Genomic DNA, 55,876 nt, shown 5'->3' with positions numbered 1-55,876 from the left:
CCCGGGGGGGCCCCCGCTTATGCGGGGGGGGCGGCCCCCGGTGCCCCCGCGCCACCCCCCCATAACCCCCATCCCCCCCCACCCCCACCCCCCCCCCCCCCCCCCCCCCGGGCCCCCACCCGGCCAAACCCCACCGCCCGGCCGACGCCGGCCTGGCGGCGTGGGACTACGGTGGGCGGATGGCCAGCGATCTTCAGCGGCGACTGAACGCCGCCCGCGACGCCGGGTTCTCCTACCCCGAGGTGGGCGCGACCCTCGGCGGGCGGCTGCCGGACGGGTATGCGCACCTGCGGCGACGGGTGTACCTGGGGCACGGGACGCAGGTGTTGGAGCGGGCCGGGCGGTACGTGCTCGGCTGGGGCTGCCAGCTGGGCACCGGCTTCGCCGTGTACCCGCACGGGCCGGCCGAGGCGGGGGCGACGGTGCTGCTGCGGCTGAGCCTGCCGGGCGGCCGGTGGCCGCGGCTGGTGATCCCGTGCCGGGTGGTGTGGACGCTCGACGATCCGGGCCGGATCGGCTTCGCGTACGGCACCCTCCCCGGGCACCCGGAGTGCGGCGAGGAGGCGTTCCTGGTGTCCATGGACGCCGACGGCGGGGTGTGGTTCGAGGTGTCCGCGTTCTCCAGACTGGCCGCCTGGTACGCGCGGCTGGGCCGACCGGTCGCGCTGCTCTGCCAGCACCTGGCGGTCGAGCGCTACCTGGCCGCGGTGGCCGCCGCCGTCGCCGACCCCGCCGCCGACCCCGCCGGTGGCCCCGCCGCCGTCGCCGACCCCACAGACAGCCCCGCCGCCGAGTAGGGCGTCCGGTCGGCCGAGCATCCGTCCGGGGTCAGCCGAGGAAGGACAGCCGGACGGTCCGGCGCGGGTTGTCCCCGTTGGTGTCGATCAGCACCACGGACTGCCAGATGCCGAGCGCCAGTTGGCCGCCGATCACCGGCAGGGTGGCGTGCGGGGCGACCAGGCCGGGCACCACGTGGTCCCGCCCGTGGCCGGGGCTGCCGTGCCGGTGGCGCCAGCGGTCGTCGGCGGGGAGCAGCTCGCGCAGGGTGTCGAGGAAGTCGTCGTCACTGCCGGAGCCGGTCTCCAGGACGGCGATCCCGGCGGTGGCGTGCGGGACGAAGACGTTGAGCAGGCCGTCGCGACCGGCGGCCCGGTCGGTGAGGAACGCGGCGCAGCGGTCGGTGATGTCGAGCGCGACCTCGCGGCTGCCGGTGGTGATCTCGAAGGTGGTGGTCTGGAAGGGGCCCGGGTGGGTGGAGTGGGTGTTGTCCGCCATGGCGCCATCCTCACCCACGCCGGGGGGCCTCGCGCAGCACCTCGCGGACTCCGCTTGCCGGGGAGGCAAACTGCACTAGGGTGAAAGGTTCAGACCAAAGTAGCCGGGGCGGGGTGGGCGGGCGCAGGTCAGGGGCCCGCGCACACCGAAAACCCGGCGGTCCGTGTGGTCCGCCGGGATCCGGGTCCAGCATGTGAGCAGGTCAGCCGCGACTGCCGAAGAGGCTTCGCCGCAGCCGACGCAATGGCGCCAGCAGCGACACCCGCACGTGGCGGCGCCTGGCCGTCGGAGCGCTCTCGCCGCGCGGCGTCAGCTCCCTTATCAACCCGAGCGCCTCGGCGGTGTCCACCGCCGAGAGTGCGGGTGCGCCGAGCACGGCCAGGTGTCGATCGATCCGACGGCCGGTCGTGCCGACACCGCACTGGATCGCCGGCACGCGGGGCCGAGTCCGCACTTGCATGTGTTCCATCAGTTTCCCACCCCTACGAGGCGCCAGGGCCGTGAGGCGAAGACTATCCGCGATGGACGGCCTTCGCGCAACCGTCCTTGGTGTTGTGCCACCGTATCGTGCGGCGTCAACTGACGATGCACCAGGGGCCACCAGGCCGGTCACGACTAGGCATCAATGATGGTGCACGACCGGCCATCCGTCAGCAGGGCCCGGAGCGCGGACCCGGCGCCCGGTGGCCCGATATACGCCCGGCGCACGGGGTCTCACGGGCGGCCCGGTGGTCGCACCGGCCACAGCGGCGATCGCGGCGACGGAGGCGGCCCGGACCCGGCCACGGATATAGGGGACAGCTCCCGGTCGTCGACAAAGCGACCGGTCGACTCGGTCACGCTTCATGAAGTGAACACATTCGAGGGATTGACTCCCGGGATTACTCCAAGCAATATCTGTGAGAACGGGCTCATGCCGGATCGCACCCACGCATGTGTTCGAGTGATGAAGGACTCCGGCTCCTGCGAGCCACTGCCCGGCCGCCTCGACGCTGCGGTGGCCAGGCTCGCGAGGTGCCCGGACCGGCGGCCGGCCGTAGAGGGTCGGCCGGGCCGCCACCAGGCTGCCGGTGCCACCCCGCTCGGGGCCCGGCACCGGCGGCTCCGGGTCCGGAGCCCGCCCCCGGGGCGGCCGATCGCCCCGCCGGCGCCCGCCAGGCGCCCCCTCCCCGACGTCCCCGCAGGTCGGACCCGGTGGGTCGGTAGACTCGGCCAGCGTGCCCCTCCTCCTCAGCATCGTGCTCCCGGTCCACGGCGTGGAGCGGTTCCTGCCGCGCTGCCTCGACTCGATCCTCGGCGACACCCCCGCCTCGGAGACCCGTTTCGAGGTGATCGCGGTCGACGACCTCTCCCCCGACGGCTGCGGCGCCGTCCTGGACGCGTACGCGGCCCGCGACCCCCGGCTGCGGGTCCTGCACCTCACCGAGAACCAGGGCCTCGGCGGCGCCCGCACCGCCGCCCTGCCGCAGGTGCGCGGCGATTTCGTCTGGTTCGTGGACAGCGACGACTGGCTGCCCGAGCAGACGGTCGGCACGGTCCTGGACGAACTGGAGCGGGAGCGCGCACGCGAGACGCCCGCCGACGTCCTGCTGACCGGCTTCACCCACGTCTACCCGGACGGCGACACCGAGCCCAACCCCTGGCGCCACGTGCTGGCCGACTCCCCGCTGGTCGAGGGCTGCACGCTGGCCGAGCACCCGGCGCTGTTCCAGACCGTGATGTCGGTGTGGAACAAGGTGTTCCGCCGCGCCTTCCTGGAGGGCCTCGGCGTCTCCTTCGGCCGCGGCTACTACGAGGACATCTCGGTCACCTACCCCGCGCTGCTGGCCGCCGAGCGGCTGCGCTACCTCGACCGCCCCTGCTACTTCTACCGGCGCGGCCGGGACGGCGCGATCACCGCCACCGCCTCCCCCAAGCACGCCGACGTGTTCGCCCAGTACGACGCGATCTTCGCCTTCCTGGACCGCCCGGACCGCCCCGGCCGGCCCGTCCCGGACGCGCTGCGCACCCTGGTCTTCGACCGGACCGTCCGACAGGCGCTGAACGTCTACGACACCCCCGGGCTGGTCCCCGCCGACCGGCGCAAGGACTTCTTCCGCCAGATCGCCCGGCACTTCACCCGCCACCGCCCGGCCGGCTACCGCTACCCCGGCGGCGTGCGCGGCGTGCAGTACCGGCTGGCCGCGCGCGGCGCCCGGATCGCTTACGCGGAGCTGCGCCGCACCGGGCGACTGCCGCGCGAACTCAAGCGCGGGGCACGGGCGGTGGCGCCCGCGGTGAAGAAGGGCGTGCGCAGCGGCGCCAGGTTCACCGCGTACAACGCCTTCCGCCGGCTGCCACTGGACGAGCACCTGGCGGTCTACGCGGCGTACTGGCACCGGGGTTACGCCTGCAGCCCGGCGGCGATCTACGAGAAGGCGCGGGAACTGGCGCCGCAGATCCGGGGCGTGTGGGTGGTGGAGAACCGCGCCCAGGCCGAGACCATACCGCCCGGCGTGCCGTACGTGATCGTCAACACCCCCGCCTATCTGAAGGCGATGGCGACCGCCAAGTACTTCGTCAACAACGTCAACTTCCCGCGCACGATGGCGAAGCGGCCGGGCACGGTCCATGTGCAGACCCAGCACGGCACCCCGCTCAAGGCGATGGGCATGGACCTGCGCGAACGCCCCGAGGCCGCCGAGGGGATGGACTTCGACCAGCTCCAGGAGGCCATCGACCGCTGGGACTTCCTGGTCTCCTCCAACCCGCACACCAGCGAGCACTTCGCCCGTGCCTTCCCCGGCCGGTACGAGATGCTGGACACCGGCTACCCGCGCAACGACCGGCTGGCCAACGCCGCACCGGAGGAGGTGCGCGCCATGCGCGAACGGTTCGGACTGCGGCCCGGCACCACCGCCGTGCTGTACGCCCCGACCCACCGCGGGGACAAGGGCGGCTACCTGCCACTGCTGGACGTACGGAAGTTGGCCCGCCGGCTGGGCCCGGACTTCACCCTGCTGGTGCGCACGCACTACTTCCACACCGGCGGCCCGGGCGACCTGGCGGCGGACGAGGGCTCGGCCGCGATCGTGGACGTCTCGGCCCACCCGACCGTGGAGGACCTCTACCTCGCGGCGGACGCGCTGGTGACGGACTACTCGTCGATGATGTTCGACTACGCGGTGCTGGACCGGCCGGTCGTGGTCTTCGCACCGGACTGGGAGGAGTACCAGCGGGTGCGCGGCGTCTACTTCGACCTGTTCGCGGAGCCGCCGGGGGCGGTCACGGTGGACGCGGACGGGCTGGCGAAGGCGCTGCTGGCGGGCGATCCGGAGCCGGCCGCGCGGGCGCGGTTCCGGGCGAGGTTCTGCCCGTGGGACGACGGCGGGGCGGCGGAGCGGGTGGTGCGCCGGGTGTTCCCGGTGGAGTCCTGACGCGGGGACGTGGGAGTCCTGCCGCGGAGACGTGTGGGGTCCTGCCGCGTGGGGTCCTGACACGTTGATACCAGGGGCCCTCGCGGGCCTCCGAACGGGGCCGGCGCCGCCGGTACGGCGACCGGCCCCGTCGGCGCGGACTCAGCGCCGGCGGGCGGCCAGGAACTCCGCGAAGGTCAGCACGCCGTCGTGGTCGGTGTCCATGGTGTGGATCAGCGCCTCGGCCATCGAGATGGTCACGTCGTGGTCGCCCATCTCGTTGGCGACCAGCGCGTACTCGGCCGGGGTGATCTTGCCGTCACCGTCCTTGTCGAAGCGGTCGAACATGGCCTTGATCGCCTCAGTGGTCTCCATCGTGCCCTCCTGGTACTGCGGGGTTGTGCTCGGTTCGGACGGCCGTACCCTACCCGGCCGTGGTGCGCGCCACGGTCGGCGGGAGTGGACGGGCGCGGGGGTGGGTGTCGTAGTCTGCGGATCTGATTGCCGGCCCGGGCTCCTCCCGGGCGATCGTTCGTCCAGGGAGGGAACCATGCTCGATCTCGCCACCAGGCTGGTGCTGAAACCCGTCTCGCGCGGTATCTGGCGGCCGGTCATCGAGGGTGCCGAGAACGTGCCGCGCAAGGGCGGGGTCATCCTGGCCAGCAACCACCTGTCCTTCATCGACAGCGTGGTGATCCCGCTCACCACCCCGCGCCGGGTCCACTTCCTCGCCAAGGCCGAGTACTTCACCGGGACGGGACTCAAGGGCCGGCTGTCCAAGGGCTTCTTCGAGGCGATCGGCGCGGTGCCGGTCGAGCGCGGCACCTACCGTTCCGCTCAGGCCTCGCTGGAGTCCGCGCTGGAGATCCTGGAGGACGGCAAGGCCTTCGGCATCTACCCCGAGGGCACCCGGTCGCTGGACGGCCGGCTCTACCGGGGCAAGACCGGCGTCGCCTGGCTGGCGCTCACCGCGGGCGTGCCGGTGGTGCCGGTGGCGCTGGAGGGGCCCGAGCGGATCCTGCCGATGGGCAAGCGCGTGCCGCGGATCAAGACGGTGACCGTCCGGTTCGGCGAGCCGCTGCACTTCGACGAGTTGCACGGGCAGGCCCGTTCGCTGAAGGCCCGTCGGCAGGTGACCGACGAGGTGATGGCGGCGATCCAGCGGCTCTCCGGCCAGGAGGTCGTGGAGAGCTACAACGAGGTGCCGAAGGCCGCGTAGGCGCGGCCACTCGTACCTGCCCGACCACGACGACCACCCGCGAGGCGGCCGCTCACACGTGCCCGAGCACGGCTGGCTCCGGTGCGGCGGCGGCCGGCTCCGGCGCCTCCCGGCGCAGCAGCGCCGCGTAGCGGCCGTCCAGTTCCACCAGTTCCTCGTGGGTCCCGAGTTCGACGACCTCGCCGTGGTCGAGGACGGCGATCTGGTCGGCGGCCCGGACGGTGGAGAGCCGGTGCGCGATGGTGATGGTGGTGCGGCCGGCGGCCAGGGTGTCCACGGCCCGCTGGACGGCGTGTTCGGTGCGGTTGTCCAGCGCGCTGGTGGCCTCGTCGAGGATGAGCACCGGCGGGTTGCGCAGGATCGTACGGGCGAGCGCGAGGCGCTGCTTCTCGCCGCCGGAGAAGCGGTAGCCGCGCTCGCCGACCAGGGTGTCGTAGCCGTCCGGCAGGGCGGCGATGGTCTCGTGGACCTGCGCGGCCCGGGCGGCCTCGACCAGTTCGGCGTCGGTGGCCTCCGGCTTGGCGAAGCGCAGGTTCTCGGCGACCGAGGCGTGGAAGAGGTAGGTCTCCTGGGAGACCACCCCGACCGCGCGGGCCAGCGTGTCGAAGGACAGGTCGCGCACGTCCACGCCGTCGATGGTGACCCGGCCGCCGGTGACGTCGTACAGCCTGGGGACGAGGTAGCTGAGCGTGGTCTTGCCGGAGCCCGTCTCGCCGACCACGGCCAGTGAACTCCCGGCCGGGACCTTGAGTTCGACGCCGGAGAGGGTGGGCCGCTCCTGCGCGGGGTCGTAGCGGAAGTCGACGTCCTCGAAGCGGACCTCGCCGCGGATGCCGGTCAGGGTGAGCGGCTTCGGCGGCTCGGCGATCTCCACCGGCAGGTCGAGGTACTCGAAGATGCGCTGGAAGAGCGCGAGCGAGGTCTGCACGTCCACGCCGGTGGAGAGCAGGCTGACGGTCGGGCGGAACAGGCCCTGCTGGAGGGTCACGAAGGCGACCAGGGTGCCGACCGAGACGATCGGCGCGCCGCCCGCGGCGGACAGGCCCGCCGCCCAGTAGATCACCGCGGGCATCGCGGCCATCACGATCTGGATGGTGTTCATCCGCCAGCGCCCCGCCATGCTGGCCCGGACTTCGAGGTCGGCCAGCTGGTCGGACTGCCCGGTGAACTCCCGGGCCAGCGAGTCGGAGCGGCCCATCGTGCGGCCGAGCAGGATGCCGCTGACGGACAGCGACTCCTGGACGGCCGAGCTCATCGCGGCCAGCTGCTTCTGCCGCTCGGTGGTGATCTTCTTGCGCTCGTTGCCGACCCGGCGGCTGATCCAGACGAACACCGGGAGCAGCAGCAGCGAGACGACGGTGAGCCGCCAGTCGAGCGCGACCATGGCGACCACGGAGGCGATCACGGCGGTGAAGTTGGAGACCAGGCTGGTCGCGGTGGACGTCACCGTGGACTGCATGCCGCCGATGTCGTTGGCGATCCGGGACTGCACCTCGCCGGTGCGGGTGCGGGTGAAGAAGGCCAGCGACTGCCGCTGCAGGTGGCTGTAGACCGCGGTGCGCAGGTCGTGCATGACGCGCTGGCCGACGGTGGTGGAGATCAGCGTCTGCAGGACGTTGAAGATGCTGTTCACCACGGCCGCGAGCACCATGCCGAGCGCGAGCAGGCTGAGCAGCCCGGTACGGCCCTGCGGGATGGCGGTGTCCAGCACGGCCTTGAGCAGGAACGGCGAGACCACCGACACGACGGCCGAGGCGGCGACCAGAAGACCGACGACGGTGAGGCGGCCCGCGTAGGGCCGGAAGAGTGCCAGGATGCGCCGCCACTGGGCCGGTGGGCGGGGCTCGCCCTGGGCTCGCTCGGGCGGCGTCCAGTCGATGGCGGTGGGCCTCAAGGGCGGACCTCCGTGGGTCGGGCGGTCGGGCGGCCGCCAGCATAGCGAGAATAGCTCATAGTTAGACTAGCTAATAGTGAGGGTTGCTCTATTCCCTGCCGTCCCCCACTGTTCTCCGCCACTGCCCGCGACTCCTCGCCGTGCGTCACCGTCCCGCGCCGTCCCGCGCCGTCCGGTGCCGTCCGGTGCGGGACGGTGCGGGACGGTGCTGTCCGGTGCGGGGCGGTGCTTTACGCGCCGCGGCCGCCCGACCGACCTCGCGTCAGTTCGTCCGGTAGCTGCGCGCCGCCTTCGAGGACAGACCCCCGAGCCTGCCGGACGGCAGCAGCCGGGCCAGGGCGACCACGGCCTTGTAGCGCTTGCCCGGCACGGACAACGAGCGGCCCCGGGCCAAGTCGCGCATCGCCTCCTCCACCACCCGCTCGGCCGACAGCCAGGACCACGCCGGGATGTTGCCGGTGCCCATGCCGGCCCGCTCGTGGAACTCCGTCCGGGTGAAGCCCGGGCAGAGCGCCATCATCCGCACCCCGGTGCCGCCGAGGTCGCGCAGCACGCCCTGGGTGAAACTCACCACCCAGGCCTTGCTCGCCCCGTACGTGCCGCGCGGTAGGAACGCCGCCACCGAGGCGACGTTCACGACCGCGCCGCGCCCGCGCTCGCGCATCCCCGGCAGAGCAGCCGTGGTCAGCCGCAGGATCGCCTCGACGTGGACCTTCAGCATGTCGAGCTCGTCCTTCAGCGGGACGGTGAGGAAGGCACCCTTGTTACCGAAACCGGCGTTGTTGACGAGCAGGTCCACCGGACGGTCGGAATCGGCGAGCCGGGTCTCGACGGCCGCGATGCCCTCGTCGGTGGCGAGGTCGGCGGTCAGCACCTCCACCTCGGTGCCGAACCTCCCGCCCAGGTCGGCGGCGGCGCGCTCCAGGCGCCCGGTGTCCCGGGCCACCAGGACGAGCTGGTAGCCGCTGCGGGCGAGCCGGCGTGCGAACGCGGCTCCGATGCCGGCGGTCGCGCCGGTGATCAAGGCTGTGGTCATGCCCCGACGGTACCGACTCGCTGCAGCCGCGCCCACACCGAGTGCAACATCCGTGCTCAGCGGGCGGCACCCTGACGGTCGTGCGCGGGGCCCCGGAGGCCGTGCGCCGCCACGGCCCACTCGGACGGGGACCGGCCGCCGCCCGCACGCCCGACACCGTCGTCGAACTCGGCGCGACGACCGAGATGTTCACCGCGCTGCCGCTCGCGACGGCTTGCTAGGCGGCGACGGCCTTGGCGCGGTCGGCGGCGATGTGTACGGCGAGGCCGCCGAGGACCGTTCCCATGGCGTAGCGCTGGATCCGCAACCAGCCCGGGCGGCGGTTCAGGAAGGAGGCGATGCCGCCCGCACTCACCGCGATCAGCCCGTTGACGGTGACCGTCACCACGATCTGGGTCAGGCCCAGCACCAGACTCTGCGCCGCGACGTGACCGCGCTCGGGTGCCACGAACTGGGGCAGCAGCGAGATGTACATGATGGCGATCTTGGGGTTGAGCAGACAGGTCAGGAAGCCCATCGCGAACAGCCTGCGCGGCGGGTCCGGCGGCAGCTGCTGCGGGGCGAACACCGCCGTACCGCCCGGGCGGACGGCCTTCCAGGCCAGCCACAGCAGGTACCCGGCGCCGGCCAGCTTGATCGCGGTGTAGAGGGCGGGCACCACCGAGAACACGGCGGCCACGCCCGCCGTCACCGCGGCCAGGTAGACCAGGAAGCCGGCCGCGACCCCGGTCAGCGACAGCAGCCCGGCACGGCGACCCTGGGCGATCGACCGGGAGACCAGGTAGATCATGTTGGGCCCCGGCGACAGCACCATGCCGAGCGCCACGGCGGCGACCCCGAGCACGGCGTGCCCGTCCACGGCGGATACGGCGGATCCGGCCGATCCGGCGAGGCCCGCGGCTACGGCGGGGCCGGCGGCTACGGCGAGGGTCAGTGCTTCCATGCCAGGAGGCTAGGGCCGGTATCGATCTCAATGCAATGATGACTTTGCACTCGGTGCAATCCTGTCAACTTGCATGGAGGGACGCCCGTCGATGGACGACTACCGCCTGATCGCCGACGAGATCGCCGCCGCCATCACGGGCGGGCGGCTGCGACCGGGCCAGCGACTGCCCACTCAGCGCGCGTTCGCCCGCAGCCGGGGCATCGCCAACTCCACGGCGGGGCGCGTCTACCGGGAGCTGGCCCGACGCGGGCTGACCACCGGGGAGGTCGGACGCGGCACCTTCGTCCGGGCCGGACACGGGGCCGCCGGCAGGGCGAGCGGCGGGGCGGGCGGCGACCAGGTGGCGCTCGCCGAACCGGCCGGTGCGCCGGTGGACCTGGAGCTCAACTACCCCGCCGTCCCCCAGCTGTCCGGGCTACTGGCCACCGCGCTGGCGCCACTGCTACGGGCGGACGCGCTGGGCGCCGCGCTCGCGCCGGTGGGCGCGGCCGGGACGGGCGCGGCCCGGCAGGCGTTCGCGGAGCTGGTGTCGGACGGATCCCGGGAGGTCGCCGGGGAGGAACTGCTGTTCGCGGGCAACGGTCGGCAGGCCATCGCCGCAGCGCTGTCCGCCTTGGTGCCGCCCGGCCACCGGCTCGGGGTGGAGGCGCTGACCTATCCGGTGGTCAAGGCAGTCGCCCAGCGGCTGGGCATCACGCTGGTGCCGCTGGCCGTGGACGAGCACGGGCTGCTGCCCGACGCCGTGGCCGCCGCCCATCGGGTCGCTCCGCTGCGCGCCGTCTACGTCCAGCCGCGACTGCAGAACCCGCTCGGCGGGAGCCTGCCGTACGAGCGGACGGCCGCCCTCGCCGAGGAACTGCGCCGGCTCGACCTGTGGGCCGTGGAGGATGCGGTCTGGTCCTTCCTGCGCCCCGAGTCGACCGCGCTCGCAGCCCTCGCACCGGAGCGCACCGTCCTCGTCGACAGCCTCTCCAAACGGCTCGCACCCGGACTGACCACCGGGTTCGCGGTCGTCCCGGCCGCGCTGCGCGAGCGGGTGGCCGGCGCGCTGCGCTCGGGTGGCTGGGCGCCCAGCGGGTTCGCACTGGAGGCGGCCGTGCGCTGGATCGGGGACGGCACCCTCGCCGCGGTCACGACGGCCAAGCGCGCCGACGCGGCGGCCCGGCAGCAGTTGGCGCGCGAGGTGCTGGCGGGGCAGCGGGTCCGGGCCGACCCGTGCTCGTACTACCTGTGGTGGGAGCTTCCGGCGGCCTGGCGGGCGGAGACCTTCGTCGCGGCGGCGGCGCGCGCCGGCATCGCGGTCACGCCTGCGGCCGCGTTCGCCGCCGACCCCCGGCGCTCCCCGTCCGCCGTCCGGGTCGCCCTGGCCTCGCCGCCGCTACCCGTCCTGGGCCGGGCGCTGGAGACGCTCGCGCAGATCGCGCGGGGAGCGGCGGCGGAGTGGGTGGAGTGACGGGGGCGGGCGGGTGAGCGGGCGGGTGAGCGGGCGGACCACCGACGGCCGACGGCCGACAGGTAACAAGTAACAGATAACAGATGTTGAAATCTGTCATCTGTTATCTGTCCGCTGAAATCTGTCGGCTGTCGATCGTCCGCCGCCGGCCGTCAGCGGCCCGCGTCGCTCCGACCACCCCGCACGGCCGTGTCCGCGGCTCCGCCGGCGCCGACGGCACGCAGGCGGGAGGCGGCGGTGGCGGCGAGCTGGGGGGCGATCCGGGCGACATCGCGGGAGCCGACCGCCGCGATCAGGCTCGGCAACAGCCAGCGGACCGGCTGCATGCCGCGCAACCAGGCCTGGGCGTAGACATGGGCCGACCGGCGGGCGATCCCGGCCACGATCCGCTCCACCGCCGGCTCCAGCGGGTAGGTCTTGTTGGCCGGCCACGGCAGCCGGGTCCGCATCTGCTTGAGCACGGTGTCCTCGTCGGCGCCGCGCACCATGTCGGTGTCGGTCCAACTCAAATACCCCACACCGACCTTGACACCCTGATAGGCGACTTCGGCCCGGAGCGAGTGGGCGAAGGCCTCCACCCCCGACTTGCTGGCACAGTACGCGCTCATCAGCGGCGCGGGCGTCAGCGCGGCGAGCGAGGCGATCTGCAGCAGGTAGCCGCGGCTTTCGGCGAGGGCGGGCAAGAAGGCCCTGGCCGTGGCGACGCTGCCGAGCAAGTTGACCTCGATGACCCGGCTGAACGCCCGGTGGTCGCTGTCCGTCAACGGCCCGCCGATGGCGATGCCGGCGTTGGCCACCACGGCGTCGATCCGGCCGTAGTGCTCCTTGATCCGGCCGGCGGCGTCACTGAGCGCGTCGAGGTCGGTGACGTCCACCTCCCAACTGGTCGCGGCCGCACCGCACTGCGCCGCGACGGCCTTGAGTTCGTCCGGTTCCAGCCCGAGGAGAGCGACCTTGGCCCCGCGCCGGGCGAGCGTTCGGGCGAGCGACGCGCCGACCCCGCGGGCGGCCCCGGTGACGACGACGACCTGTGCGGACAACGGCGGAATGGCGTTCATGCGACGGCGTTCCTCTCGGAGGCGGAGGCAGCGGCAGGAGCGGGGACGGACATGGGGACGGAAGCGGCGGACAGGTACGCGGCGGCCATCCGGTGGATCTCGGCGGCGACCTCCACCGGCCGCTCCAGCGGCGCCATGTGGCCGACCCCGGGAAGAAGCAACAGGCCTTGCGCATCCGCGAGTTCGGCGACGATGCGGTGTGCGTGCACCGGCGGCGTCAGCCGGTCCACGGCGCCGACCACGACGGAGGTCGGCGCGGCGAGCCGGGCGAGTCCGGCGTGGACGTCCAGGCGGTCGAGGACGCCCGCCCAGTTGGCGCGGACGGCGGTCGGACAGGCGTGCACGATGCGGGCCGTCGCCTCGACCTGCCCAGCCGGCGAACCAGGGCCCATCGTGGCGTACTTGAGCGCGACGCGGCTGGCCGGCGAGACCGGACCGAGCGGCAGCCGGGAGCGCAACAGTTGCCGGTGCAGGAAGCGGCGCAGCCGCGGGGAGCGCACCGCCTGGGGCAGTACGGCGAGTTCGGCCACCAGCTCGCCCGGCCCGGTGGAGACCAGGACGGCGGCGGCGGTGCGGTCGGCGATCTCGGGGCGGCCGCCGGCGGCCATGATGGTCATCCCGCCCATGCTGTGCCCGGCGAGTACGGCCTGCTCCCCCACCGGGACGGTCCGGGCGAGGACGGCGGAGAGGTCCTCGGCCAGCGCCCGGGTGGAGTAGCGGGCGCGGCTCGGCGGGATCTCGCTGTGCCCGTGGCCGCGCTGGTCGTAGGCCACCACCCGGTAACGGTCGGCGAGTTGGCGTATCACCGGCGCCCAGAAGGCGGTTGAGCAGGTCCAGCCGTGGGCGAGCACGACGGTCGGCGCCCCGGGCTGGCCGTGGACCTCGACGTGCAGCCGGATCCCGTCCGCCGATCGGACGCTCAACTCCTCGACGGGCGCCGGTGCGATGTACTCGGCGGGCAGCGGGACGGCCCTCACGCGGACACCTCCTGGGCGGTACGGGCGGCGGCGCCCTGTCCGGCACGCATGATCAGCTCGTACTCGCCGAGGTCGACCTTACGGGTGGCGCGGCGGAACGCCGTGGTGGAGCCGGGCCAGAGCACGGTGTTCTTGCCGTTCGGGTCCAGGTACCAGCTGCGGCAGCCGCCGGTGGTCCAGACGGTACGGTCCATCCGGTGCTGCAGTTCGAGGTTCCACTGCCGCTGGGCCCGGGCGGTGGGCTGCATCGCGGTGGCGCCGATCGATCCGAGCGTGGTCAGCGCGTCGATCAGGTAGTTGAGTTGGGACTCGATCATGAGGATCATCGAGCTGTTGCCGAGGCCGGTGTTGGGGCCGATCACGAAGAACAGGTTCGGGAAGCCGTGCACGGTCGAGCCGCGCAGTGCCTCCATCCCGTCCTTCCACTCCTCGGCCAGGCTGGTGCCGTCGGCGCCGAACACCCGGGCCCCGATGGGCATGTCGGTGACGTGGAAACCGGTGCCGAAGACGATGGCGTCCACCTCGTGCTCGCTGCCGTCGGCGGCGACCAGGGTGGAGCCGCGCAGTTCGCGCAGACCGGAGGCGACGACCTCGGTGTTGGCCGCGGCGAGCGCCGGGTAGTAGGTGTTGCTGAGCAGGATCCGCTTGCAGCCGATCCGGTAGTCCGGGGTGAGCTTGGCGCGCAGGGCCGGGTCGGACACGCCCTGGGCGATGTGGCGTTCGGCGATTTGCTGGACCACGCGCAGCAGCCCGGGGCGGCGCACGAAGGCGTCCACCTGGAGCTCGCGGAGCGCGAACAGGGTGCCGCGGCGGATGGCGCCGGTCACCGGCAGACGGCTGTGCAGCCACTTCTCCAGCTGGCTGATCTCGCGGTCACGGCGCGGCAGGACCCACGCCGGGGTTCGTTGAAATACCGTCAACTTGCCTACCTGCGGCTGAATCGACGGGATGATCTGGGCGGCCGAGGCGCCGGTCCCGACGATCGCGACTCGCTTGCCGGTCAGGTCGTAGTCGTGGTCCCAGCGGGAGGAGTGGAACACCTTGCCGGGGAAGGCGTCGAGCCCCGGCAGGTCGGGGATCTGCGGGTCGGCGAGCGGCCCGGCGGCGGAGACCACGGCGTCGGCGGTCCACTGACCGGCCGAGGTGGTGATCCGCCAACGGGTCTGCTCGACCTCCCAACGGGCCTCCAGCACTTCGGTGTTGAACCGCAGGTGCGGGCGCAGGCCGAAGACGGTGGCGACCTTCTCCAGGTATGCGCGGATGTCCGGCTGGCCGGAGAAGCTGCGCGGCCACTCCGGGTTCGGCGCGAAGGAGAAGGAGTAGAGGTGGGAGGGCACGTCGCAGGCGCAGCCGGGGTAGCTGTTGTCGCGCCAGGTGCCGCCGACCGAGTCCGCGCGCTCCAGGACGACGAAGTCGGTGATCCCGGCGCGGCGCAGCCGGACCGCGGCGCCGAGGCCGCCGAAGCCGGAGCCGATCACCGCCACCCGGACGTGCGGGACGGCCTCGTCCGCCGTCGAGGCGCCGGACGTGCCGGAGCGGGGGCGCTTGCTGCTGGATGCCATGCGGCCTCCTCGTGAGGGTGGGGCGGTGATCTTCGCGCTGCCGTTCTGGTGCTGCCCCCGGGGCGGTCCCGGGAGCCCGCCAATCGCGCCAGTAATCACTGGCATGATGGGCAGGGTAGTCCTTGCTGACACCGGATGGAAGAAGCACGACCACCCGGATTCCGGGAGCCTTCGGAGGTGACGGACCTATGCTGATCGCCGTGGACAAGGTCAGAGCTGCTGCGGGCGACAGAAAACGCGAGTACCGGGTGGAGGAACTGGCCGAGGCGGCCGGCATCACCACCCGGACACTGCGCTTCTACCGCGAGCGCAAACTGCTCCAGCCACCCCGCAAGGAGGGCCGGATCGCCTGGTACGGCGAGGAGCACCTGGCCCGACTGCGGATGATCGGCGAGCTGCTGGAACGCGGCCACACCCTGGGCGGCATCGCCGAACTGATCGGCGCCGGCGAGAGCGGACGGGACGTCGCCGAGCTGATCGGACTGGAGGCGGCCATCGTCGCCCCCTGGTCGGACGAGACCCCGGTGCGCCTGGACTGGGACGAACTCAAGGCCGTCTTCGGCGACCAACTCACCGAGGAGAACACCGCTGAGTCGATCACCCAGGGCTACATCACGATCGAGGACGACGGGATCACCCACGTCAGCCGCCGCTTGATGGACGCCACCACCGCACTCGTCGCCGAGGGCGTGCCGCTGTCGGTGGTGCTGGACGCCAGCCGGCGCACCCAGGAGCACGTGGACGCCATCGCCGAGATCTTCATCGACGTGGTCAGCGAGCACCTGCTCGGCGCCCTCGCCGCCGACACCCCACTGCCGCCCGGCGAGGCGGGCCGGCTCACCGAACGCATCCTGCGGGTGAGGCCGCTGGCCCGCACGGTCGTCGACGCCCAGTTCGCCCTCGCGATGGACCGGCGGGTGCACGCCGAGTACGACGAACTGCTGCGCCAGCGACGGGAGAACGGTACCGAGGCGTAGCCGCCCCAGCGGGCGGGCAGGGATTCCCGCGCCCTGCCCGCCCGTTGGAGGAGTCGCTCCCCCGCCGTCGGGCTGCTCGTGGCCGCCGCGCTGTCCGGCGTCTGCGCGACCCTGTTCGCGCTGCATCCGACGGCCTCCCCCGGCGTCCCGAAACCCCCGGCCCGCTCCGCCGAACGCCTGCTGAGCACGCCCTACGTCCTGCTGCTGGCCGGGATGGCGCTGCTGGGCGCGTGCTTCGGCTCGGTGCAGGTCGGCGTGACCGCGACCACCGAGGCGCTGGGCCGACCGGGCGCCGCCGGGCTGCTCTACGGCTTCATCGGCTTCACCAGTTCCCTGGCCGGGATCGCCGCCGCGGGTCTGCCCGCCCGGTGGGAGCTGGCGTCCCGGCTGCGGGCGGGCACCGTCCTGCTGTTCGCCGCCGCCTGCGTCCTGCTCGTCTCCGGCGGGGGCCTGTGGACGCTGACCGCCGCCGTGGGCCTCCTCGGGGTGGCGGTCGCACCGCAGATGATCACGATGTTCGGCCTGGTCGAACGGACGGTGCCGACCGTCCGGCTGGGCGAGGCGATGGCGGCGCTGGTCAGCGCGTTGATCCTGGCACAGTCGGCGGGCACCTTCCTCGGCGGCTGGGCCACCACGCGCTTCGGGCCCGCCGCGCCGTTCGCGATCACCGCCGGCGCGGCGGCGTCCGCCCTGCTGCTCGCCGCCTGCACCGCGACCGAGCAGCACTACCGCCGCCGCACCCCCACCGCCCAAACCATCCAAACCGCCCAAACCATCCAGACCGTCGAGACCGTCCAGACCGCACCCATCGCCCCGGGCGGCCACGCACATGACGGCGGGGGCGACGGTGGTCCGCACACCGTCGCCCCCGCCGCTCGGCCCTGCCGGCCGGCACCCACGGATCGGCAGGGCCCCACTCAGGCGGGTGTCAGTTGACGTTGACCGCCGTCCAGGTGGCCGCGACCGCGTTGTACTCGGCGCTGCCGTTGCCGTACAGGTCCGCCGCCGCGCTGAGGGTGCCCGCCCGGGCGCCCGCGTAGTCGGTGGTGGAGGTGAAGTAGACGGTCAGCGCGCGGTACCAGATCTGCGCGGCCTTGTCCCGGCCGATGCCGGCGAGCGTCGAACCGTCGGACGTCGGGCTGTTGTAGTTGAACCCGTTGATGGTCTTCGCGCCGCTGCCCTCGGACAGCAGGTAGAAGAAGTGGTTCGCCACGCCCGACGAGTAGTGCACGTCCAGGTTGCCCACGTCGGCGGACCAGGAGTCGGCGGACTGGCCGTCCTTGCTCGGCTGGTCCATGTAGCGCAGCGGGCTGCCGTCACCGCGCAGGTTGATCAGCTCGCCGATCCAGTAGTTCGGCGGGTTGGAGGGCAGGTTGGCGTACCACTCGACCATCGTGCCCATGATGTCGGAGGTGGCCTCGTTGAGGCCGCCGGACTCACCCGAGTAGTTGAGGTTCGCCGTGGCCGCGGTGACGCCGTGGCTCATCTCGTGGCCGGCCACGTCGATCTCGGTGAGCGGGGCGGCGTCGCCGTTGCCGTCGCCGTAGGACATGCAGAAGCAGCTGTCGTCCCAGAAGGCGTTGACGTAGTTGGAGCCGTAGTGGACACGGCTGGCGGCGCCGACGCCGTCGTTGCGGATGCCGTTGCGCCCGAAGGTGTTCTTGTAGAAGTCCCAGGTGGTGGCGGCGCCGAACTGGGCGTCCACGGCGGCGGATTCGCGGTTGCCGGCGGTGCCGTCGCCGAAGCTGTTGGAGGTGTTGGCGAACAGCGAGCCGTTGCCCGAGGTCCCGTTGTTCATGTCGCTGGTGGACTGGCCGCCGCGGCTGTCGTCCTTCAGCGAGTAGCTGGAGCCGTTCTGCGCGGTGGTGAGCGGCACCTGGCCGACGAACACGCCCTTGCCGGTGCCGGCGGCGGTCTGGATCTTCTCGTGGGTCGACAGCACCTTGCCGGTGGCGGCGTCGGTGACGAGCACCTGGTTGCTCGGGGTGCCGTCGGCGCGCACGCCCTCGACGGTGGTCCGGTACGCCAGGCGCGGGTTGCCGTCGCTCGCCCAGACCACCAGTTCGGCCTTGCCGCTCTGGTGGACATCGGCCAGCGGGGACTCGTCGGCGTCGACGGTGACCCCGACGGTGGCCTGGACCGCGCCGGTGGCCTGCGTGGCGGCCTGGTCGGCCGGGATCTGCGGGGTCAGGCTCGGCAGTGCGATCCTGGCGGAGACCGCCTTGTCGACCGACTTGACCGAGCCGTCGGCCTTCTGGTGGACCACCAGGTCGCCGCCGAGCACCGGCAGGCCGGCGTAGGTGCGCTCGAAGCGCAGGTGCCGGGTGCCGTCCTTGTCCACCACGGCGTCCTTGGCGACGAGCTTCTCCTGGCCACCGAGGGCGAGGGCCTTGGCGAGCGGGCCGGACTGGCCGCCGGCCAGCGCGAGCACGGCAGCGTGCTGGTGGTCGGCCTGGGCCTGGAGGCCGGCGACGGGACTGGCCTGGGCGGCGGTGCTCACCTGGATCACACCGGTCAGCAGGGCGGTGGCCGAGAGTACGGCGACGGCCGCGAGCTTTCGCTTCACGTACGAGTCCTTCCGGGAAACCGCGTGTGGACGCGGTCGCGCCGCGTTCCGGGGGCCGGGGTCGGCACCTGTGGGGCGGAATGGGCGCTGACGTGCTGAAACCCCGGGCGTTCGAGCGGCGGGCCACCAAGGGGTGGGGGTGGGGCTGCCGTCGGGGCTAGCCAAAAGCATGACAATCCATCAGGTGAATTGACAGGTCTCCATCAGCTATTGGCCAGGTCCCGCCAGCCCGAAGGGACTCTCCAGAGGGCGACAAAACCGTGCAATTCACCCCGTCTTGCAGAGGGTTGCCACCCGAACCACGGCCGACCGCCTGCACCAACGCCCGATCGGCCATCGAGCGCCGATTCCGGGCGCGGCACCGAGTGTGGCCAAATCGACTTTTACATCCCTGTAGAATTTCCCATACGGATTCTTGACATCCGCTTGGCGAGGTCCCGCCACCTGCCGCCCTTGTCCACTGCCGAGGCGTCTGCTAGCGGCGCCGGACGGCGTGTTCGCCCGACTCCTCACCGCAGTCGGCGCGTTGGGCACGGCGGCCGGGAGCGCACGCGAAGCCGCCAGGCCCCCAGCCGCGAAGCGAACGGGGGCCTGGCGGCCGGGCACCACACGGCACCGACGCTCACGGTCTCGTCGCACGCCGGTGCGAGTCCGCCCCCGCGCTACTGCGCGTTGATCGCCCGCAGCATGTTCAGGCGGGCCGCCCGCCGGGCCGGCCAGACCGCCGCCAGCACCCCGATCGCCAGGCCGATCAGCAGGAACAGGCCGAGCCGCGCCCAGGGCAGCACGATCTCGTACTGCGGCAACGAGGTTCGGGACAGGCTGCCGCACGCCCAGGCCAGGAAGATCCCCGTGCCCATGCCCAGGACCGCACCGAACAGCGAGATCACCACCGATTCCAGGCGCACCATCTGCTTGACGCCCTTGTTGTCGAGGCCGATCGCGCGCAGCAGCCCGATCTCCCGGGTCCGTTCGAAGACCGACATGGCCAGGGTGTTGATGACGCCGAGCACTCCGATGGCGACGGTCATGCCGAGCAGCCCGTACATCATGGTGAGCATCGTGTCGATCAGGCCGGACTGCGCCTTCGTCAACTGGTCCTGGTTCTGCACCTGGAGGAGCGGGCTGTTGCCGAGGGCCTGGCGGATGTCCTGGTCGAGGCCGCTCGTGGTCCGGCCGGACTCGGCCTTGACCAGAATGCTGTCGAGCTTCCCTCCGTTCGCGTACGGCAGGACGTCGGTCAGGGTGCCCAGGGCGTCGCCGACGACGCGGGTCTGCCGGTAGACGCCGACGACGGTCAGCTCCTTCGTGTCGTGGCCGAAGCCCGGCGTGCCTTGGAAGGTGTCGCCCTTCGACAGGCCGGTGGTCTTGGCCAGCTTGTCGGAGAGCGCGATCCTGCCGGGGCCGACGTCCGCGAGCGAGCCGCTGCTGAACTCCAGGTCGGAGACCTGGCCGAGCCGCTGCGGGTCCGCGCCGGTGAACGAGGCGAACCTGCCCCCCGCGCGCAGGGTCGAGGAGGCGATGGGCGCGGCCTGCGCGACGCCCGGGACTTCGGCGACCTTCGCGGCGAGTGCGGGGTCGATGCCACCGAAGGCGGCGTTGGACACCTTGTAGTCCGCGGTCAGGCCCCGCACCGCCGCGTCCTTGAGGGCGGCGTTCATGGAGTTGCCGGTCACGCTCAGGCCCGTGATCAGGGTGAGCCCGATCATCAGGGCGGAGGCGGTGGCGGCGGTGCGGCGCGGGTTGCGCAGCGCGTTCTCCCTGGCGAGCTTGCCACTGACGCCGAAGAGCCGGGTGGTGGCTGCCCCCGCGAGCCGGATCAGCGGCCGGGACAGCAGCGGTGCGATCACGATCATGCCGGTCAACGTGAGCACCGAGCCGAGTCCGGCGGCATAGAGGTTGCTGTCGGATCCGTTCTTCTGCGTGGAGACGTACAGCAGGGAAAGGACACCGGCGCCGGTGAGCAGCCCGCCGAGGCTGTTGCGGAGCGCCATGCCACGCTTGGGCGGCGCCTGGTCGACGGTGCTCAGCGCCTCCACCGGCGCGACCTTCGCGGCCTTGCGGGACGGCAGCCAGGCGGCGAGCACGGTGATGCCGACGCCGACCACCAGGGACCGGATGAGTGTGTCCGCGGAGATGACCAGGGGGCCGTCCGGCAGGCTCAGGCCGCTCGCGTCGAGGAGCGGCCTGAGGGCGGTCGCGATACCGATGCCGATGGCGAATCCGGCCGCGGTGGCAGCGAGTCCGAGGAGCGCGGCCTCGATGAGGATCGCGCGGACGACCTGGCGCCGCAGGGCCCCGATGGCGCGCAGCAGCGCGGTCTCACGGCTTCGCTGGGCGATCAGCATGGTGAAGGTGTTGGCGATGATGAAGGCGCCGACGAACAGCGAGATCGCGGCGAAGCCGAGGAGCATCCGGGTGAGCTCCTTGGTGTCCTCGGCGATCCGCTCCGCCTGCTCGCGCGCGAGCTGGGCTCCGCTGGTGACCGTGATGCCCTTGGCGGGCAGCAGCTCGCGGATCGTGTCGGCGAGCTCCTGGTTGTCGGTGCCGGGTGCGGAGCCGACGGCCAGTTCGTCGAACCGGCCCGGCTGCAGGAAGAGCTGCTGTGCGGTCCTGGTGTCGAAGAGCGCGAGGCTGCCGCCCGCCCTCACCCGCGGGTCGTCGGTGTCGACGGTGCCGACCAGCTTCTTGGTGAGGGTGGGGCCGTCGGTGGCGAAGCGGACGGAGTCACCGACGGCGTAGCCGGCCTTCTCGGCGGTACGGCGGTCCAGAGCGATCTCCTCACCGGTGGTGGGGCCGTGTCCGGCGCTGACGGGGAAGCGGCTGTCCCGGTCGCTGTTCGGTGTGTCCGGTGAGTAGTTGGTGGCCAGGTTCTGCCAGTTGCTGTCGGCGTTGAGCGGTCGGCCGTCCTTGGCGGCCAGGGTGGCGGTGCCGTTGACGATGGGGCGCACGGACGTGACGCCGGGCACGGCGCGGACCTTCCCGGCGAGATCACCGGTGAGCGCCGTGGACACGCCGTCGTCCGCCTCGCTGTCGGAGTTCCGCTGGGACTCGGCCTGTACGGACACGGCGACGTCCTTGAGGCTCTTGGCGGAGGCGCCGCGAAGGGCCTCGGTGACGGTGTCGCCGAAGACGAGCGTGCCGGAGACGAAGGCGACGCCGAGCATGATCGCGAGGGCGGTCATGGCCAATCGGGCTTTGTGCGCGAAGACGTTGCGCAGGGCTGTACGCAGCATGGTGGTGGTCCCGGTTCTGGGGTGCGTGGCGGAAGTCCGGTCGGGGAGCGGGCGAGCGGGGTCAGCTCGTGCGGGCCCTGGCGTCGAAGCGCCTCATCCGGTCCAGGACGCCCTCGGCGGTCGGTGCGAGCAACTCGTCGGTGAGCCGGCCGTCGGCGAGGAAGACCACGCGGTCGGCGTAGGCGGCGGCCGCCGGGTCGTGGGTGACCATCACGACGGTCTGGCCCAACTCCCTTACGGATTCCCGCAGGAAGCCCAGGATCTCGGAGCCGGCGCGGGAGTCCAGATTGCCGGTCGGCTCGTCCGCGAAGATGATCTCCGGCCGGGACGCGAGGGCGCGCGCCACGGCGACACGCTGCTGCTGGCCGCCGGACAGCTGGGCGGGGCGGTGGTTCAGCCGTCCGGAGAGGCCGACGGTCGCCACGACCGTGTCCAGCCACTGCCGGTCCGGCCTGCGGCCCGCGATGTCCATCGGCAGCGTGATGTTCTCCAGCGCCGTCAGCGTGGGCAGCAGGTTGAACGCCTGGAAGACGAAACCGACGCTTTCCCGGCGCAGCCGGGTGAGCTGTCGGTCGTTCAGACTGGACAACTCGGTGTCGCCGATCTGCGCGGAGCCTTCGGAGACCGAGTCGAGACCCGCCATGCAGTGCATCAGGGTCGACTTGCCGGAGCCGGACGGCCCCATGATCGCGGTGAACCGGCCACGTCCGAACTCCACCGAGACCGCGTCCAGGGCGACCACCCGGGTCTCGCCCTGGCCGTAGAACTTGCTCAGCCCGGTGGCCCGGGCGGCGGCGGAGCCGGTGGAGGAGTGGGCGGGCACGGGGGCGGCTGCCTGCATTGACATGTCAGCTCCGGGAGTACGGGGAGGAGGATGTGCGGCTGCCTCTCATCCTCGATGTGCCGTACTGCCGAACCGTCGGCCTCAGGGCGTGAATGAGGCGTCTGTCAAAGGTCCGGCGCGAGGTCGCGCGTAGTCCTCGGGGCGGACGGCCGTCTCTGTCCTACGGCAGAGACGGTGTGCGGGGTCGCTGCTCAGGACAGCAGCCCCGTCCGGTAGGCGAGGACCGCCGCCTGGACCCGGCTGTCCGTGCCCGTCTTCACCAGCACGGCGCTGACGTGGGTCTTCACCGTGCCCACGCCGATGCCCAGATGACGGCCGATCTCCGCGTTGGCCAGGCCCCGGCCCAGCAGGGTCAGGACGTCGCGCTCCCGGCCGGTGAGCGCTGCCAGGCGCTGTTCGGGGACGGATTCGGCGGCCGGTGCTGACGCCCCTTCGGGTCCCGGCGCGCCGGCACCGGCAGCGCCGTCGAGCATGCGCTCGATGACGGTGCGGGTGACCTTGGGTGAGAGCACCGCGTCGCCCGTAGAGGCGGCCCGTACCGCGCTGATCAGCTCGTGCGGGCCCTCGTCCTTGAGGAGGAAGCCGGTGGCGCCGGAGCGCAGCGCGCGCGTGACGTTCTGCTCGTCGCCGAAGGTGGTGAGCATGACGACCTGCGGCCGGGGGCTGAGGGCGAGGAGCCGCTCGATCGTGGCGAGCCCGTCGAGCACGGGCATCCGGATGTCGATCAGGGCCACGTCGGGACGGGTCTCGGCGGCGACCCGCACGGCCTCCTCACCGTTCGTCGCCTCGCCGACCACCTCGATGCCCTCGGCATGGCGCAGGATCAGCCGGACGCCGTGCCGGATCAGCTCCTCGTCGTCGGCGAGCAGGACCCGGATCGGGCGGTGGTCGGAAGCGGGGAACTCGGTCATGGGGACTCCCACGGTGGCGTGCGCGACACCACCGGTACGGTGAAGCGGTCGATCGTGGCCAAGGTATCGCCACGGAAGCAGAACCGGGTGATCCTGAGGTGATCGGGGTCCTTCTCGGCGCCCGCGGCAGCGGCGTCCCCGGGGCCGGCGCCCTCGGCCGGCGGCGTGGAGTCCTCGAACTGAAACGTCGAGTACATGCAGCTCGTCACGGACTTCGGATGGGCCGGCTCCCGACCCGTCGCCGCCGCGCGCGCCGATGTGCTGTCCCCGTACAGGGCCTCCTCCACCATCTTGCGGGACATCCCGATCCGGGGCTGCTCGGGTTTGCGGGGGGCGGGGTCCGGGAACCCCTGGGCGACCAGGAAGAAGCCGCACATCATCATCACGCCCACGCCGATGAGGCCGAGGAGCCCGCTGAGGGCACTCACGACACGGCGTTGGACACCAGCGGGTGAGTCGTCGGAGCGCGGCTCGGACGGCGATTCACGCGGCGGGGCGCCCACGGCGGCCAGGCTCGCTCCCGGGTCCGGCTGCGCCGGGATCCGTGCCGTCACCGCGAAACCACCGGCCGGCGTCGGGCCCGCCTCCAGGGTGCCGCCGAGCAGTGCCACCCGTTCCCGCAGCCCGACGAGGCCACGCCCCGAGCCCAGGCCGGTCGCCGCTTCCGGGGCCACGGGCGGCAGTCCGTTGCGTACGAGCACCTCCACACGGCTGTCGGTGTGCGTGACCACCACGGTGACACGGGCTCCGGCGGCGTACCGGTGCACGTTGGTCAGCGACTCGCGCACCACCCGGTGCACCGCACGCCGCACCTGGGCCGCGCGGTCGGTCAGGTCGGGGCCGTCCCAGGTGAGATCGACGGGTATGCCGCCGCCGCGCGACTCCTCGGCCAGCGCCTCGACGTCGGATCGGGTGCCCGTGCTGCCGGTCAGGGCGTCGGTCCCGGTGTCCCGCCCCAACGGGCCCAGGACGCCGAGCACTTCACGCAGCTCGCGCATCGCGTCCCCGGTGGCCCGGCGCACCAGGACCGCCTCGTCGCGCAGTTCGGGCGACTCCTTCTGCAGTGCCATCTCCAGGCCGCCCGCGTGCAGCGAGATCAGGCTGAGCCGGTGGCCGACCAGGTCGTGCATCTCGGCGGCGATCCGGGACCGCTCATGCATCTTGGACTCGCTGTCCGCGAGCCGGCGGGTCGCCTCCGCGGCGTCGGCACGATCCCGGAGCGCCCGCAGCAGCCGCACCTCCTGTCCGCCCGACATTCCGAGCAGTCCCGGCACCACCAGCGTGGTGGCGGCGAGTACGGCGCCGAGCGCGAACCCGAACGGGTGGCTGCCGAGCCCGAGGCCCGGGGCGAAGGCGGCACAGGCCAGCGTCGACAGAACGGTCGGGGCCAGCAGCACGGCGCTCCGGCGCCGGGGGACCACCAGGTGCTTGGCCGTGGTGTACGCGGTCATGGCGGCCGGCAACCCGGCGGCGGGCAGCAGGCCAAGGACGGCGGAGATGCCCAGCAGGCTGATCACGGGGAAGCGACGGCGGACGGCGAGCAGGGCGAGGGCGACGGCACCGAGGAGGAGCTGGACCTCTCCGGACGGGCCCCGGCCCCGTAGGACCTCCTGGGTGAGGAGCATCAGCCACGCGCCGCCGGTCACTTCCGCGAGCGCGCGCCACAGCCCCCGGCCCTGTTCGCCAGGGGCCGTGAACGGATTTCGGGAGGTGGGGGCCATCGGCCAATTGTCGGCGGCCGTGGTGCGTGTCTGCATACGACCTGGGGATGAGGTACTGCTCTGTCGAAAGCCAGAGGCGTGGGTCAGGCGTCAGCCTGGTCGCCGTGCTTCCTGCTTCCTGCTTCCTGCTTCCTGCTTCCTGCGATCGGCGATCAGCCCTTGACTCCACGACCACAGCCCAGGGCGAAAGGGTCCCAGCCCTCGGCGGTCAGCAGGAGGGCGACGTCCTGGAGCGGCTGCGGCTCGTCGAGCACGACCTGCAGGATCTCCCCCGCCGGGGACAGCCCGTCGGAGCGGTCGAGTACGCGGCGCCCGGGGATCGGCCCGCAGCGGCCGGCCCCCGCGTCCGGCAGGTCGGGGGCGAGCCCGCCGAAACGGTCCAGCAGAGCGAAGACGGCCTCGGTCGTGTCCGGGACGTGCCGGGCCGTCTCCTCCTCGGTGGCCTCGGGGTTGAGCTCCCGAAACGCCGCGCGGGCCGCGGCCAGGAAGCGCTCGGGGTCGACCACCACCACGTCCCTGCGGATCCGGAGGCTGATCGTCATCCCCGCCCGGGGGAGCCGGGGTTCGTCCGCCCCGCGCGGGCCCGTCAACGTGACTTCCCCGAGCCGGCTTCCGGCGCGTACTCCCGGACGGCCGCCAGCAGTTGGCGGACCGACGGGTTCACCATCGGGCGACCGGCCACGGTGACCGTCGGCACGGTCTCGTTGCCGTCCGCGACCGAGCGCACGAAGGCGGCGGCGTCCGGGTCCTTCCAGATGTTCACCATGGTGAACCGCCGGCTGTAGCGCAGGCGGGTGAAGAGCAGCCCCAGGCGCAGGTTCATGCAGTAGGTGCACAGCGGGCGCCAGTAGAGGACAACGGCGTCGCCCGTCACTGGAACCGCCATTCCTGGGCCGCGTTGCCGGGGGTGCAGGTGACCATGGTGACCGCGTTCCCCACGCCGTTGTCGGTCATGCAGCTCTGGTTCTGGTAGTCGGCCAGGGTATAGGAGCCCTGGGCCGAGCCGTTGCGCACCGTCCAGTTCGTCAGGAAGCTGAAACCGCCGCTCAGGGTGACCTTGCCGTCCATGGTCTGGACGAGCTGCGGACCGCCGCTGTTGCAGGCGTTGAACAGGATCCAGGAGCCGGGGTTGGTCGCCCGCACCCAGCCGTACTGGGACGCGCCGCCCACCACGATCGGGTTGTCGCCGCTCAGGTCGTCGTGGGCCATCCCGATGGGGTGACCGTCCTTGACGCTGACGATGGTGCTCCAGGAGCTGCCGCCGCAGGACGGGGGCCGGGCGGGGGTCTGCGGGGCCGGCGGGTTGCCGCCGCCCGAGGGCGATCCGCCGCCGGACGGGGAGCCGCCCCCGGCCGGGGAGCCACCGGCCGCGTTCTGGGCCGGGGGCTGCGGGTTGGAGTTGGCGGGCTGGTTGGCCGTGCCGCCGGCTCCGGCACCGGTGCCGGTGCCGGGCGGGTTGGCCTGACCGCCGGAGGCCCCGCCTGCGGACCCGCCGCCCGCCGCGTTGCCCCCGGCCGCCGCGCCCGCGCCGGCACCGGTGCCAGTGCCGGTGCCCGAACCCCGGCCCGCCGAGGCGCCGTTGCCGCCCTGCGCGGATCCCGGGACGGTGCCCGGTGCGGGTGCGCCCGGCTGGTTCGGGGCGCCCGTCTGCTGGTCGGCGGCCGGGAACTGGGTGGCGGCCGGGGTGTCGGTCGGTACGGGCGTGGCGGGCGGCGTCGTGGCCGAGGCCGACGGGGTGCCCGGGGCCGCCGGGGCCGTCACGACGACGGTCGTCTGGGCGGCGGGCGGCACGGACGCGTCCGAGTGGTCGGGCGTCCGGTCCACGAGCAGGACGGTCGCCGTCCCCATCGAGATGACCAGGGGGACGATCACCGGTACCAGCAGCGTGCGCCGCGATCGGCGCTTGCCCGGCTCGGTCGCCGCCTGCGGCTCCACCTTCGCGACCTCGTCCGGCCCGGGCCGGACGGCCGCGTCCGCGACCGGCACCGGCGCACCCGGCTTCTCCTCCCCGGCGCTCCCGGCTCCGCCACCCGCCGCCCCGCCTGCCACCGCCGCTCCGCCGGGCGCTCCCCCGGCCCCCGCCCTGAGGTCGACCGTCCCGCTGTCGGCCGGTGTGCCGGCCACGCCCGCCGCACCCGCCGAGCCGATCGCCGCCCGGGCCGCGGCCGCCATCTCGGCGGCGTCGGCGTACCGGTCCTCGGGCTTCTTGGCCAGCGCCTTCGCGACCAGCTCGCGGACCGCCGCCGGGAACGTCCCCGGCAGCTCCGGCACCGGCTGGCGGACGTGCTTGAGCGCGACCTCCAACACTCCCTCGCCGACGAACGGCGGCGTCCCGGTGAGCAGTTCGTAGCAGACCACGCCGATCGAGTAGAGGTCCGAGGCCGGTCCGGTGCCCGCGCCCTCGGCCTGCTCGGGGGCCATGTAGAGCGCGGTGCCGACGATCGCGTGCGAGGCGGTGATCTTGGTACTGGCGATCGCCCGGGCGATGCCGAAGTCGGTGATGACCATCCGGCCGTCGGAACGCACCATCAGGTTGGACGGTTTGAGGTCCCGGTGCACGATCTCCCGCCGGTGCGCGGCGTGCAGGCCGTCCAGGGCGGCGGCGACCAGGTCGAGGGCGCGCTCGGGGGGCATCGGCCCCTCCGCGGCGAGGACCCGGTCCAGCGGCCGGCCGTCGACCAGCTCCATGACGATGTAGGCGCAGCGCTCCCCGGCGTCGCCGCCGGCCTCGCCGCCCTTGTCGCTCGCGTCCCCTTCGCCGGCGTCGCCGCTGCCGCCGCTCTCGCCGTAGTCGTGGACGTCCACGACGGCGGGGTGGTCGATCGCGGCGACCAGTTGGGCCTCCCGCCGGAAGCGCTGGATGAAGGTGTCGTCCTCGAACAGCGCCGAGTGCAGGATCTTGACGGCGACCGATCGCGCCAGCACCGCGTCGTCCGCGCGCCAGACGATGCCCATCCCCCCGCCGCCGATCCGCTCGACCAGCGTGTACCGCCCGCCGAGCACGGCACCCGGACCCCCCATACTCCCGCCCCCATGTGTCATGACCCTCCCCAGCGGGCCGTTCGGCCCCCAGTGTGCCAGAGGGGGCCGACGGCTCAGCAGGCGCTGTCCGGCCAGGGGTTGGGTGCCCGTGCGGTCAGGCCTCCCGGGCCTGCCGGGCGTGCTCGACGACCTCCAGGACGGCGGCGGCGACGGCCCCCGGCTGGTCGGCGTGGATGGCGTGGCCGGCGCCGTGCACCACGATGTGCGAACCCCTGACGGCCCCGGCGGCGATGCGCGACTGCAGGACGGTCCAGCGGGCGCGCATCGCTCCGGGCAGCCCGTCGGTCGCGCTCAGCACCGTCACCGGCACCTCGGGCAGCCGCGCGCCGCGGCGCCGCCGCCGGATCTCGGAGACCGCGAGGGTCGACAGCCGGTTCTCGTCGAGGACGGTCCGCCGCTGGTGGCGGTGGGCGCCGACGGCCGCCTCTGCCCTCGCGAGGAGTCCCCCGGCATCACGTGCGGCGGGTGCCACTGCCGCCCGGACCTGCCACAACCGCAACAGGACGGCCTCGGCGACGCGGATGGCCGGTGGCTGGAACTCCTCGTGCGCCGGATCCACCAGGACCAGGCCGGCCACCAGTTCCGGCCGCTTCCAGGCGAGGAACTGGGCCAGCTGGCCGCCCCAGCTGTGCCCGACCAGGACGGCCGGTCCGGCGTCGAGGTGCTCCACCAGGGCGGCCAGGTCCCCGATCGGGGACTCCAGCGACGGGCCGGTGGCGCCGTCGGGGTCGCTGGCGCCGAGCCCGGCCCGGTCGTACGCCACGATCCGGCCGTGCGCGGCCAGTTCGGGCAGTACCGGCGCCCAGGTCAGCGACGAGGTGCCGTTGCCCGCGACCAGGACCACCGGCGGGCCGCCGTGCCCCGCCTCCACCCAGCGCAACACCCGTCCACCACGGTCGAGTTCGCCCTGCCGAACGCCGTCTGGGACGTGCTCGGCCAGCGCCTGCGCGATGGCGTCCCGCACCTCCCGCATGCCCCGTGCGCCCCGGGCACCCCGGGCACCCCGTAGTTCCTGCACGTACTGCTTGGTCTGCATGTTCGATTCCCCCCTTGGATCCGCCCGCGTGGTCCCGGCCTGCGGCGCCGGGTGACGCGGGTCCACACTCACCGCCGCTACGAGTCCTGGGCGTCTCCCCGACGCCCTGGCGGGCAGGTCGTCGACCGGCCCGGACTCGCCGTCAGGCACCAGACCCTGGCCGCCCGGCGACACGGCAATCCGAATACTTCGTGTCCGTCACGTAGCCGAAGGGCGAAGAGCAGGCGCTGTCGACCGTCCCGCCAACTCTGCCGCCCCGGGCCCGGATCGGACTCCCTACGCTCCGTCCGTATGCGCCTCCCCCACCCCAGGTCGACCGAGTATGCCCCCCGACCGGCCCCGACCGGTCCCGACCGGCCCCCGACCGGCCCCCGACCGGCTCAGGCCGGCAGGGTCCGCTTGAACAGGTCGAGCAGCGCCTCCCAGTGCCGCTCGTCGGCGGCCGCGACGTAGCGGGTGGTGTCGGCCTGGGTGTAGCCGTGCGTGGCACCCGGGTAGACCTCCGCCCGGTGGCGGACTCCGGCGGCGGTGAGGGCCTCGGCGAGCCGGTCGATCTGCTCGGGAGGCAGGGACGGGTCCTGGTCGGCGTGGCCGAAGTACAGCTCGGCGGTGATCCGGCCGGCCCCCAGGTGCGGGCTGTCCGGCGCCTCGGTGGCGAGGTTGCCGCCGTGGAAGCCGGCCACGGCCGCGACCCGGTCCGGGTGACTGGCGGCCGTCCGCAGGGCGAGCAGGGCGCCGCGGCAGTAGCCGGTGAGACCGACCGGGCCGTTCTCGACCAGCGGGGACTCGGCGAGCCAGCGCAGGTAGGCGTCCGCGTCGCGGGTGGTCACCTCGGGGGTGAGGGTGGTGAGCAGCGGGACCAGCCGATCGAAGATCGTCGGGTCGTTGTCCGGGTCGATGAGCTGCGGCAGCTCCACGACCGGCGCGCGGCCGTGCCGGTAGTAGGCGTTGGGGAGCAGCACGGTGTACCCGGCCTGGGCGAGCCGGTCGGCCTTCTCCTGCAGGTGGGGCCGGACCCCGAAGGCGTCCATGTAGAGGAGGACACCGGGGTGTGCCCGTCCGTCGTCGGGGTGGGTGAGGTAGGCGTCGGCGATGCCGTCCGCCGTCGGGATGTCCACGGTGGTTCCGCGCACGGTCATGGTGAGGGTTCTCCTTCGGTCCGCGCGGCAGGGTAACGGGTGCACGCCGCCTTCGGCGCGGCATTTTCCGGGAACGCCGCCACGGCCCCGCGGCGTTGGGTGTGCATGGGAGTGATCGTGGGGGTGGCGTCGGCGGTGGCGGCAGTGCTCGGGCTGGTGCTGCTGGCGGTGTGGCAGATCCAGGGCGAGTCGTCGGGGCGTCGGCGGCCGGACGGCGGGTCCACCGGGGTGGGCCTGGGCGGCGGCCTGGAGGAGCTGCACGCACTGTTCAGCCCGGGCAAGCAGGTGCAGATCGAGCAGCGCCGGGAGCAGTTGACGCTGCGGGACGACGCGCAGGCCGGGGCGCCGCCACACTTCGGCGTGGACCTGGACCGGGGCGTGGCGGTGCTGCGCGGCGGCGGCGGGACGGCCGGGCCCGACCGGGAGCGGGAGAGCGCTCAGGCCCCCCAGCCACGGGAGCAGAGCACCAGCCGGTAGCCGTCCGGGTCGGATATCGTCACGCCGAACTCCTCCCAGTACGGGTTGTGGGCCCGGACCCGGGTGCCGCCTGCGGCCTCCAGGCGGGCGACCAAGGCCTCGTCCACGGGCGCGCCGAGGTAGACGACGAACAGGTCGTCGACCGTCGGGGTGGGCTTCAGCGGCTTCTCCGGGTCGTGGGTGAGCTCGAAGTGCCAGGCGCCGCCGGGCGGGCCGACCATGAGCAGGTCGTGCTCGCCGGACACCCGCTCGGTGGTGCGCCAGAGCACGTCCAGGCCGAGGCCGCCGACGTAGAAGCGCTCGGCCGCCGCGAGGTCGTGCGAGGGGCGGGCGATCCTGACCCGCGTCGTCGAATCGATCATGGCGCGACCCTAGCGGAGGCCACTGACACTGATACGGCCGACCGGTTCCCGGTGGTCGTGGCTCTGCCGCTGACCGACAACCGACCGTCCCGTGCGATCCGCGAGCGGACGCCGCCTCAGAACCGGCGCAGCCGCTCCTCGTCGCCGGTGCGCGGGCAGGTCAGACAGGCGACGGCCTCGGGCTTGACGGCGTAGTAGAGGCAGCAGCCGAGCCGGGTACGGGTGTGGTGGCCGCGCCCGTCGGGGGTGTGCAGGCGGCGGAAGTCGGCGGCCCCGGGCAACGGGAGGGTGCCGCCGGGCAGGAGCGCCTCGGCGGCGGCGACCGCGGCGTCCTCCTCGCCGAGCATCCGGCCGAGGTACCAGACGGCGGAGGCGAGGTCGTCCGTCACCATGCCCCAGAGCGCGCGGTCCCGGCGCCGGCTGGGGGCGGCGAACGCGGCGAGCACCGGTTCGACGTGGGTGACGACGGCGGCCCGCAGTTCGGCGCGCAGTTCGTCGTCGCCGGGGAGGCTGACGTGGCCGCGCGGGCGCAGCGCGAGGTCCCCGGTGGGGGCGTGCAGCCAGAGGTCGGCGGGGTCGATGACGGGGACTTTCCGGGCGAGGTGCCAGGGCCCGGCGATGAGCAGGCCGGCCGACCAGACGTAGTGGTGCAGCAGTCGGGAGGCGGTGACGTGCGGGCGGGAGGCGCGACCGTGTTCGGCGGCGATGCGCTCCTCCTCGCCGGCCAGGGCGGCGGCCAGCGCCCGTTCGTCGGTGGCGAGTTCGGCCCCTGAGTACCAGCCGTCGGCGGCACGGGGGTCGGGTTCGGCGGCGTCGAGCAGGCGCAGCTTCAGCACCGGGCAGAGCGCCCGCAGGCGCCGGTAGTCGCCCGGCAGGGTGGACGTCGGCGCGACGGGCAGGGGTGTTCCGGGGATCATCGGCGCTCCGTAGATCGACTCCGCATGATCGAATAAGGTGAGGCTCACCTTACAATGCCCCAAGGGGTGCGTCACCCGGGGTCGAACCGGGGCAAGGTTCCGACATTCGGGACAACCGGCTCGACATTGACGAACTTAGGGAAACCTAACCTAAGATGTCGACCGTGTTGAGAACCGACCCGCCGGCCACAACAGCCCCGGCGACACCTCGATCCTCGGCGCTCCGGCGGCCCCTGCTGCTGGTCGCCGGTGCGGGCGCGCTCGTGTTGTGTGCCGCGCTGAGCCTCGCGCTCGGCTCCCGATCCATCCCGCTGTCCACCGTGGCCGACGCGCTCACCGGGGCCGCCCACGGCGGCGACGCCGACGTGGTGACGGGCCTTCGCGTGCCGCGGACGGTGATCGGACTGGCCGTCGGGGCCGCGCTCGGCGTCGCCGGGGCGGTCGCCCAGGGCGTCACCCGCAACCCGCTGGCCTCCCCGGTCACCCTCGGTGTCAACGCCGGCGCGAGCCTCGCCGTGGTCGCCGCGATCTACGCGCTGGACCTCGGCCGGCCCGTCCAGTACGTCTGGTTCGCCTTCGCCGGGGCGGCCGTCGCCGCGGTCGCCGCGTACGCGATGTCCCGGCGCGGCGGCGACCTCGACCCGGTCCGGCTCGCGCTCGGCGGCACCGTGCTCACCGTGGTGCTCACCTCGTGGACCTCCGCGCTCATGCTGGCCAGTCACCGCACCCTGGACGAGGCCCGGTTCTGGCTGGCCGGCTCGATCGGCGGGCGGCAGTTGGACACCCTCACCCCCGTGCTGCCGTTCCTGGCGCTCGGTCTGCTGGGCGCGTTCGCGATCTCGCCCGCCCTCAACGCGCTGGCCCTCGGCGACGAGGCCGCCCAGTCGCTCGGCGTGCCGGTGGCCCGGATCCGGCTGGCCGGTGGGCTGGCCGTGGTCCTGCTCGCGGGCAGCGCGGTCGCCGTCGCCGGGCCGGTGGCGTTCATCGGACTGGCCGCGCCGCACCTGGTCCGCCCGCTGTTCGGCAACGACCACCGCTGGCTGCTGCCCGGCTGCCTGATCGCCGGTCCGCTGCTGCTGCTCGCCGCCGACGTGCTCGGACGGCTCGTGGTGCGCCCCTCCGAGATCGAGGTCGGCATCGTGACCGCCTTCCTCGGCGCGCCGCTGCTCGCGGTCCTGGCCCGGAAGGTGGCCCGGTGACCGCGCTCGCCGTGCCCGTCGGCACCCTCACCCGCCGCCGGGCCCGCACCGCCGCGTGGTCGGCACTGGCCGCCGCCCTCCTGGTGGTCCTGACCGCGGTCGCGCTCGGCACCGGGCAGGTGAGCCTGTCCGGGTGGGACGCGCTGCGTGCCCTCGTCGGACAGGGCGATCCCGGAAACGTCCTGGTGGTGCAGCAGTTCCGGGCGCCCCGGGTGGTGTCGGCGCTGATCGCCGGGGCCGCGCTGGCGATGGCCGGCTCGATGCTCCAGCGGCTCTTCCGCAACCCGCTGGCCTCCCCCGACACCATCGGCGTCACCGGCGGCGCGTCCTTCGGCGCGGTGCTGATGCTCGCCACCGGCGCCTCCCAGCAGCTGATCCCGCTGGCCGCGCTCGGCGGCGGACTGCTGGCGGCGCTGCTGCTCGGCGGCCTCGCCTGGCGCTCGAAGATGGCCGTCACCCGGCTGGTGCTGGTCGGTCTGGCGGTACAGCAGGGCCTCGCCGCCGCCGTGAACCTGATGATCGTACGGTTCCCGGCCGAGCTGGCCGCCTCCGCGATGCAGTGGACCACCGGCTCGTTGTACGGCCGCAACTGGACCGAGGTGTGGATCGGCGGCACCGCCATCGCGCTGACCGCCCTCGCCGTGCTGCTCTGCCAGCGGCGGGTCGCGGTCCTCGACCTCGGCGACGACTCGGCCGGCGGCCTCGGCCTCAACCCCGGCCGGGACCGGCTGCGGCTGCTGCTGCTCGGCATCACCCTCGCCTCGCTGGCCGCCGCCCTCACCGGCCCGGTCGCGTTCGTCGCGCTCGCCGTGCCGCACCTGGTCCGGCTGCTCGCCGGACCGCCCACCCTCGGCACGCTCGGACTCACCGCGCTCACCGGCGCCGTCCTGCTGCTGTCCGCCGACCTCCTCGTACTCCATGTGATCCCCGTCCACGGCCTGCCGGTCGGTGCCGTCACCGCCACGCTCGGCGCGCCCTGGCTCCTGGCGCTGATGATCCGCCAGGGCCGGCCTCCTCAGAGGAGCACCTGATGACGTCCACGACGACGACCGTCGAGTCCGTCACCACCGCCAACCGGCTCGCCGCCCACGGCCTCGACCTGCGCTACGGCGACCGGACGATCGTCGACGGGCTCGACCTCGAACTGCCCGGCGGCGCCGTCACCGCCATCGTCGGGCCCAACGCCTGCGGCAAGTCGACGCTGCTGCGCGGACTGGTCCGACTGCTCGACCCGGCCGCCGGCACCGTCACCCTGGACGGCTCCGACGTCCACCGGATGCCCGCCCGGGCGCTCGCCAAGCGGATGGGCCTGCTGCCGCAACAGCCGGTCACCCCCGAGGCGATCACCGTCGAGGCGCTGGTACGGCTCGGCCGGTACCCGCACCAACGGATGCTCAGCCCGTGGTCCAAGACCGACCAGGCGGCCGTCGAGGAGGCACTCGCCCGGACCGGCACCGCCGAACTGCGCGACCAGCAGGTCGACCGGCTCTCCGGCGGGCAGCGCCAGCGGGCCTGGATCGCGCTCGCGCTCGCCCAGGACACCGAACTGCTGCTGCTCGACGAGCCGACCACCTTCCTCGACCTGCGCCACCAGCTCGACGTCCTCGACCTGGTCGCCGATCTGCACGCCGAGGCCGGGCGCACCGTCGTCATGGTGCTGCACGACCTCGGGCAGGCAGCCCGGTACGCCGACCACCTGGTGGTGCTCAAGGACGGGCGGCTCGCCGCCGCCGGGCCGCCCACGGAGGTCCTCACCGCCGAGTTGGTCGAGGCCGTGTTCCAGGTGCCGTGCCGGGTGGTGCCCGACCCGGAGACCGGCACGCCGCTGGTCGTCCCCCGGTCGCGGACCCGGTCGCGTGCCACCGGCCGCTGACCAACCCCCTCCCCCGAATCCCCCTCCCTCGAATCCCCCGACGACCCGTTCGTCCCGATCCAAGGAACCCCATGAACCGCCGACTCCCCGTCGCCGTCCTCGCCGTCGCCCTCTCCACCACGCTGCTCGCCGCCTGCGGCAGCGACGGGGGCAGCAAGCAGGGCGGGGACGCCGCCCAGTCCGGCGCCTCCGCGAGCACCGGCGCCTCCGCCGTCTTCCCACGCAGCGTCACCCACGCCGCCGGGACGGCCCAGATCAAGGCCCAGCCCAAGCGCGTCGTGGTGCTGGACAGCGGCGAGCTCGACGACGTCACGTTGCTCGGCATCACGCCGGTCGGCGCGGTGTCGCCGCACATGAAGACCGAGGGCGGGTTCCCGAACTACCTCAAGGACAAGATCAAGGACACCAAGGACGTCGGCCCGATGAACGAGCCGAACCTGGAGCTGATCGCCTCCCTCAAGCCGGACCTGATCCTCTCCTCCAAGGTCCGCCACGCCAAGGTCTACGACCAGCTGAACGCGATCGCGCCGACCGTGCTCGCCGAGACCACCGGGTTCCCGTGGAAGGAGAACCTCGCCCTCTACGCGCAGGCGCTCGGCAAGGAGGACGAGGCGAAGAAGGCGCTCGCCGACTACCAGGCGCGGGCCGCCAAGCTCGGCGAGGAGATCAAGGCGAAGAACGGCGGCACCATGCCGACCGCCTCGGTGGTCCGCTTCGTGGCCGGACCGACCCGCCTCTACGCCAAGGCCTCCTACAGCGGTGTGGTGCTCAAGGACGTCGGCCTGGCCCGCCCGGCCGCCCAGGACGTCGACAAGAACATCATCGAGGTGAGTGCCGAGCAGGTGAACCAGGCCGACGCCGACCTGGTGTTCGTCACCACCGCCGACGACCCGTCCAAGACCAAGGAGAGCGAGGTCCAGCAGACCCCGGTCTGGCAGAGCCTGAACGCGGTCAAGAACGGCAAGGTCTTCACCGTCCCGGACGAGACCTGGATGTCCGGCATCGGTGTCCAGGCCGCCGACGCCATGCTCGGTGACATCGCCAAGGCCGCGGGCGTGGACGCGCCCAAGTAGCCGCTGACAGCTGACGGCGGGCGGGTGCGACGGCGAACAGATGTCAGCGAACAGCTGACAGATAACAGATTTCGAAATCTGTTATCTGTCAGCTGTGATCCGTTCGCTGTTCGCACCGACCTTTCGCACCGACCCCTTCGCCCCGGTCCGTTCGCCGCGATCCCCCTTCACCGCGACCCGTCCGCCGTCACTCGCTCGCCACCACCTCAAGGACCACCAACCCATGCGGCTCTACCTGCTCGCCCTCAACCCCACCGACTCGGTCACCTCCGGTTTCCTACCCGCCGCCGCCAGACTCGGGCTGGACGTCACCGTCCTGACCGACCACGCCGAGCCCCACCGGAAGGCCTACGCCGACCTCCCGTCCACCGCACCCGAGGTGCTGGAGTGCGACGTCCGGGACTTCCGCGCGGTGATCAGCCTGATCTCCCGGCACCACGCGCCCGCCGCGGTGTTCAGCAACAGCGACCACCTGCAGACCCAGACCGCCCTGGCCGCCGAGTACTTCGGCCTCCCGGCCAAGGACTGGAAGGCCGCGCTGCGGGCCAAGGACAAGGGCCAGCTGCGCCGCCACCTCGCCCTGACCGGCCAGGACGCCGTCTGGTCCGCCGAGTTGGCCCCCGGGCAGGACCCGGCCGAGCTGGACCCGCCCTTCCCGTGCGTGGTCAAGCCTCGCGAGGGGGTCGCCAGCGAGGACGTCACGCTGGTCGCCGACGCCGCCGAACTCGCCGCCCGCTGCCGGGAGATCCAGCACCGCCGGGCCGGCGCCACGCTCGTCGTCGAGGAGTTCCTGGCCGGCCAACTGTGCACCCTGGAGACGCTCGGCGACGGCCGCCGCCGGCACGTCCTCGGCGGCTTCCGCACCCGCCTCTCCCCGCCACCGGACTTCATCGAGGAGGTGCTGGAGTTCGTCCCCGCGCGCCCCGCCGCGGTGGTCGAGCAGGTGCTCGCCCAGCTCGACGCGCTCGGCGTCGGACTCGGCGCCTGCCACACCGAGTTCGTCGTCCAGCCGAACGGCCGCGCCCGGATCATCGAGGTCAACTACCGCGCCATCGGCGACCAGTGCGACCTGATGCTCGCCGAGATACTCGGCATCCCGCTCTTCGAGCACATCCTCGCGGCCCATCTCGGCCGCGAACTTCCCGCCGACCTCGGCACGCAGTGCGCCGCGACGCCCCGCCGGGCCCGCAACGAGGTGATCTGCGCCGACCGGGCCGGCGTCCTCACCGCCGCCCCCGGTCCGCACGACGAGGAGCGCGACGGCGTCCGGCTCGTCTACCGGCCGCTGCGCCCGCTCGGCGAACGGCACGAGCACTACCGCACCAACCGGGACTACCTGGGCGTGATGTGGGCCACCGGCACCGACCAGGGCGCCGTGGACGCCGCCGTCGCCCGGTTCCGCGCCGCCAACCGCTGGGAGATCACCCCGTGACCGCCGACGAGCAGCTCACCCTGCGGGTGCTCTCCGCCCTGCTGCGCGAGGACGTCCTCGGCCTGCGCACCCGCGGCGCCGTGAAGGACCGCGCCGACGGCCCCTGGTTCACCGTCGCGGACGCCGAACTCGCCCTGCCCGTCGCCGTCGAGGGCTTCCAGTGCGAGTACGCCGCCCGGCTGCCCCTGCTGGAGCTGGCCGGGCGCCGGCTCACCGGCCTGGACGCCATCGTGACGGCCCTGACCGACCTGGCCGAGGCCGAGGACCGGCCCGGCTGGGCCGCGTTCGCCGAGGAGTGCCGCCAGACCCTCGACACCATGGAGCTGCACGAGCGCGTGCGGCCCGAGGTGCACGCCCGGCTCACCGACCTGTACGGCGAGGACCCGGCCGACTGGACCGGCCTCGCCGCCGCCCTCGGCCACGACACCCTGGCCGCCTACCTCGACCACCCGGTCTACCCGACCGCACGCGGCCGGTCCGGCCTCACCGAGCCGCAACTGCGCGCCTACGCCCCCGAGTTCCACCCCGCTTTCGAACTGCGCTGGCTGGCCGTACCGGCCGGCGCCCTCACCACCCACGGCGAGCGCCCGCTCCCGAGCTGGTGGCCCACCCCGGCCTGGCTCGGCCTTGAGGCCGCCTGCCCCGGCGAGGGCTGGACCACCCTGCCCGTCCACCCGCTCACCGTCGGCGCCCCACTCGACGAGGCGCTGGAGGCGGCCGGCCTGGCCGGCCGCGCGGTGCTCGCCGAACGGCCGTACCTGACCGTCGTGCCGACGCTCTCCATGCGCACCGTCGCCGTCGCCGACGACCCCGCCTGCCACCTCAAACTCCCGCTCGCCACCGCCACCCTGGGCCGGCTCAACCGCCGCACCATCAAGCCCGGCACACTGCTCGACGGCGCCGCCGGCCAGCGCCTGATCGAGGCCGTGCTGGCCCGGGAGCCGCGCTTCGCCGACCGCGTCCTGCACGCCGACGAGCAGACCTGGGCGCACGCCGGGCACGAGCTGCTGGCCGTCCTGCTGCGCCGCTACCCGACCGGGCTGGAGCGGGCCGTCACCGCCCCGCTGGCCGCCCTGCTGGCCCCCGCGCCCGGCGGCCGCCTGCTGCTCGACCACCTCGCCGACCGATTCCACGACGGCGACCAACTCGCCTTCTACGACGCACTGCTGGAGCTGTTGCTGGACTGGCAGGCCACGCTGTTCGGGTACGGGATCGCGCTGGAATCGCACCAGCAGAACACCTCGCTGGTGCTCGACGCCAACGGGCTGCGCCTGCTCTACAAGGACGACGACGGCCCGCGCGTGCACACCGCCCGGATGACCGCCGGCCTCGGCGAACTCGCCCTGGACCGCGCGGACTTCGACGACCCTCGGATCTTCGGCGACGACGACCGGGCGCTCACCGACCTGTTCACCACCATCACCGGCCACCTGTGCACCGCTTCCCTCGCCTTCGGCCTCGCCGACCACGGCCGCGCCGAACTCGACGAGGTGCTCGGCCTGTTGCGCAAGCGCCTGGCCGAGGCCGTGGACCGGATCGGTCCGGCCGGCGAACCGCTGCGGGCGAACCTCCTGGAGGCCGAACGCCTGCCGGTGAAGGCCATGGTCAGCGCCGGTACCCTGCTCAGCAAGCAGCGCTCGGGCGCCGCCGACATCAACAAGCACTACACCAGCGGCCCCAACTACCTGCTGGCGAACGGTATCGCCCGATGAGCACGGAGACCCTGCCGCAGCGGTCCAGCCGCGAGAGCGACGGCTCCGGCGGGCTCGGCCGCCGCCAGGTGCACGCCGTCGCGGCCTGCTACTTCGTCGCCTCCTTCGCCGCGCTGGGCCTGCCGCCGTACCTGACCGCGATCCTGCCCACGCTCGGCGACCCGCAGGCCCGGTGGGCCGGCGTGCTCTACATCGTCCCGACGGTGTTCAGCGCGCTCGGCGCACCGCTGTGGGGCCGGATGGCCGACCGCTTCGGCCGCAAGCGGCTGCTGCTGCGCGCCCAACTCGGTCTCACCGCCTCCTTCCTGCTGGCCGGGGCCGCCGGCAGCCTGCCCGCCTTCACCCTCGCGCTGGTCCTCCAGGGCTTCCTCGGCGGCACCTTCGCCGCCACCAACGGCTACCTCGCCGCCGCCCTCGACGGGCCCAGGCTGTCGCGCGCGCTCACCCTGATGCAGGGCAGTGCGCGGGCGGCCCTGGTCGCGGCACCGATCCTGGTCGGCGCGCTGTCCCCGTGGATCGACCCGCACCGCCAGTACCTGGTGATGGCCGTCCTCCCGCTCGCCGCCGCACTGCTCCTGTCGCGGCTGCCCGAGCCGGAGCGACCGGCGGCGGCGCCCGCGTCCGAGGGCCGCACCGAGCGGGCGCCGGGGGTCCGGCTACTGCCGCTCTACGTCTTCGAGTTCGTGTTCGTCTTCGCCACCGTCATCTCCTTCCCCTATCTCATCTCGCTCGCCGAGCAGCGGCTGCCCGGCGTCTCCGCCACCACCACCGGCGTCCTGTTCGCCCTGCCGCACCTGTGCTACCTGGTGTTCGCCGCGCGCACCCACACGCTGTTCCACGCCCGCCCGCACACCGGCATCGCACTCGGCTTCGGGTTCGTCGCGCTCGGCCTGGCCGGGCACGCCGTCGCGTACTCGCTGCCCGTCTTCGTCGCCGTCCGGCTGCTGCTCGGGGCCGGGCTCACGCTCGGCCTGGTCAGCCTCGCCGTGCTCGCCGCCGGAGCCGCCCAAGGACGCGCCCCCGGGCGGATGTTCGGCACCCTCGAACTCGTCTCCAAGGGCGGCGCCGTCGCCGCCGGCGCCGTCGCCGCGCTGGCCAACGGTCGGTACGGCGCCGCCGCGCCCGTGGTGGCCGGCACCGCCGCCGCCCTGCTGGCCGCCGTCGCGGCCACCGCACTCTCCCTTCCGTCCCTCCGCAAGCGCTGGAGCCGCCGATGACCCGCGAGCCGATCACCCACGGCCCGATCGCCCCCGCCCCGATCACCGTCGAGTCGATCACCCCCGAGTCGATCACCCTCGACCGGATCGCCGACGAGCCGATCACCCACGAACTGCCCACCGCCGAAGAAGCAGTGGCCCACACCCTGCTGAACTGCCTGCTGCGCGAGGTCTCCGCCCCCGAACACCAGACCGCCGCGGCCGACGGCCGCCTGCTGCTGCGACTGCCCCGGCGCGGCACCCTGCTGCGGATCGCCCTGCGCCGCACCTCACTGCTCGGCGCGCACCGCTTCGCCGGCCCGGTCGAGATCGAACGAGACGGCGACTGGGTCGAGTTGGGCTGGCACGAGCTGGCCGAGCAGGTGCAGGACGAACTGGAGCTGCGCACCGGCACGGTGAACGAGGAGTTCCTGGGCCAGGTGGCCTCCAGCCACGACGGCCTCCGGCAGAGCATGGCCGGCCGCCCGCCCGCCGGAGCGGACCGCTACCTGGAGTCCGAGCAGGCCCTGCTGTTCGGCCACCGCTTCCATCCGGCGCCCAAGTCCCGCTCCGCCGCCCGGGGAGACTGGCGCCGGTACGCCCCGGAGTCCCGCGCCGCGTTCCCGCTGCGCCACCTCGCCGTCCGTGCCGAGCTGCTCGCCGAGCAGTCCCTGGACGAGAGCGCGACCGCCCTGCTGGACGGTCTGGGCGAGGTGCCGGACGGCTACCGGCTACTGCCCGCCCACCCGTGGCAGTACCAACTCATCGGCGACCACCCGCTGTTGCGCGATGCCCTGGCCCGTGGGGACGTCCTCGACCTGGGGCCGAGCGGCGAGGCGTTCACCGCCACCGCCTCGGTGCGCACGCTCCACGGAGCGGACGCCTTCCTCAAGTTCAGCCTCAACGTCCGCATCACCAACTGCCTGCGCAAGAACGCCGCGTACGAGCTCACCGGCGCCGTCGCGCTGACCCGACTGCTCGCCCCCGCGCTCGCCGACCTCGCCCGGCGCTTCCCCGATGCGGCGATGCTGCGCGAGCCGGCGTTCCGCACCCTGGCCCTGCCCGGCGACGGCGGCCGCCCCGACCAGGCGCTCTACGAGAGCTTCGGCCTGATCGTCCGCGAGGGTTTCGGCGGCGTGCTGCGGCCCGGCGTCACCCCACTGCTGGCCGCCGCCGTCGCCGACGAGCACCCGACCAGCTCCGCCCACATCTCCCGCCTGCTGGAAGGAAGTTCGGGCGCCTCGCGGGCCCTGGACTGGTGGCGCGCCTACCTGGGGCTACTCATCCCGCCCGTGCTCGCCGCCTACTTCGACCACGGCGTGGTGCTGGAACCGCACCTGCAGAACGTGCTCATCGGCGTCGACGCCACCGGGCACCCCACCCAGGTGCTCTTCCGTGACCTGGAGGGCACCAAGCTCGTCCCCCAGCACAACGCCGACATCCTGGCCGCCCTCCCGCCCGAGGTCGCCGGGCCGATGACGTACGACGCCGAGCGCGGCTGGGACCGGGTGGTCTACTGCCTGCTGGTCAACCACGTCGCCGAACTGCTCGCCGCCCTGGCCGACCGCCACCCCGCACTGGAGGGCGCGCTGTGGCAGGCCGTCCGGGACACCCTGGAGACGTACGCGGCCGCCCACGGCCGTCCGCCCCGGCTGCGGGCGCTGCTCGCGGGCGTCCCGCTGCCGGCCAAGGCCAACCTGCTCACCCGCTGGGAGCGCAAGGCCGACCGCCAGGCCGGCTACGTCCGCCTGCCCTCGCCACTGGCCGGCTCCGTCCTCGCCGAGGCCGCCCGCACGCCCGTCCCCCTCTCCCTTGGGAGCGCCGCCCGATGACCGAGACCGTCCGCCGGCACATCGCCGCCCTCGCGCCGGACGCCCTGCCCGCCTACGTCTACGACCTGGCGGCGCTGCGCGCGCACGCCGCCGCCGTCCGGGCCGCGCTGCCCGAGCGGGTCGAGCTGTACTACGCCGCCAAGGCCAATCCCGAGGCGCCGGTGCTGGCCGCGCTGCGCGACGCGGTCGACGGCTACGAGGTATCCAGCGGTGGGGAGTTGGCGCACGTGCGAGCGGCCGTACCGGACGCGCCGCTGGCCTTCGGCGGACCGGGCAAGACACCGGCCGAGATCGCCGCCGCCGTGGACGCCGGGGTGCACCGCTGGCACGTCGAGAGCGAGCAGGAACTTCACCGGCTCGACGCCGTCCTCACGGACCGGCCGGGCACGGTCGTCGACGTACTGCTGCGGGTCAACCTGCCGGTCGCCACCGGCGCGCTCGACGCGGTGGCGCTCGCGATGGGCGGACGGCCGACGCCGTTCGGGCTCGACCCGGACCGCGCCGAGGAGTGCGTCCGCCTGCTCACCGGCGACGGCTCCGACCCCGGCCCGCTCGGACGGCGGCTGCGCCTGCGCGGCGTGCACGCCCACCTGGCCAGCGGACTCACGGCGGTGGAGCAACTGGCCGTCGCCGAGCAGATCGTGACCTGGTCGGCCGCGCTCGCCGAGCGACACGGTTTCCCGCTGGCGGAGGTCAACGTCGGCGGCGGGATGGCCGTGGACTACGACGACCCGGCGAGCCGCTTCGACTGGACGGCCTTCGGCGAGGGTCTGACCAAGCTGCTGGACGCCCACCCGGGCCTGACCCTGCGGATCGAACCGGGCCGGGCGCTGACCGCCTACTGCGGCTGGTACGCGACCGAGGTGCTGGACGTGAAGCAGAGCCACGGCGAGGACTTCGCGGTGGTCCGCGGCGGCACCCATCACCTGCGCACCCCCGCCACCCGGGGGCACTCCCAGCCGTTCGAGGTGCTCCCGGTGGACGCCTGGCCGCACCCGTGGCCGCGTCCCGCCGTCGGCACCGGCCGCGCCACCCTGGCCGGCCAGCTCTGCACCCCGAAGGACGTCCTCGCCCGAGCCGCCTCCGGCGCCGACGGCCTGCGGGCGGCCGACCGCGTGCTGTTCGCGATGGCGGGCGCGTACGCGTGGAACATCTCGCACCACGAGTTCCTGATGCACCCTCGCCCGGGCTTCCACTACCTGGGCAGCTGACGGGGCGGCCAGGGCGGCCGGCGAGCGACGGATAACAGGTGACAACTGACAGATAACAGATTTCGAAATCTGTTAGTTGTTAGTTGTTAGTTGTTAGTTGTTAGTTGCTACCGTACAGCGCCTCCCCCTGCCCCGCCCCGCCGCGCCCCCACCAGCCCCTCCCGCACCAGGGGTCGCCGCAGGTCGCCTGCGGCCACTCGTGCGACAGTGGTAGGCAGCGAAGGGAGCGCGAACGTGCTGATGGACAAGGTGGCGGAGATACTCGCCGAGGCGTCGGCCGAGGTGGTGGAGCCGCGCTTCCGGGCGCTGGCCGCCGGCGAGGTGATGGAGAAAGCGCCCGGCGAGGTCGTGACGGTCGCCGACCGCGAGGCCGAGGCGATCATCGCCCGCCGTCTGCGCGAGCTGCTGCCCGTCCCCGTGGTCGGCGAGGAGGCGGTCTCCGCCGACCCCGCACTCGCCCAGGCCCTCCACGACGAGCCCGCCGCCTGGCTGGTCGACCCGGTCGACGGCACCGCCAACTTCGTCGCCGGCCGCCCCGAGTACGCCGTGATGTGCTCCCTCGTCCGCAGCGGACGGACCGTCGCCTCCTGGATCTGGCAGCCCGCCACCGCCACCGCCTACTGCGCCGAACTGGGCTCCGGAGCCTGGCGCGACGGCCTGCGTCTGACCCGTCCGCCGGCGCCGCACGACGCCGCGAAGCTGCGCGGATCCGTGAAGAGCCGCTACCTCGACCCGGAACACCGTCGGCGCCTGCAGGCCAACGAGTCGGCCTTCGGCGAGATCTCCCCCGGCCGGCACGCCGCCGGGATCGAGTACCCGGACCTCGTCGAGGGCCGCTTCGACTTCCTCCTCTACTGGCGCACCCTCCCCTGGGACCACGCCCCCGGCTCCCTGCTCGTCACCGAGGCCGGCGGCATCTCCGCCCGACTCGACGGCAGCCCCTACCGCCCCGAGGCGCCCGGCTGCGAGGACGGCCTGCTGGTCGCCGCCGATCCGCAGACCTGGGAGCTCACCCGCACCGTCCTCCTGAGCGACTGACCTGAACCATCCAGAGCCTGTCCGAGCCGGGTTCCCTGCACCGAATCGGGCGTTGAGGCAGCGAACGGCACCCGGACAGGCTCTAACCCGCCCGGTCCCCCGCAGCCTTCCGGCCCGCGCTCACCACCTCGCGCACCAGCGCGCGCACCTCCCCCGCCGTGGCGTGCGGGTTGAGCAGGGTGAGCTTGAGCCGCACCCGGCCGGGCCCCTCGCCCGGCAGCTCGGTCCGCCCGACCACCGCCCGCCCGGTGCGCAGCAGCAACCGGCGCAGCCGGCCGTTGAGTTCGTCGACGGCCGCCTCGTCCGTCAGGCCCGGCGGCCGGTAGCGGAACAGTAGGGCGGTCAGCACGGGTTCGGCGTGGAGTTCGAGCGACGGTTCGGCGCGGACGGCCTCGGCGGCGGACCGGGCGAGTTCGTGGCAGGCGTCGACCAGCCGGCCGAGCCCGTCGCGGCCGAGGGTGCGCAGGGTGACGGCGAGCTTGAAGGCGTCGGCCCGCCTGGTGGTGCGCAGCGAGCGGCCGAGCAGGCTGGGGTAGCCGGCCTGCTCGTCGTCGACGGGGTTGAGGTACTCGGCGCGACGGGCGAGCGAGACGTAGGTCTCGGCGCGGCGGACCAGGAAGACGCCGGCGGCGGCGGGTTGCCAGCCGAGCTTGTGCCAGTCGAGGGAGACGGAGTCGGCGCGCTCGATGCCGTCGAGGAGCGGGGCCAGCCGGTCGGAGAGCAGCGCGCCACCGCCGTACGCGGCGTCGACGTGCAGCCAGGCGCCGTAGCGGCCGGCCAGGTCGGCGGCGACGTGCAGCGGGTCGACGCCGCCGGTGTCGGTGGTGCCGGCGGTGGCGACGACGGCGATCGGGGTGCGTCCGGCCCAGCTGGCCGCAGCCAAGGCCCGTTCCAACTCCTGTGGTTCCATGCGGAGTTGCCGGTCGACCGGGACGGCGACTACGGCGCGCTCGCCGAGCCCGAGCAGGGCGGCGGAGCGCTGGACGGAGAAGTGCGCGGCCTCGGAGGCGATGATGCACGGCCGGACTCCGGCCGGGATGCCGTCCAACTCGACGATGCCGTCCAGCTTCTGGTCGCGGGCCAGCATCAGGCCCATGAGGTTGGACTCGGTGCCGCCCGAGGTGAGGACGCCGGCGGCGCGGGCCGGGTCGTAGCCGACCAGGGCGGCGAGCTCGGCGAGGAGGGCGGTCTCCAGGGCGGTGGCGGCGGGGGCCTGGTCCCAGGAGTCCTGGGAGGGGTTGAGGGCGCTGACCGCGAGGTCGGCGGCGACGGCCACGGCGAGCGGCGGGCAGTGCAGGTGGGCGGCGCAGGCGGGGTCGGCGGGGTCGGCGGCGCCGTAGGCGAGGAGTTCGGCGAGGCGGGCGAGCGCGCCGGGCCCGTGGGCGCCCGCCAGGCCGTCGGCGACCAGTGCGCCGATCTCGGCCGGGCTGCCTGCGGGCAACGGCCCGCCGCGCAGCGCGATGCCGTTGTCGAGCGCGTCCAGGACGGCGGCCAGCAGCGGCCCGAGCGCCCCGGGCCCGCCGACGCCGCCCGCGAGGGCGTCCAACGGGGCCGGGCCGCACGGCAGTTCGGAGGAAGCACCGGCCCCGGCGCCGACAGCCCCGGAACCGTCACCCGCGCCCGCACCCGCCCCGGCGCTCATTCGGCACCCCGGACCGCGGGAGCGTCACGGTCACCGGCCACCGCCACCGCCACCGACGCCGCCACCGCCACCGACGGATCCGCCGCGGCGGTCGCGATCGCGTCGGCGAGCCGGTCGAGGACGGCGGCGACCTGCTCATCGGTGATGGTGAGCGGCGGGAGCAGTCGCAGCACCGCGTCGTGGCGGCCGCCGAGTTCGACGATCAGCCCGCGCGCCAGGCAGGCCTCCCGGACCCGGAGGGCGAGCGCCGGGTCGGCCGGGCGGGCCCCGCAGGCGTCCGGTTCGGCGGCGGGGTCGACGAGTTCGACGCCGAGCATCAGGCCCCGCCCGCGCACGTCGCCGATCACCGGCAGCTCGGCGGCGAGGTCGCGCAGCCGGGCGGCCATCCGCTCGCCGACGACGGCGGCGCGTTCGACCAGCCCGTGGGCGGCGACGTGGCGCAGGGTGGCGGCTCCGGCGGCCATGGCGAGGGTGTTGCCGCGGAAGGTGCCGGTGTGGGCGCCGGGCCGCCAGCCGTCGTAGTCCTCGCGGTAGACGACGACGGCGAGCGGCAGGCTGCCGCCGATGGCCTTGGAGAGCACCATCGCGTCCGGGACGATGCCGCTGTGCTCGACGGCCCACATCGCCCCGGTGCGGCCGACACCGGTCTGCACCTCGTCGACGATCAGCGGGATGCCCCGTTCGGCGGTGATCCGGCGCATCTCGCGCAGCCAGCCGTCGGGCGCGGGGACGACGCCGCCCTCGCCCTGCACGGCCTCCAGGATCATCGCGGCGGGCGGGACGACGCCGCCCGCGGGGTCGTCCAGCAGCCGCTCGACGTAGGTCGCGGCGAGGTCGGCGCCCGCCTCGCCGCCGACGCCGAACGGGCAACGGTAGCCGTACGGGTAGGGCAGCCGGACGACCTCGCCGCCGCTCGGCAGCGGTTCCTTGACGGCGACGTTGCCGGTGAGCGCCAGGGCTCCGGCGGTCATGCCGTGGTAGGCGCCGGTGAAGGCGAGCGCGCCGGACCGGCCGGTGGCGGTCTGCATCAGCTTGAGCGCGGCCTCGACGGCGTCCGTCCCGGCGGGGCCGCAGAAGTGGACGCGGGCGCCGGCGGCGAACTCGGCGGGCAGGCTCTCGAACAGCGCGCTGGTGAAGTCGTCCTTCTCGGCGGTGGCGAGGTCGAGCAGGTGCAGCGGGGCGCCGCTGTCGAGCGTGCGGCGGATCGCCTCCAGCACCACCGGGTGGTTGTGCCCGAGGGCGAGCGTCCCGGCGCCGGAGAGGCAGTCCAGGTAGCGCCGCCCGTCGGCGCCCTCGACGGTCATGCCGTTGGCCCGCACGGGGACGATCGGGAAGGACCGGGCGTACGTCCGGGCGGCGGACTCGCGTACGCGCTGGCGGCGCAGGATGGCCTCGCCGGAGGCCGGGACACCGGCGGCACCGGCGACACCGACGACACCCGAGGCTCCGACGGCACCCGCGACTCCGACGGCAGCGGCACCAGTGGCGCCGACGGCCCCGGCCGCTCCGGAGACGGAGGCGGGGGCCTGGGCGGGAACGGCGGCGAGCGACAAGGCGAACCCCCAGAAGAAGTTAGGTAAGCCTAACTTTATCGCCACCGACCTGGCGAGATACCCCGAGTCGCCCAGAACCACCCGAGCGGGTGAACCTCCCCCCGGTCCTGCCAACGAGCGACCGGCCAAAAGGTCACGCCCCCACACCCCGTCGGCCCGCAGGCGGCGCGTCCCCCCTCCACCGGTAGCAGAGCTCCGGCCGCCCGACGCTCCCGTACTGCGGCTCCCGCACCGCGCGCCCGGTGTCGACGAGGTGTTCGAGGTACCGGCGCGCGGTGATCCGGGAGACCCCGGCGGCGGCGCCCGCGGCGGCGGCGGACAGGCCCGTCGCCGCCTCGCGCAGCACGGAGGCGACGGCGTCCAGCGTGGGCGCGCTCAGCCCCTTGGGGAGGCTGCTGCGCTCGGGCGTGCGGAGCAGGGCGAACGCCTGGTCGACCTCGTCCTGGCCGGTCGCCTCGCCGGTGCGCCCGAGACTGTCGCGGTAACGGGCGTAGCGTTCCAGACGGTCGTGCAGGGCGGCGGCGCTGAAGGGTTTCAGCAGGTACTGGACCACGCCCGCCGACACGGCCTGCCGGACCATCGCGAGGTCGCGGGCCGAGGTCACCGCGATGACGTCGGTGGTGTGGCCGGCGGCGCGCAGCGAGCGGCAGAGCTGGAGGCCGTGGCCGTCCGGCAGGTAGAGGTCGAGCAGGGTGAGGTCGACGGGCGTCCCGGCGGCGCGGGCGCGCTCCAGGAAACGCAGCGCGTCGGCGCAGCTGTGGACCGTCCCGACGGCGCGGAAACCGGGTTCGCGCTCGACGTAGAGGGTGTGCGCGGCGGCGGCCACGGGGTCGTCCTCGACGACCAGCACCGAGATCCCCGGCAGGGCGGCCAGGTCGGTCACCTCGACGCTCCTTCCCGCTGCCCGGGCAGCCCGGCGAGCGGCAACCGGACGGTGAGCACCGCGCCCCGCTCGCGTCCGACCTCGACGGTGCCGCCGTTGCGCCGGGCGGCCTGGGCCACCAGGGCCAGCCCGAGGCCGTGCCCGTGCCCGTCCTGCTTGGTGCTCCAGCCGCGCCGGAAGACGTCCTCGACGGCGGCCGGGTCGATCCCCGCCCCGGTGTCGGCGACCCGCAGCAGCAGGCACCCGCCGCCACTGTCCCCGGCCCCACCACCCCCGGCCCGACCGTCCCCGACCCCACCATCCGCGGCCCCATCCCCGACCTCGCCGCTCCCGACCCCGGCGTCGATCCGCGCGGTGACGGTCACCTCCGGCGGCACCGGGCTCTGCGCGGCCCCGGCGATGGCGGCGTCCACGGCGTTGTCGATCAGGTTTCCGAGGACGGTGATCAGATCCCGCGCGGAGAGCCCGGGCGGCAGCACCCCGTCGTCGATCCGACTGTCCTCGGTGAGGGTCAACTCCACGCCGCGCTCCGCCGCTTGGGCCGCCTTGCCGAGCAGAAGCGCGGCCAGCACCGGTTCGCCGACCGCCGCGACGACCCGGTCGGTGAGCTGCTGGGCGAGTTCGAGCTCGGCGGTGGCGAGCTCCACCGCCTGTTCGTGGCGGCCGAGTTCGACCAGGGAGACGACGGCGTGCAGCCGGTTGGCCGCCTCGTGCGCCTGCGCCCCGAGAGCCTCGGTGAAGCCGCGAACGGAGTCCAACTCGCCACTGAGCGACAGGAGTTCGGTGTGGTCGCGCAGGGTGACGACGCGGCCGAGCCCGGTGCCGATGGTGGAGGTGTTGAGCACCACCACCCGCTCGGCGGTCAGGTGCACCTCGTCGCGGACCGGCTCGTCCCCGAGCACGGCCGAGACCAGCGCCTGCGGAAGCCCCAGCTCCGCGACCGGTCGTCCGTCCACGTCGCCGTCCAGCCCGAGCAGTTCGCGGGCGGCGTCGTTGCACAGCACCACCCGGTGCGCGCGGTCCAGCAGGATCAGGCCCTCGCGCACCGAGCGCAGGGTCGCCTGGTGGTACTCGTAGAGGTGGCTTAGTTCGGCCGGCCCCATGCCGTGGGTGTGCCGCCGCAGGCGGGAGTTGGCGAGGTAGGTGCCGACGCCGCCGACCGCGAGCGCGATCACCGCCACCCCGACCAGGGCGAGCAGCGGGCCGCTCAGCTGCGCGGAGATGGACTCCACCGTGAGGCCCACACTGACCAGCGCGATCACCTGGTGCCGGTCGTCCAGCACCGGCGTGACCACCCGGACGGACGGGCCGAGCGTGCCGGTGTACGTCTCGCTGCGGGTCTGCCCCGCGAGCGCCCAGTCGATGTGCCCGAGGTAGCGCTTGCCGATCTGCTCGGCCAGCGGGTGGGTCCAGCGCACGCCGTCGGTGTCCATGACGGTGATGAACGAGACCCCGGTGTCCACGCGCACCTGCTCGACGTACGGCTGGAGCACCGCGGTCGGGTCCGGCCCGGTGACGGCGGCCCGGACGGACGGCGAGTCGGCGACGGCGTGGGCGACGGCGGTGACCTGACGGCGGGCCGCGTCCTCGGTGCGGCCGGCGGTGAAGAGGTACGCGAGCACCGCGCCGCCCGCCACCACCGCGGCGACGATGACCACCTGGACGACGAAGAGTTGCCCGGCCAGGCTGCGGACCAGCCCGCGGGGCACCGGGAGCCGTCGGCGCGAGGGTGCGGGGGCGGTGCGCTCGGACATGCCTGCCAGTGTGCACGACCGTGAACTCTATGAACGCAAACGTGACCTCCGTCACTCCCAGGCCCGATAGTCGGAGCGGCCCACCACCCGGGGCCGCCAGGACTGCACGGCGAAGGAGCCGCAGATGTCGATCGTTGGTGCCGCACCGGCGGGGGGATCCAGACGCAAGGATCGGACCCACTACCTCTATCTCGCCGTCATCGCCGCCGTGGTCGCGGGCGTGGTGGTCGGGCTGGCCGCCCCCGGCTTCGCCGTGGAGTTGAAGCCGGTCGGAACCGGCTTCGTCAACCTGATCAAGATGATGATCAGCCCGGTGATCTTCTGCACCATCGTGCTGGGCATCGGCTCCGTCACCAAGGCCGCCAAGGTCGGCAAGGTCGGCGGGCTCGCCCTCGGCTACTTCCTCGCCATGTCGACCGTCGCGCTGGCCATCGGCCTGGTCGTCGGCAACCTGCTGGAGCCCGGCGGCGGCCTGCACCTGACCGCCGCGCTCGCGAAGTCCGGCCACGCCCAGGCGACGGCCGGCGGCGCCCAGTCGACCGCCGACTTCCTGCTCGGCATGATCCCCACCACCATGTTCTCGGCCCTCACCGAGGGCAAGGTGCTGCAGACCCTGCTGGTCGCGCTGCTCGCCGGCTTCGCCCTGCAGGCGATGGGCCCGGTCGGCGCCCCGGTGCTGCGCGGGATCGAGCACGTGCAGCGGCTGGTCTTCCGGGTCATGTCGATGATCATGTGGGCGGCGCCGATCGGCGCCTTCGGGGCGATGGCCGCCGTCGTCGGGGCGACCGGCACGGCCGCGCTGAAGAGCCTCGCCGTCATCATGATCGGCTTCTACGCCACCTGCGCGCTGTTCGTCGTCGTGGTGCTGGGCGCCATGCTGCGGCTGATCGCCGGGGTCAACGTGTTCGCGCTGCTGCGCTACCTGGGCCGCGAGTTCCTGCTGATCCTCTCCACCTCCTCCTCCGAGAGCGCGCTGCCCCGCCTGATCGCCAAGATGGAGCACCTCGGAGTCAGCCGCCCGGTCGTCGGCATCACCGTGCCGACCGGCTACAGCTTCAACCTCGACGGCACCGCCATCTACCTCACCATGGCCTCGATCTTCATCTCCGAGGCGATGGACAAGCCGATGTCGATCAGCGAGCAGCTCTCACTGCTGGTGTTCATGGTGATCGCCAGCAAGGGCGCCGCCGGGGTCACCGGCGCCGGGCTGGCCACCCTGGCCGGCGGGCTGCAGTCGCACAAGCCCGCCCTGGTGGACGGCGTCGGCCTGATCGTCGGTATCGACCGCTTCATGTCCGAGGCCCGGGCGCTCACCAACTTCGCGGGCAACGCCGTCGCCACCGTCCTGATCGGGCACTGGACCGGCGAGCTCGACGCGGACCGCGCCCGTCGGGTGCTGGCCGGCGAGGTGCCGTTCGACGAGCGGACCCTGGTCGACACGCACGACGGTCCGAGTACGGCCCCCGAGGCCGCCCCGGCGCCGCCGGAGGCCGTCCCCGCCCAGGGCGGTGCGGGCACGGCCACCTGAGCGGCCCCCTCCACTCCCCCGGTCCGGCGCCACCACCTCCCCCGGAAACGGCGCCGGACCGGGGGTTCCGCACGTCCGGCGGCGCGTCCAGCGGCGCGTCCGGCAGCGTGTAGAGCCGACGCGCAATGCCGACGCGTGGAGCCGACGCCGCCGTCACAGCTCCTCGGAGCCGCTCACCGCCCAGGACAGGCCGCAGGCCGGATCCTCCAGCGCGACGTGCAGATGGCGCAGCCCGGCCGCCGGCTCATGCCAGGTGAAGCAGCGCATCCGGGCCACCAGCGCGTCGACCTCGGCCCGGTCCGGACCGTTCGGGCCGTCCGCGCCGGCCATCGCGGTCAGCGCGCGCCAGAGCGCCAGCCGTCCGTGCGCCGTGCCGCTCTCGCGGTCCACGACGGCGGCCTGCACCAGCGCGGGGTAGGCGAGCGCGAACGGCAGGTACCCGCCGGTGACCCGGGCTCCGCGGGCCAGTTGGGCCGCCGCCTGCGGGGCCGAGCCCCGGACGCAGACCACCTCCGCCCAGTCCGCCAGCGCGGCCAGCGCCCGGGTGGCCTGCTGCCCGCCCAGCCGCACGCCCGGCTCGGGCAGCAGCACCTCGCCCAGGCCCTCCCGGCTGGTCGGCAGGGTCAGCAGCGCGCTGCGCGCTCCCCCGCAGGGCAGGTACTGACGCACCCGCGCCCCCTCCTCCCACCCCGCCGCCTCCCACGGTTCCAGCGACAGCGGCACGCCCTCCGGGTCCGGCTCGGCCCCGTACGAGAGGTCCTCGCCGAGCAGCACCCGGGTCTGCGCGACCAGTCGGCGCACCGGGGCCGGGACCAGCAGCGGGGCCAGCCGCAGCCAGGAGTGCCGGGTCGCCAGCACCTCCCAGAGCGGACCGGCGTCGTGGTCGGCGACCCCGGCCGCGGTCCCCGGACCGCCGTCCCGGTCGAACAGGCGGACGGCCAGCTCCGGCGGCGCCGAGTAGGCGATCAGGTGGCCGAGCGGCGCGGTCAACGCCGCCGCGGACTCCTCCCCGGCCCGCTCCACGGCTGCCGCCCGACCCTGCCGGTAGGCGGCCAGCAGTTCGGGCCAGCGACCGTCGTCGGCCAGGGCATGGAGGCGGTGGTCCTCGTACGTGATCACGATTTTCAGCGTACGGGCCTGGGTGGCACATCAGCTGACTTCCCGTCAGTCCGGTGCGTCGACCCCGGCCCCGGGCCGCGACTCGGGTCCCGACTCCCGCCCCACGCCCGCTCCCGCGTCACCCCCTGCCCCCGAGTCGCCCCCCGCTCCGGACGCGGACCCGTGCCCGGACGCGGACCCCTGCCCGCGCTCGCACCCGCGCTCGCGCTCCAGGACGGCGCGCAGCCTCCGGTGCGCGCGGCGCCGGGTGACGGCCAGGGTGCTGCGGTGCAGGCCCAGCAGCTCGGCGGCCTCGTCGACGGTGTAGCCGTCGAGGTCGACCAGCGCCACCACCCTGGCCTGCTTGGCGGTCAGACAGTCCAGCAGCCGCAGCACCTCCCAGCGCGCCTGCAACTCGGCCATCCCGCCGGACGGCTGTTCGGCCACCGCCCGCCCCTGCTCCCGCTCGATCACCCCGGGCGGATCCGGGAGCACCGCCCGCCGACGCTCCCGACGCCACTGGTCGCGCAGGAGGTTCGCCATCGTGGTGAAGACGTAGGCGTACGGCTGCGGATGGCTCAGGAACCGCTCCGGCTGGCGGGAGATCCGCAGGTACGCGTCGTGCACCACGTCCCCGGCGGCGAGCGCGCACCCGGTGAGCGACGCGGCCGCGAGGTGGAGTCTCGGCAGCAATTCCGTGAACACCCGGTTGAAATCGGCCGATTGACGATCGGCGGGCCCCAGGTCGAAGTCCTCACCGGAGTCGCCCCCGCGCCCGCCGCCACACCGACCGCCGCAATCCGCCATGCCGTTCTCCCCGGAAATCGGCACCCCTGACACCCAGTTGGGCAGGCCACGGCCCATCGGGACGGACTGTGACGCGGCTCACATCATAGTTCGTCGTCTCACCGTCCGCAGTCATTCGTGTGCAATACGTCATCGGCCGGACGGGATGGCGGAACTCACGCACACCCGTGCATCCGGACGGCCGTGGACGCACCGCCCGATCAGTACCGTTGAGCGAGGAGAACCGCCATGCGAGGTCGCATCTCCAGGAAGATCGCCACGTTCGGGGTGGCCGCCGCCGCCACTCTCGGCGTGCTCGGAACCACCACCCTGCCGGCCGCCGCCGCGCCCGCCGCCGACCAGACCATCACCGCCGGGGCCACCGGGGCCTCCGTCGCCGCCGCCTCCTACCACTGCGTCATCACCGCCGACTACGGGTGGCGCTGGGTGGGCCACTGCAACGTCTACTCGGGCGAGCTGCGCACCATCACCTACTGTGCGAACGGCTCGCACACCACCGGCCTGTGGATCGGCGCCCGGCCGCAGGCGTGGGACGTCTGGGGGAACTGCCCGGGCTCCAGCTGGACCAAGATCGTGTTCCAGACCCGGGGCTGAGCCACCGGCAAGGCCGATCAGGGGTGCCGTCCCGGCGGGGCGGCACCCCTGCCGCCTGCCCGCCGCGACCGGGCGGCCTCAGGCCGCCCGGTCGAGGCACTCGCCCTGTTCGAACGAGCCCGTCGCATGCCCATCGCATGCCCGTCGCATGCCCGGCGGCCGGCGAACCGGCGCGAGCCCGCGCCACACCCCCTCCCCCACGGGGATCACTCGTACTCGGTGCCGCCCTTGCGCGTCAGGTAGGCGTCGCCGACCACCTTGGCGATCGCCCGTCCGCCGAGCGCCAGGCTCCAGCGCTCGGTCACCGGCCGGACCACCACGCCCTCGCGCACGTGGAGTTCGCGTCCGGAGACGGTCTCCCTGCCCTGGGCGAACGCCAGCACGGTCTCCGCGTCGAACGGCCCCCGCCACAGCTCGGGCACCAACGGCAGTTCGCCGTCCAGCAGTTCGGCGGCGGAGTACCAGCCCAGCTGCCCGTCCACCACGGCCGACACGTCGAACGCGGCGTACCCGGGCAGTTCGGCGCGACCCGAGGCCCCGTACGTCAGGTCCTGCACCCCGGCGCCGAAGACCTCGCCGAAGACGCCGACCCGCTCGGCGCCGAGCCGCTCGGCCAGCCGGGCCGCCACCGCCGGGATGTCGTACGCGCGCACCGCCCGCCAGTACAGGTTGCGCTCGTCCTCGACCAGCGCGAACCCCTGCGCGCCGATGCCCTTGGACGACACCCGGACCTCGCCGGTCGCGGCGGTGTACGTCAGCAGGCAGCAACTGCCGTGCACCTTCTCGGTGATCACCACCGGCTCGCCGGGCTCGAAGACGTCGGGATAGCGCTTGAGGTTCTCGATGTCGACCCAGGGCAGCAGGTCGGGCGCGCCGACCACGTCCCCGTTCATCGACGTCGGCACCGGCGGCTGCCACTTGACGACTCCGAGCAGTTCGGCGAAGTCCTCGCCCCGCTCTGCGGCGTCCGCGAGGTCGGTGCCCGCGAGCGCGGCCGGCAGGCAGACGATGCCCTGGGACAGTTCCCCGCGCAGCCGGACGGCCCTCACCCGGTCGGCCCGGCTGCCGGCCAGCTTGCCCGTCAGGCCCAGCTCCTCGATCAACCCCGCCGGGAGGACGGACTGTTCGGGGATGTAGACGGCGTAGTCGCCGGTCCGGTACCGGCCCTTGGCGACCACCGCCCGGTAGAGACCGACCTGCGCGAGCTCCAGCGCGTCGGCGTTCGGGTGCTCCAGCACGACCAGCTTCTCGGCGGTGACGCGCAACGTGGACATGGACGGACCCCTCCCCCTCTTCCGGGCCGTTCGGCCCCGGTGGTGCGTACTGACTTGTGTGCGGACTGCTGTACGAACGGCCCCACTCTGTCCGCTCGGCCACCCCCGGCGCGACGTAATTTCCCTGGTGTGCC

General features: G+C 73.6%; 48 protein-coding genes. 20 read left to right on the top strand and 28 right to left on the bottom strand.

Translation table 11 applies throughout. From position 1 onward, the window contains the following. Positions 1–179 precede the first annotated feature (179 nt). Positions 180–797 (top strand): DUF1990 domain-containing protein, encoded by a 618-nt coding sequence (locus P3T27_RS22595; protein WP_280681193.1) that lies wholly within the window; start codon positions 180–182, stop codon positions 795–797. Positions 798–828: 31 nt separating this feature from the next. Here P3T27_RS22595 and P3T27_RS22590 read toward each other — a convergent pair whose 3' ends face one another. Beyond that, positions 829–1,275: a YjbQ family protein gene (locus P3T27_RS22590; protein WP_280681191.1), complete on the bottom strand. Its 447-nt coding sequence runs from the start codon at positions 1,273–1,275 to the stop codon at positions 829–831. Between the two features lie 202 nt (positions 1,276–1,477). Further along, complete coding sequence (locus tag P3T27_RS22585; RefSeq protein WP_280681189.1) at positions 1,478–1,744, bottom strand: hypothetical protein; 267 nt, start codon at positions 1,742–1,744, stop codon at positions 1,478–1,480. Positions 1,745–2,492: 748 nt separating this feature from the next. Here P3T27_RS22585 and P3T27_RS22580 point away from each other — a divergent pair. Continuing rightward, positions 2,493–4,691, top strand: coding sequence for a bifunctional glycosyltransferase family 2 protein/CDP-glycerol:glycerophosphate glycerophosphotransferase (locus P3T27_RS22580; RefSeq protein WP_280681187.1), 2,199 nt, complete (start codon positions 2,493–2,495; stop codon positions 4,689–4,691). 141 nt (positions 4,692–4,832) lie between these two features. On the opposite strand, the gene P3T27_RS22575 is transcribed toward P3T27_RS22580, so the two are convergent. Then, positions 4,833–5,045, bottom strand: a complete 213-nt coding sequence (locus P3T27_RS22575) for an EF-hand domain-containing protein (protein ID WP_280681185.1) — start codon at positions 5,043–5,045, stop codon at positions 4,833–4,835. Positions 5,046–5,220: 175 nt separating this feature from the next. Between P3T27_RS22575 and P3T27_RS22570 the strand changes: the two genes are divergently transcribed. Further along, positions 5,221–5,889: a lysophospholipid acyltransferase family protein gene (locus P3T27_RS22570; protein WP_280681183.1), complete on the top strand. Its 669-nt coding sequence runs from the start codon at positions 5,221–5,223 to the stop codon at positions 5,887–5,889. A gap of 52 nt (positions 5,890–5,941) precedes the next feature. Here the strand turns inward: P3T27_RS22570 and P3T27_RS22565 are convergent, their stop codons facing one another. Both P3T27_RS22565 and P3T27_RS22560 read right to left on the bottom strand, forming a co-directional pair. Beyond that, positions 5,942–7,783 carry an ABC transporter ATP-binding protein gene (locus tag P3T27_RS22565; RefSeq protein ID WP_280681181.1) on the bottom strand — a complete coding sequence of 614 codons (1,842 nt, stop codon included), beginning with the start codon at positions 7,781–7,783 and terminating at the stop codon, positions 5,942–5,944. Positions 7,784–8,045: 262 nt separating this feature from the next. Next, positions 8,046–8,819, bottom strand: coding sequence for an SDR family oxidoreductase (locus P3T27_RS22560; RefSeq protein ID WP_280681179.1), 774 nt, complete (start codon positions 8,817–8,819; stop codon positions 8,046–8,048). Between the two features lie 80 nt (positions 8,820–8,899). Between P3T27_RS22560 and P3T27_RS22555 the strand changes: the two genes are divergently transcribed. Next, the gene (locus P3T27_RS22555) at positions 8,900–9,040 is read left to right on the top strand and encodes a hypothetical protein (RefSeq protein ID WP_280681177.1); all 141 of its coding nucleotides are present in this window, start codon (positions 8,900–8,902) and stop codon (positions 9,038–9,040) included. Here the strand turns inward: P3T27_RS22555 and P3T27_RS22550 are convergent. Next, entirely contained in the window at positions 9,037–9,633 is a 597-nt protein-coding gene (locus P3T27_RS22550) for a LysE family translocator (RefSeq protein ID WP_280681235.1), read from the bottom strand. The two genes, P3T27_RS22555 and P3T27_RS22550, sit on opposite strands and share 4 nt — an antisense overlap. 220 nt (positions 9,634–9,853) lie before the next feature. Between P3T27_RS22550 and P3T27_RS22545 the strand changes: the two genes are divergently transcribed. Next, positions 9,854–11,218: a PLP-dependent aminotransferase family protein gene (locus P3T27_RS22545; protein ID WP_280681176.1), complete on the top strand. Its 1,365-nt coding sequence runs from the start codon at positions 9,854–9,856 to the stop codon at positions 11,216–11,218. A 152-nt stretch (positions 11,219–11,370) separates the two neighbouring features. Here the strand turns inward: P3T27_RS22545 and P3T27_RS22540 are convergent, their stop codons facing one another. Genes P3T27_RS22540 through P3T27_RS22530 form a run of 3 tightly spaced genes read right to left on the bottom strand, consistent with a single transcriptional unit; the run spans position 11,371 to position 14,815 of the window. Further along, positions 11,371–12,276, bottom strand: a complete 906-nt coding sequence (locus P3T27_RS22540; RefSeq protein ID WP_280681174.1) for an SDR family oxidoreductase — start codon at positions 12,274–12,276, stop codon at positions 11,371–11,373. Then, on the bottom strand, positions 12,273–13,253 hold the full coding sequence (locus P3T27_RS22535) for an alpha/beta hydrolase (protein ID WP_280681173.1): 981 nt from the start codon (positions 13,251–13,253) through the stop codon (positions 12,273–12,275). The genes P3T27_RS22540 and P3T27_RS22535 overlap by 4 nt, the downstream gene beginning before the upstream one ends. Beyond that, the gene (locus P3T27_RS22530) at positions 13,250–14,815 is read right to left on the bottom strand and encodes an NAD(P)/FAD-dependent oxidoreductase (protein ID WP_280681171.1); all 1,566 of its coding nucleotides are present in this window, start codon (positions 14,813–14,815) and stop codon (positions 13,250–13,252) included. Before P3T27_RS22530 ends, P3T27_RS22535 begins: the two co-directional genes overlap by 4 nt. Before the next feature lie 188 nt (positions 14,816–15,003). On the opposite strand from P3T27_RS22530, the gene P3T27_RS22525 reads away from it, so the two are divergent. Beyond that, on the top strand, positions 15,004–15,792 hold the full coding sequence (locus tag P3T27_RS22525; protein WP_280681169.1) for a MerR family transcriptional regulator: 789 nt from the start codon (positions 15,004–15,006) through the stop codon (positions 15,790–15,792). 78 nt (positions 15,793–15,870) lie between these two features. Continuing rightward, positions 15,871–16,728 (top strand): MFS transporter, encoded by an 858-nt coding sequence (locus P3T27_RS22520; protein ID WP_280681168.1) that lies wholly within the window; start codon positions 15,871–15,873, stop codon positions 16,726–16,728. Here P3T27_RS22520 and P3T27_RS22515 read toward each other — a convergent pair. The 10 genes from P3T27_RS22515 to P3T27_RS22470 form a co-directional block, all read right to left on the bottom strand. Next, on the bottom strand, positions 16,721–18,358 hold the full coding sequence (locus P3T27_RS22515; RefSeq protein ID WP_280681167.1) for a M4 family metallopeptidase: 1,638 nt from the start codon (positions 18,356–18,358) through the stop codon (positions 16,721–16,723). The genes P3T27_RS22520 and P3T27_RS22515 overlap by 8 nt on opposite strands. Positions 18,359–19,020: 662 nt before the next feature. Next, the gene (locus tag P3T27_RS22510; protein ID WP_280681165.1) at positions 19,021–21,594 is read right to left on the bottom strand and encodes an ABC transporter permease; all 2,574 of its coding nucleotides are present in this window, start codon (positions 21,592–21,594) and stop codon (positions 19,021–19,023) included. 61 nt (positions 21,595–21,655) lie between these two features. Continuing rightward, positions 21,656–22,441 carry an ABC transporter ATP-binding protein gene (locus P3T27_RS22505; protein ID WP_280681163.1) on the bottom strand — a complete coding sequence of 262 codons (786 nt, stop codon included), beginning with the start codon at positions 22,439–22,441 and terminating at the stop codon, positions 21,656–21,658. 188 nt (positions 22,442–22,629) lie between these two features. Then, a complete protein-coding gene (locus tag P3T27_RS22500) occupies positions 22,630–23,349 on the bottom strand; it encodes a response regulator transcription factor (protein ID WP_280681161.1) in 720 nt (239 codons plus the stop codon). Then, positions 23,346–25,070: a histidine kinase gene (locus tag P3T27_RS22495; protein ID WP_280681159.1), complete on the bottom strand. Its 1,725-nt coding sequence runs from the start codon at positions 25,068–25,070 to the stop codon at positions 23,346–23,348. The genes P3T27_RS22500 and P3T27_RS22495 overlap by 4 nt, the downstream gene beginning before the upstream one ends. A 152-nt stretch (positions 25,071–25,222) precedes the next feature. Further along, positions 25,223–25,612 carry a hypothetical protein gene (locus P3T27_RS22490; protein WP_280681157.1) on the bottom strand — a complete coding sequence of 130 codons (390 nt, stop codon included), beginning with the start codon at positions 25,610–25,612 and terminating at the stop codon, positions 25,223–25,225. Between the two features lie 44 nt (positions 25,613–25,656). Further along, positions 25,657–25,956, bottom strand: coding sequence for a glutaredoxin domain-containing protein (locus P3T27_RS22485; RefSeq protein WP_280681154.1), 300 nt, complete (start codon positions 25,954–25,956; stop codon positions 25,657–25,659). Further along, positions 25,941–28,091, bottom strand: coding sequence for a serine/threonine-protein kinase (locus P3T27_RS22480; protein ID WP_280681152.1), 2,151 nt, complete (start codon positions 28,089–28,091; stop codon positions 25,941–25,943). Before P3T27_RS22480 ends, P3T27_RS22485 begins: the two co-directional genes overlap by 16 nt. Positions 28,092–28,206: 115 nt before the next feature. Continuing rightward, positions 28,207–29,148, bottom strand: coding sequence for an alpha/beta hydrolase (locus tag P3T27_RS22475; RefSeq protein WP_280681150.1), 942 nt, complete (start codon positions 29,146–29,148; stop codon positions 28,207–28,209). 380 nt (positions 29,149–29,528) lie between these two features. Next, a complete protein-coding gene (locus P3T27_RS22470) occupies positions 29,529–30,287 on the bottom strand; it encodes a dienelactone hydrolase family protein (RefSeq protein WP_280681148.1) in 759 nt (252 codons plus the stop codon). A gap of 105 nt (positions 30,288–30,392) precedes the next feature. Here P3T27_RS22470 and P3T27_RS22465 point away from each other — a divergent pair, with 105 nt between their 5' ends. Beyond that, entirely contained in the window at positions 30,393–30,764 is a 372-nt protein-coding gene (locus tag P3T27_RS22465; protein WP_280681143.1) for a DUF6191 domain-containing protein, read from the top strand. Here P3T27_RS22465 and P3T27_RS22460 read toward each other — a convergent pair. Both P3T27_RS22460 and P3T27_RS22455 read right to left on the bottom strand, forming a co-directional pair. Continuing rightward, positions 30,725–31,126: a VOC family protein gene (locus P3T27_RS22460; protein WP_280681141.1), complete on the bottom strand. Its 402-nt coding sequence runs from the start codon at positions 31,124–31,126 to the stop codon at positions 30,725–30,727. The two genes, P3T27_RS22465 and P3T27_RS22460, sit on opposite strands and share 40 nt — an antisense overlap. A gap of 116 nt (positions 31,127–31,242) precedes the next feature. Further along, a complete protein-coding gene (locus tag P3T27_RS22455) occupies positions 31,243–32,043 on the bottom strand; it encodes a (2Fe-2S)-binding protein (RefSeq protein WP_280681140.1) in 801 nt (266 codons plus the stop codon). A gap of 233 nt (positions 32,044–32,276) precedes the next feature. Between P3T27_RS22455 and P3T27_RS22450 the strand changes: the two genes are divergently transcribed. From P3T27_RS22450 to P3T27_RS22405, 10 genes are all read left to right on the top strand, one after another. Next, a complete protein-coding gene (locus P3T27_RS22450) occupies positions 32,277–33,242 on the top strand; it encodes an iron ABC transporter permease (protein ID WP_280681232.1) in 966 nt (321 codons plus the stop codon). A gap of 65 nt (positions 33,243–33,307) precedes the next feature. Next, the gene (locus P3T27_RS22445; protein WP_280681230.1) at positions 33,308–34,273 is read left to right on the top strand and encodes an iron ABC transporter permease; all 966 of its coding nucleotides are present in this window, start codon (positions 33,308–33,310) and stop codon (positions 34,271–34,273) included. Continuing rightward, positions 34,273–35,115: an ABC transporter ATP-binding protein gene (locus P3T27_RS22440; protein ID WP_280681138.1), complete on the top strand. Its 843-nt coding sequence runs from the start codon at positions 34,273–34,275 to the stop codon at positions 35,113–35,115. Before P3T27_RS22445 ends, P3T27_RS22440 begins: the two co-directional genes overlap by 1 nt. Before the next feature lie 71 nt (positions 35,116–35,186). Beyond that, positions 35,187–36,188 (top strand): iron-siderophore ABC transporter substrate-binding protein, encoded by a 1,002-nt coding sequence (locus P3T27_RS22435; protein ID WP_280681135.1) that lies wholly within the window; start codon positions 35,187–35,189, stop codon positions 36,186–36,188. A gap of 223 nt (positions 36,189–36,411) precedes the next feature. Then, the gene (locus tag P3T27_RS22430) at positions 36,412–37,620 is read left to right on the top strand and encodes an ATP-grasp domain-containing protein (RefSeq protein WP_280681133.1); all 1,209 of its coding nucleotides are present in this window, start codon (positions 36,412–36,414) and stop codon (positions 37,618–37,620) included. Beyond that, positions 37,617–39,332: an IucA/IucC family protein gene (locus P3T27_RS22425; RefSeq protein WP_280681132.1), complete on the top strand. Its 1,716-nt coding sequence runs from the start codon at positions 37,617–37,619 to the stop codon at positions 39,330–39,332. The genes P3T27_RS22430 and P3T27_RS22425 overlap by 4 nt, the downstream gene beginning before the upstream one ends. Next, entirely contained in the window at positions 39,329–40,549 is a 1,221-nt protein-coding gene (locus P3T27_RS22420; protein ID WP_280681130.1) for an MFS transporter, read from the top strand. Before P3T27_RS22425 ends, P3T27_RS22420 begins: the two co-directional genes overlap by 4 nt. Continuing rightward, complete coding sequence (locus P3T27_RS22415; protein WP_280681128.1) at positions 40,546–42,360, top strand: IucA/IucC family protein; 1,815 nt, start codon at positions 40,546–40,548, stop codon at positions 42,358–42,360. Before P3T27_RS22420 ends, P3T27_RS22415 begins: the two co-directional genes overlap by 4 nt. Continuing rightward, entirely contained in the window at positions 42,357–43,571 is a 1,215-nt protein-coding gene (locus P3T27_RS22410) for a type III PLP-dependent enzyme (protein WP_280681126.1), read from the top strand. Before P3T27_RS22415 ends, P3T27_RS22410 begins: the two co-directional genes overlap by 4 nt. Before the next feature lie 240 nt (positions 43,572–43,811). Then, positions 43,812–44,609: an inositol monophosphatase family protein gene (locus P3T27_RS22405; RefSeq protein ID WP_280681224.1), complete on the top strand. Its 798-nt coding sequence runs from the start codon at positions 43,812–43,814 to the stop codon at positions 44,607–44,609. A gap of 82 nt (positions 44,610–44,691) precedes the next feature. Here P3T27_RS22405 and P3T27_RS22400 read toward each other — a convergent pair whose 3' ends face one another. From P3T27_RS22400 to P3T27_RS22385, 4 genes are all read right to left on the bottom strand, one after another. Continuing rightward, entirely contained in the window at positions 44,692–46,251 is a 1,560-nt protein-coding gene (locus P3T27_RS22400) for a pyridoxal-dependent decarboxylase (protein ID WP_280681122.1), read from the bottom strand. Beyond that, positions 46,248–47,639, bottom strand: coding sequence for a diaminobutyrate--2-oxoglutarate transaminase family protein (locus P3T27_RS22395; protein ID WP_280681222.1), 1,392 nt, complete (start codon positions 47,637–47,639; stop codon positions 46,248–46,250). Before P3T27_RS22395 ends, P3T27_RS22400 begins: the two co-directional genes overlap by 4 nt. 298 nt (positions 47,640–47,937) lie before the next feature. After that, positions 47,938–48,678 (bottom strand): response regulator, encoded by a 741-nt coding sequence (locus tag P3T27_RS22390; protein ID WP_280681221.1) that lies wholly within the window; start codon positions 48,676–48,678, stop codon positions 47,938–47,940. Between the two features lie 5 nt (positions 48,679–48,683). Continuing rightward, positions 48,684–50,441, bottom strand: coding sequence for a sensor histidine kinase (locus P3T27_RS22385; RefSeq protein WP_280681120.1), 1,758 nt, complete (start codon positions 50,439–50,441; stop codon positions 48,684–48,686). A 124-nt stretch (positions 50,442–50,565) separates the two neighbouring features. Here P3T27_RS22385 and P3T27_RS22380 point away from each other — a divergent pair, with 124 nt between their 5' ends. Beyond that, complete coding sequence (locus P3T27_RS22380) at positions 50,566–51,969, top strand: cation:dicarboxylase symporter family transporter (RefSeq protein ID WP_280681118.1); 1,404 nt, start codon at positions 50,566–50,568, stop codon at positions 51,967–51,969. 153 nt (positions 51,970–52,122) lie between these two features. On the opposite strand, the gene P3T27_RS22375 is transcribed toward P3T27_RS22380, so the two are convergent. Then, entirely contained in the window at positions 52,123–53,088 is a 966-nt protein-coding gene (locus P3T27_RS22375) for a hypothetical protein (protein WP_280681117.1), read from the bottom strand. A 45-nt stretch (positions 53,089–53,133) separates the two neighbouring features. Beyond that, on the bottom strand, positions 53,134–53,874 hold the full coding sequence (locus P3T27_RS22370) for an RNA polymerase sigma factor (RefSeq protein ID WP_280681220.1): 741 nt from the start codon (positions 53,872–53,874) through the stop codon (positions 53,134–53,136). A 228-nt stretch (positions 53,875–54,102) separates the two neighbouring features. Here P3T27_RS22370 and P3T27_RS22365 point away from each other — a divergent pair, with 228 nt between their 5' ends. After that, positions 54,103–54,468, top strand: coding sequence for a hypothetical protein (locus P3T27_RS22365; protein ID WP_280681116.1), 366 nt, complete (start codon positions 54,103–54,105; stop codon positions 54,466–54,468). Between the two features lie 206 nt (positions 54,469–54,674). On the opposite strand, the gene P3T27_RS22360 is transcribed toward P3T27_RS22365, so the two are convergent. Next, on the bottom strand, positions 54,675–55,742 hold the full coding sequence (locus P3T27_RS22360; RefSeq protein ID WP_280681114.1) for an RNA ligase (ATP): 1,068 nt from the start codon (positions 55,740–55,742) through the stop codon (positions 54,675–54,677). Positions 55,743–55,876 lie beyond the last annotated feature (134 nt).

The sequence above is a fragment of the Kitasatospora sp. MAA19 genome (assembly GCF_029894125.1).
GTDB lineage: Bacteria > Actinomycetota > Actinomycetes > Streptomycetales > Streptomycetaceae > Kitasatospora.
The sequence above is the reverse complement of the archived record's forward strand: the minus strand, read 5'-3'. Positions and strand labels throughout refer to the sequence as shown.

Coding starts and splice junctions, on each gene's coding strand:
- P3T27_RS22595 (WP_280681193.1), top strand. CDS start 180: ATGGCCAGCGATCTTCAGCGGCGACTGAACGCCGCCCGCGACGCCGGG.
- P3T27_RS22590 (WP_280681191.1), bottom strand. CDS start 1,275: ATGGCGGACAACACCCACTCCACCCACCCGGGCCCCTTCCAGACCACC.
- P3T27_RS22585 (WP_280681189.1), bottom strand. CDS start 1,744: ATGGAACACATGCAAGTGCGGACTCGGCCCCGCGTGCCGGCGATCCAG.
- P3T27_RS22575 (WP_280681185.1), bottom strand. CDS start 5,045: ATGGAGACCACTGAGGCGATCAAGGCCATGTTCGACCGCTTCGACAAG.
- P3T27_RS22570 (WP_280681183.1), top strand. CDS start 5,221: ATGCTCGATCTCGCCACCAGGCTGGTGCTGAAACCCGTCTCGCGCGGT.
- P3T27_RS22560 (WP_280681179.1), bottom strand. CDS start 8,819: ATGACCACAGCCTTGATCACCGGCGCGACCGCCGGCATCGGAGCCGCG.
- P3T27_RS22550 (WP_280681235.1), bottom strand. CDS start 9,633: ATGGTGCTGTCGCCGGGGCCCAACATGATCTACCTGGTCTCCCGGTCG.
- P3T27_RS22545 (WP_280681176.1), top strand. CDS start 9,854: ATGGACGACTACCGCCTGATCGCCGACGAGATCGCCGCCGCCATCACG.
- P3T27_RS22540 (WP_280681174.1), bottom strand. CDS start 12,276: ATGAACGCCATTCCGCCGTTGTCCGCACAGGTCGTCGTCGTCACCGGG.
- P3T27_RS22530 (WP_280681171.1), bottom strand. CDS start 14,815: ATGGCATCCAGCAGCAAGCGCCCCCGCTCCGGCACGTCCGGCGCCTCG.
- P3T27_RS22525 (WP_280681169.1), top strand. CDS start 15,004: ATGCTGATCGCCGTGGACAAGGTCAGAGCTGCTGCGGGCGACAGAAAA.
- P3T27_RS22510 (WP_280681165.1), bottom strand. CDS start 21,594: ATGCTGCGTACAGCCCTGCGCAACGTCTTCGCGCACAAAGCCCGATTG.
- P3T27_RS22505 (WP_280681163.1), bottom strand. CDS start 22,441: ATGTCAATGCAGGCAGCCGCCCCCGTGCCCGCCCACTCCTCCACCGGC.
- P3T27_RS22500 (WP_280681161.1), bottom strand. CDS start 23,349: ATGACCGAGTTCCCCGCTTCCGACCACCGCCCGATCCGGGTCCTGCTC.
- P3T27_RS22495 (WP_280681159.1), bottom strand. CDS start 25,070: ATGGCCCCCACCTCCCGAAATCCGTTCACGGCCCCTGGCGAACAGGGC.
- P3T27_RS22490 (WP_280681157.1), bottom strand. CDS start 25,612: ATGACGATCAGCCTCCGGATCCGCAGGGACGTGGTGGTGGTCGACCCC.
- P3T27_RS22485 (WP_280681154.1), bottom strand. CDS start 25,956: ATGGCGGTTCCAGTGACGGGCGACGCCGTTGTCCTCTACTGGCGCCCG.
- P3T27_RS22480 (WP_280681152.1), bottom strand. CDS start 28,091: ATGGGGGGTCCGGGTGCCGTGCTCGGCGGGCGGTACACGCTGGTCGAG.
- P3T27_RS22475 (WP_280681150.1), bottom strand. CDS start 29,148: ATGCAGACCAAGCAGTACGTGCAGGAACTACGGGGTGCCCGGGGTGCC.
- P3T27_RS22470 (WP_280681148.1), bottom strand. CDS start 30,287: ATGACCGTGCGCGGAACCACCGTGGACATCCCGACGGCGGACGGCATC.
- P3T27_RS22465 (WP_280681143.1), top strand. CDS start 30,393: ATGGGAGTGATCGTGGGGGTGGCGTCGGCGGTGGCGGCAGTGCTCGGG.
- P3T27_RS22460 (WP_280681141.1), bottom strand. CDS start 31,126: ATGATCGATTCGACGACGCGGGTCAGGATCGCCCGCCCCTCGCACGAC.
- P3T27_RS22455 (WP_280681140.1), bottom strand. CDS start 32,043: ATGATCCCCGGAACACCCCTGCCCGTCGCGCCGACGTCCACCCTGCCG.
- P3T27_RS22440 (WP_280681138.1), top strand. CDS start 34,273: ATGACGTCCACGACGACGACCGTCGAGTCCGTCACCACCGCCAACCGG.
- P3T27_RS22435 (WP_280681135.1), top strand. CDS start 35,187: ATGAACCGCCGACTCCCCGTCGCCGTCCTCGCCGTCGCCCTCTCCACC.
- P3T27_RS22430 (WP_280681133.1), top strand. CDS start 36,412: ATGCGGCTCTACCTGCTCGCCCTCAACCCCACCGACTCGGTCACCTCC.
- P3T27_RS22420 (WP_280681130.1), top strand. CDS start 39,329: ATGAGCACGGAGACCCTGCCGCAGCGGTCCAGCCGCGAGAGCGACGGC.
- P3T27_RS22415 (WP_280681128.1), top strand. CDS start 40,546: ATGACCCGCGAGCCGATCACCCACGGCCCGATCGCCCCCGCCCCGATC.
- P3T27_RS22410 (WP_280681126.1), top strand. CDS start 42,357: ATGACCGAGACCGTCCGCCGGCACATCGCCGCCCTCGCGCCGGACGCC.
- P3T27_RS22405 (WP_280681224.1), top strand. CDS start 43,812: ATGGACAAGGTGGCGGAGATACTCGCCGAGGCGTCGGCCGAGGTGGTG.
- P3T27_RS22400 (WP_280681122.1), bottom strand. CDS start 46,251: ATGAGCGCCGGGGCGGGTGCGGGCGCGGGTGACGGTTCCGGGGCTGTC.
- P3T27_RS22385 (WP_280681120.1), bottom strand. CDS start 50,441: ATGTCCGAGCGCACCGCCCCCGCACCCTCGCGCCGACGGCTCCCGGTG.
- P3T27_RS22380 (WP_280681118.1), top strand. CDS start 50,566: ATGTCGATCGTTGGTGCCGCACCGGCGGGGGGATCCAGACGCAAGGAT.
- P3T27_RS22370 (WP_280681220.1), bottom strand. CDS start 53,874: ATGGCGGATTGCGGCGGTCGGTGTGGCGGCGGGCGCGGGGGCGACTCC.
- P3T27_RS22365 (WP_280681116.1), top strand. CDS start 54,103: ATGCGAGGTCGCATCTCCAGGAAGATCGCCACGTTCGGGGTGGCCGCC.
- P3T27_RS22360 (WP_280681114.1), bottom strand. CDS start 55,742: ATGTCCACGTTGCGCGTCACCGCCGAGAAGCTGGTCGTGCTGGAGCAC.